The sequence below is a fragment of the Streptomyces mesophilus genome (assembly GCF_011044995.1).
GTDB classification, from domain to species: Bacteria; Actinomycetota; Actinomycetes; order Streptomycetales; family Streptomycetaceae; genus Streptomyces; species Streptomyces mesophilus.
The window spans coordinates 1-47,652 of record NZ_JAAKZW010000032.1; the positions used below are offsets into that span (position 1 = coordinate 1).

Below are 47,652 nucleotides of genomic sequence, written 5' to 3' on the forward strand. Positions count from 1 at the left end.
GGGTAGAAGCGCGTGGGGGAGGTGGGCTTCGGGCGGTCAGCCGAGCGGTCGTGGCCTCGGCGTGAACGCCTCGCCGGGTACGGGCAGTCCGTAGCTGCGCAGCTGCTGGGCGCGGGTGACCACGGCTGCGCCCTCCATGAGGTTGCGGGCGATCTGCGCGACGGTGCAGTGCGCCCGGTCCTGCAGAAAGCTTCCGGCGCGCCAGCGGTTGAAGGCGCCCTGCGCGGGGCCACACCAGATCTGGTAGTCGGTACGCCGCTGCGGGTCGCCTTCGATCGCCCAGACGCTGGATCGTCCCAGGTACCAGCGGAAGACAAGGGCCATCTTGTGCTGGGGATCGCGCAGGGCGCGTTCCAGCTGGCCTGGATCACGGCGCTGCCAGAACGCTTCGGTCTGTGCCCACACTTCGGCGAGCGGCAGGCGCAGCACGTCCCGTTCCAGTTTGTCGCGCAGCGCCTGGGGGAGCGCTTCGAGCGACGGGTGCTCGCGGTAGATCTCGTACAGCTGTGCGGCGCGGCCGGCGAACATGGTGCCGCGCCGCAACACTTGTAGTTTGACGCCGAGTTCGAACATGTCGGCAGCCGGAGCCATCACCACGTCGTCGACGTCCGCGCCGGCGAGCAGGTCCTTCGCTGCCTCGGACAGCCCTGCTTCCACGGCCAGTTGGTTGATCGAACCCGTCACCACATAGGCCGCACCGAGCCCGAACGCGGCGGCGACGGACTGCGGGGTACCCAGGCCGCCGGCCGCGCCCACCCGGATGGGACGGGCGTAGCCGTGGCGGGCGGACAACTCGTCGCGCAGAGCGAGGATCCGCGGAAACAATGCGACCAGCGGCCGGTTGTCCGTGTGCCCACCGCTGTCGGCCTCCACAGTGATGTCCTCGGCGACCGGGATACGGGCGGCGAGCCGGGCCTCCTCGTCGGTCAGCCGTCCGGACGCCACCAGTGACCGGAGCAACTCCGGCGGTGCGGGCGACATGAACCGCTCTGCCACGTCCGGGTGCGAGATCTTCGCGAACACCTGGGTGCGTCGCACCACTTGGCCTGACCGGTCCGTGTGCAGCCCGGCCATGGCGCAGTGCACCACCGCAGGCGTGAGATCCATGTAGGCGGAGGCCGAGATCCGCGGCACCTCATGGCGTACAAGGAGGTCGGCCACCCGCGCCTCGAGCTCCGGCTCGGCCGGGGAGTGAATGAGGTTGACGCCCCAGCCGGGCCCGGCACCGAGCTCTCGGCGGAGGTCGAGGACGGCCTGCTCCACACGCTGTGGTGCCAGGCCCCCGGCGCCGAACATGCCGAGCATGCCCGCCCGGGCCATGGCCGTCACCATCGTGGTGGTGGCGATCCCATTGGCCATCTCCCCGCTCACATACGGAAATCGCACCCCGTGCGCGGCGGCGAAGGTACGGTCGCCGAGCCATTCGGGGAACAAGGCCGGCAGCAGACCGACGATCCGGTGGGCCTCACCGCCCCCGGGATGCGCCTGCGCCGAGCCTTCGATTGCTGCGCCGAGCGCCCCGTCGCTGTCCCGGCGCAGCACGTACAGGGCGCGCCGCGGGTCGCTGGACAGTTCCTTGATGGCCGTAGGAGTGAAGGCGGCGGCATAGGTGCCAGGTGACCAGTAGCCGAAAGTCTCCGGCCTGCTGCGGTTGAACACTGCCGTCGGCATCGCATCAGCTCCTGAAGGCAAGTGGGCGGCCCGGCGCTGTTGCACCGTGGCTTCAATTCTTGCCTTCTGGAGAGATCCGTCGGTATAGCTGATTCGTCGGTCCGACATTGGGCCTGGGCCCATAGCGCCAACGGACTTGCCATTGGCGACAGTCCCGTCCTTGTGAAGGGAAAAGGGGGATGTCGCCAAGGCGCCGCGGCCATCGTCACTATGGACAGGGGTGCGACCGGCTCTTCAGGGCAACGACCGCGGCTTCCGTCCGAGTGGTGACACCCAGTTTTCCAAGAACGCTGTGCACGTAGTTCTTCACAGTCTTTTCGGAGAGCCCGAGTTTCCTGGCGATCTCCGCGTTCGTCTTTCCCCGAGCGAGGAACTCGAGGACTCGGCGTTCCTGATGCGTGAGTCGTGCCGGGGCCGGCCGAGGCTGTGGAACACGGGCTGCGGACCGGGTGGTTGATGCGCACTCCGGGCATTCGCCGGCCAGTGCGTCCAGGGTCTGTTGCACCTCTTGCATACGCAGCATGAGCTGATGCAGGACCTGCTGCCCTTCGGCGATTTTGTTGCGCAGTGCGGTGAAAGTCTCAGGGCCGACCGTGAGATGGGAGTGCTCTGGGGGAGCGTCGCCGGATTCCATGGAGGTATCTCTGCCCCTGGCCCCTGCTGGTTCATCGCTGGACCTGCGTCTGTGGGGGGTGATGGGGTCGTTCCCCGCACGAAGGGAGGGCGCACAGGGGGCGGATACGTTCATCGTATGAGCCCCTCAGTGCACTGGCCGCGCTTGACCGTCACCCGGATGGCGGACCCTGCCGACCAGGTGCCCAGGCATTATTGAGCATGATCTCGAGGGAGGGAATGTGTCCGATGGGGCAGATGACGGGGCGGGTGGCGAGGAAGAGGAACCCTCGGGCGGCATCCTGGGCGCCATTGAGTCCCTACGCAGGTCAGCAGAAATGCAACTGGCTGCATTCGATTCCCTTGCGCGCTCGCTCAAGGCTGAGGCGCCGGCCGCTGACGTGGAGAGCCCGTCGGCAACTGCTGAGCCTGAGAGGGCCGCTCTCACCGACCGGGAGAGCCAGGTTCTGACCCTTGTGGTGCGGGGTTGTTCGAACCGTCAGATCGCGAGAAGTCTGGGGATTTCGGATCACACCGTGCGCACTCATCTGCAGTCGGTCTTCCGGAAATTGGAGGTCAGCCACCGTACTGAGGCTGCCGTGGTCGCGCTGCGGGAAGGCCTCATCGACGTCGACCCGCTCGGCCCTTAGCTTCCCCGAAATCGTGTCCTTATTCCTCGGCACAATGGACGATACTCAACTCACCGCGCCCGGTGCTTCGATGGCAGACCGTCAAGACTGTTCATCAGGCAGGCAAGGGGTGCGGAATTGGAACGCAGCCGGATCACACAACGCGATCAGGAGCCATCTCAGGACATTGCGACCTGGGACGCCGCGATCGCCGACGGCTTCACTCAGGCACTCCAAGACGGCCTCTGCCGCGCCGCCCGCAGGACTGCTCCCGACACGGCTCCCCCTGTTCCACCCTGCCCTACGTGCCGCCGAGGGCAGGCGTGATCACGTGCGGCCAACCACGCCCTAGGCTGCATTCGCTGCGGTAGGCCTGACCGGCACCAGCGCTGACGCCTACGAGAGCACCCCCGAAAAACGCTTCTCCGCCCCGAACTTCACGTGGGCGAAAGCCGACAAGATGTCGCGCGGGCGGGTGAACGCGGACGGCGTGCCGCGTGCAGCCGTCCGCGTAGCCGGGTCCTTCGGTAGCCGTTCAGTACTGCTCGGTTTCGACGAATCCCGCGTCCGCGTCATCGGCGGCACCGAAGGCATCGGCTGCGGTGGTGGGGTCGAATCCGGGCGGGCTGTCCTTGAGGCCCATGCCCATGCCGGCCAGCTTGGCCTTGACCTCGTCGATGGACTTCGCACCGAAGTTACGGACGTCCAGCAGGTCCGCTTCGGAGCGCGCCACCAGCTCGCCGACGGTGTGGATGCCTTCGCGCTTGAGGCAGTTGTAGGAGCGGACGCTCAGGTCCAGTTCCTCGATGGCCAGAGCGAGATCGGCGGCCAGGGCGGTGTCGACGGGGGAGGGGCCCATGTCGATGCCCTCGGCGTCGATGTTCAACTCCCGCGCCAGACCGAACAGCTCGACCAGCGTCTTACCGGCCGATGCCATGGCGTCACGCGGACGCATGGCCTGCTTGGTCTCGATATCGACGATGAGCTTGTCGAAGTCGGTGCGCTGCTCGACTCGGGTCGCCTCAACCTTGTAAGTGACCTTGAGGACCGGCGAGTAGATGGAGTCGACCGGGATACGGCCGATCTCCTGGCCGACCTGCTTGTTCTGCACGGCGGAGACATAGCCGCGACCGCGTTCGACGGTCAGCTCCATCTCCAGCTTGCCCTTGCCGTTGAGCGTCGCGAGCACGAGGTCGAGGTTGTGGACCTCGACGCCGGCGGGCGGGGCGATGTCCGCGGCGGTCACGACGCCGGGGCCCTGCTTGCGCAGGTAGAGGACGACCGGTTCGTCGTGCTCGGAGGACAGGTCGAGCTGCTTGATGTTCAAAATGAGGTCGGTGACGTCGTCCTTGACGCCCGGCACGGTGGTGAACTCGTGCAACACGCCCTCGATACGCACGCTGGTGACCGCGGCGCCCGGGATCGAGGACAGCAGCGTACGGCGCAGAGAATTGCCGAGCGTGTAGCCGAAGCCCGGCTCGAGGGGCTCGATCACGAACCGGGAACGGAACTCGTCGACGACCTCTTCGGTCAGCGAAGGGCGCTGAGCGATCAGCATGCGGTGGTGCCTCCAGACTCCGGCGCCCCCTGATGCGACGCCATGGACACTGCACGCTACCGGCAATCCGACCCCACCCGACGCCGCACCGCCCACACACCCGGACACAGAAGGGTCCCAAACAGTCCGCGCGACGGCGACTTTTCCCGCAGCGGCCGGCCGGCGTGGTCCGGTCGACGGGCCCGCTGTGCCAGGGCTTCGCGCGGTGAAGCCGGCCGGTGGATGCCCTTGCGCCGCCGTCCACGGTGAGCACTGTGCCGGTGATGTACGCCGCATCCGGGGAGGCGAGCGGGGCGGCACGGCCGCCGGCGTCACTTGGCTGTGGAGGACCTGTCCGGCGTCAGTGTCGCCAGCAGGGAGTTCAGGACAAGTTCGGTCGAGGTCGCCATGTCGACGGCGTCCGGGCTGAGCAGCCACTGGACCTGGAGGCCGTCCATGACGGCGATGAGCGCGTTGGCCGCGTGGGCGATGCGGTCGTCGTCCTCGGGCAGGCCGGTTGCCTCGCGCAGGGCGTCGGCGACGAAGGCGCGCAGCCCGGTGTAGCGGTCGCGGAAGTAGACCTGTGCGGGGTGGTCGTCGGTGACGGACTCGGCCGACAGGACCGCGTACAGCCGTACGATCCCCTCGCGTTCGGCGTTGCGGTGGGCCGTGTCGACGAGGTGGTGGAGGAAGGCGAGGCCCTGCGGCCGGTCGGGTCCGAGCTGTTCGATGTCGGACTGGTCGCGCAGTTCGAGGACGCTGGTGAGCAGTTGGGCCTTGGTGCGGAAGTAGTGCAGGACGCCGGCCTGGGTGAGCCCCGCGCGATCGGCGATCTCCTGCAGTGGCGCGTTGTTGTAGCCGCGCGCGGCGAAGGTGTCGATGGCGATGTGCAGGATGTCCTGCTGGCGCTGTTTGGCCTCTGCGCTGCGGGGCGTACGGGGCTGGGTCCTGCGGTTCTTCTTGGCTGTCGAGTGCTCACTCACCCGCCACACCCTAGGTCCCGAGTTGGTGATCGTCACAGAGAGCGCTGGAGTGTGACCTGGATCACTTACTAAGTACTTAGCAGGTGTGCTTTCATGTGGCCGTCATCACGACGCCATGCCGCCGTCACGGCACGAGGGGATCCACATGACTGTCCTGTCGCCCGCAGCTTCCGCCGCATCGGCGCCCCCGGCTGCGGCCGCCGAGGCCCGCCGGGTCGCGCTGGTGAAGGGCCTGGATCTGGCGGCGAAGGTGCGCCTGCTGACCGGGGCGAGCCTGTGGTCGACGCACGGGGAGCCGCGCCTTGGTCTGCACCCCGTGGTCACCTCCGACGGGCCGCAGGGTGTACGGGGCACCGGTGAAGTGCCCGGCGAGACGGGGCTGTTGGCGCCGGCCCCGAGCGCGACGGGCGCGACCTGGGACACGGAGCTGGCGCAGCGCCTGGGCCGGCTGTTCGCCAAGGAGGCCCGCCGCAAAGGTGTGGACGTCGTCCTGGCGCCGCTGGTGAACCTGCAGCGCACCCCGGTCGCCGGCCGCCACTTCGAGTGCCTGTCCGAGGACCCGCTGCTGACCGGGGCGCTCGGCGCGGCGCTTGTGCGGGGTCTGCAGGAGGAGGGTGTGGCGGCCTGCCTGAAGCACTTCGTCGCGAACGACTCGGAGACGGACCGTACGCGTTACCGGGCGAAGATCGATCCGCGCACCCTGCGCGAGGTCTACCTGGCACCGTTCGAGCGGGTGCTCGCCGAGGCCGGGCCATGGAGCGTGATGGGCGCGTACTCGGGCCTGGACGACGGCACCGAGACGGCTCCGGTGCTCGAACACCGCCGGATCCTGCAGGGCGTACTCAAGGACGCATGGGCCTACGACGGAGCCGTGATCAGCGACTGGGCCGCCACGCGGACCACCGCCGCCACCGCCAACGCGGGCCTCGACCTCGTGATGCCCGGCCCCGACGGCCCGTGGGGTGACGCGCTGGTCGAGGCGGTACGTCACGGGGAGGTGGCCGAGGCGGTCATCGACGACAAGGTCCTGCGGCTGCTGCGCCTCGCCGACCGGGTCGGCAAGCTCACCGAGCCCTGGCAAGCAGGTGAGCAGGCCCCGCCGCTGCCACCCTGCGCCGCGCCCGCACCCGTGGGTGACGCGGACTTCACCGCACTGCGCGAGGTCGTCACGCGGGGCACCGTACTGCTGCGCAACGCGGGGGAGTTGCTGCCGCTGGCCGCCGACCGCCTGGGCAGCGTCGCGCTGATCGGACCGAACGCGATCGAGCCCTATCTGCAAGGCGGCGGCAGCGCTTACGTGCCGGCGATACGCACGGTCGGCTTCGTCGAGGGATTGCGGGCCGCGCTGCCGGACCAGGTGAAGCTCACGGTGCACCGGGGCGGCTCCTCACGGCGGCACGCACCGTTCATCGACGCCGCGCGCCTGGACGGCATGCACGCCGCCTACCTGGACGAGGACGGGAAACTGCTCGGCCAGGAGGCCCGCCCGACCGGCGACTGGGGGTCGCACTCCGTCGCGGACGGCGTCCGTGATGTGGTGCTCACCAGCCGGATCACACTGGCCGAACAGGGCGCCCACATCCTGGAGTTCGGGTGCGCCGGGCGCTTCACAGTCACTCTGGATGAGCAGGTCGTCCACTGTGGCCAGGACGACCGCGGCGTCGAGTTGATCGTGGAGTCCTCCCACAACCACCCGGCCACGCACCGCCACACCGTGCAGGTGGGCGACGCCCCGGTCGTACTCGCCCTGCGGATCGAACTGCGGGTCGTCGACGGCGAGGGCTACGGGCGCTTCGTCACCGCGCACCTGCGCCATCAGCCGCCCGGTCCGAGCGTCGCGGACGAGATCGCCGAGGCGGTGACCGTCGCACGCGCGGCCGACGTCGCCGTGGTGGTCATCGGGACCAACGAGGAGGTCGAGTCCGAGGGGTGGGACCGCCCCGACCTCGAACTGTCCGAGCAGCAGCACCAGTTGGTCCGTGCCGTGTCCGCCGCCAATCCCCGCACCGTCGTGGTCGTCAACGCCGGCGCCCCTGTACTGCTGCCCTGGGCCGGCCAGGTGCCGGCCCTGCTGTGGGCCTGGCTGCCCGGGCAGGAAGCGGGGCACGCGCTCGCCGACGTGCTGCTCGGCCGCGCCGAACCCACGGGGCGACTGCCGTGGACACTGCCTGCCCGCGCCCAGGACGTCCCGGTCCCCGACGCGATCCCCGTCGACGGCATCGTCGACTACCGCGAGGGACTGGACATCGGCCACCGCGGCTACGACCGGGCCGGCACCGTGCCCGCCTTCCCCTTCGGTCACGGCCTGGGCTGGACCACCTGGTCCTACCGGCAGGCCGAGGCCCCCGAGTTGTCCGTTCCCGCACCCCTGCCCAGCCCCGCGGGCGGGGACGGACCCCACGTCACGGTCACCCTCACCAACACCGGGCCCCGCAAGGGACGCGAGGTCGTCCAGGCGTATTTGGAGCAGCCCTTCCTCGACCGTGAACCCGTCCGCGTCCTGGCCGCGTTCGCGGTCACCGAAGTCGACGCGGGCGCGACGCAGACGGTGACGCTCACGCTGCCGTGGCGCTCCTTCCAGGCCTGGGACGAGGAGAGCGGCCGCTGGCGCCTGCGCCCGGGCCGCTACCGGCTGCGCATCGGCCGCTCCAGCCGCGACCTGCGCCTGGCGCTCGACCTCGACGTACAGGCGGACGCAGCCGGAGCCCGGCACACGCTGCGCCCCGCCGCCCGATAACCCGCACCGGCGCACCACGCCTTCGACCGCCGGACCGTCCGCGCAAGCGCGGATGCGCCGACCGGTCGGCCCGGCCGCACCACCGCACGTGTCAGGTCACCCCCACCAAAGGAGAGCCGCACATGCCAGGCAGAACCACACCACGGGCCCGCGCCGCGGGCGCCGCCCTCGTACTGGCCGTCGCCGGTCTCGGCGTCGTCAACTCCGGCACCGCCCAGGCCGCCGACCCCACCGCACAGGTCTGGGTCACCACGAAGGACGGAGCCAAGAAACTCACGCCCGAGACAGTGCCGTTCACCGGTACGGCCCAGCCCGTCGACATACGCGTCGACGCGGCCAACAAGGGCCAGAAGTTCACCGGCGCCGGCGCCTCGGTCACCGAGGCCTCCGCGCACCTCATCCAGGCCCTGCCCGCCGACAAGCGCGCCGACCTGATGAAGTCGCTGTTCTCCCCGAGCGAGGGCATCGGCCTGAACTATCTGCGCCAGCCGCTGGGCAGCACCGACTTCAACTCCGGCGGCTTCTACACGTACGAGGACACCAAGGGATCGTTCTCCATCGCCCGGGACAAGGCGGAGATCATCCCGGTCGTCAAGCAGGCGACCGCCCTCAACTCGGCGATCCGGTTTATGGGCTCGCCCTGGTCGCCGCCCGCCTGGATGAAGTCGGGCAACTCGCTCAACGGCGGCAGCCTCAAGACCGATCAGTACCAGGCGTACGCCGACTACCTGGTCAAGGCCATCAAGGCGTACGGGCAGGAAGGCATCACCCTCACCGACCTCACGGTGCAAAACGAGCCCGAATTCGCCACCAGCTACCCGTCGATGGCCATGACGTCGAGCGAGCAGGCCGCCTTCCTCAAGGTCCTCGACCAGAGCCTGACCGCAGCCGGGCTGCCGACCAACGTCCTCGCGTACGACCACAACTGGGACCACCCCAACTACCCGATCGAAGTCTTCAACTCCACCCAGAACATTCCGCGCGTCATCGGCGCCGCCTTCCACTGCTACGGCGGCGCTCCCGCCGCCCAGCAGCAGATCGTCAACGCCGGCAAGCGGGTCTTCTTCACCGAGTGCTCCGGCACCGACACCGCCAACACCTTCGCCGACACCCTCCAGTGGCATGCCGAGAACCTCGTCGTGCAGAACATGCGCAACGGCGGCGAGACCGTCGTCAACTGGAACCTCGCCCTCGACCAGAACGGCGGCCCGCACCAGGGCCACTGCACCAACCGCTGCAACGGCGTCGTCGAGATCGCCAATGGCAACGTCACCCGTGGCGCCGAGTACTACGTCCTCGGGCACGTCACCAAGTTCATCAAGCCCGGAGCCACCCGCGTGGGCTCCACCAGTCAGGGCGCCGGCGGCGTGCAGAACGTCAGCTTCCAGAACCCGGACGGCACATTCGCCACGTACGTGGTCAACACCGCGTCGAGCGCCCAGACCTTCTCGCTCACCGAGGGCGGCAAGTCCCTCACGTACAACCTGCCGGCCGGCGCCATCGCGACGATCACCTGGGCGGGGAACGGCACCACCGATCCGGGCGGTCCGATCGATCCGGCCTCCTGGTACCGCGTGGCCAACGCGAACAGCAACGCCTGCCTGGACGCCGCCGACTGGGGCACGGCCAACGGAACTGCTCTGCAGCAGTGGGCCTGCGGCACCGGAACCAACCAGAAGTGGCAGTTCCGGCCCACCAGCGGCGGCTACTACCAGGTGGTGAACCAGTTCAACTCGCGTGCCTGGGACGTGGACGGCGGCCCGGGAGCCACCGCCGACGGCACCAAGGTCCATCTGTGGAGCTATGAGGGCGGCACCAACCAGCAGTGGCGCCCCGAACCGGTCGGCACCACCGGCCGCTACCGCTTCGTCGCCCGCCACAGCGGCAAGTGCCTGGCCGTCGACGGAAGTTCGACTGCCAACGGCGCCCGCCTGTCGCAGCAACCTTGCGGCAGCTCCACCGCCCAGGCGTTCACCTTGACCGGCTGACCGGCTGACCGGCCCGGCAGGTCCCATGTCCGGCACCGTGAACGAGGGTGCCGGACATGGCGCGTGGCGGTGTCAGCGTGCGGCACGGCGCGACAGGTCAGCGGCTCACGCTGGCTGTGTCGGGCAAACTGTTTGCCGACGTGGTCGGTGCGGTCTGCGTTGCTAAACAACAGCAAGGGAGCCCTCTCACCGTGGCAGACATCAGAGTCACCTACGACAAGACAGTGGACGCAGCGTACGTGTACCTCACCGAACCGCAGGCCCGCGTGAAGTCCGCGCGCATGTATCCCTGCGATCCGGTGGACGTTGACGGCATGATCAACCTCGACTTCGACGAGCAGGGCCGCCTCATCGGCATCGAAGTGTTGGCCGCCGGCTCGAAATTGCCCGAGTACCTGCTCCAGTCCGCGGAGCAGGTCAGACGGGTGGGATCAGATCGCTCTCGCTGACGGTGTAGGTCAGTTGGGGGTAGGCGAAGTCCGTTTCGTTGTTCTCGCGGCGCCGTAGGCGATAGAACTCGCGGCTCTGCTCGTCGTCGGCCGGTGTGAGGCGCTCGCCCTGCGGGAGGTACGCATGTCCGTCGCGGAAACGTAGCAAGGTCTTCGACGTGCGAAAGGTCACGCCCAGCCATGTGTTGTCCGCCGTCGGGGCAGACGACTCCAGCACGATCCTGTGTTTGAAGCGGCGATTCGATTCGACGGAGAACACGACGACGCTGTTGTGCGTGAGAGAAATATCGAACCGATCGTCAGCGGAGTCTTTCGATTCGACGATCAGCTTTCTGGGCGGGCTCGCTTCGGGATGCCGGTAGCAGGAGAAGACGGCGATGAACGACTCGTCGGCCAGGTCGAGGGCCAGGTCGGAATGGCCGCCCATGGTTTTGTATGCGTTCGTGTACTGCTCGATGAGCGCGTTGTTGAAGCCGACCGGGAGCGCCGCGCGCTCTTGAATCTCTCGTGCCAGCCGCTGGTGCACCGTCCGGAAGCGCTGCGTGGAGCTGTTGTAGCGAGTGGTGGTGCGGACGAGAGGCACGCCGCCGGCGTAGTCGATGTCGGTGAGTGTGGCGCCTTGCCGACCCTTGCCAAGATCTTCCCAGCGGACCGATTCGGACAGTTCCATGAAGGGATTGTCCGCTGCCGGCAAAGCGATCGAGATGAACTCGCGCGGGATCCTAGATTCGAGGCGCAAGGTAGTCCCCCGAGTTCATGCTGAAGAGGAAATCGTCATCGTAGTGAATGAGGGAAGAGGTCCGGTTCTCCTCGGCGTACAGCCGGCGCAGCTCGTCCGTGCCCGCCGGTGTGGGCGGCTCAAGTGGCCGCAGACGTCCCGCCACTTTGAGGTGGGTGTTGCCGTTCTTGTGAACGGCTTTGGTGTTCGAGCAGCGCACCACGTAACCGAGGCGGGTCGGGAGCAGCTCGGCGTTCAACGCTGAGGGCCGGATCTCGTGCGTGTACAGGCGGTTGGTGGACAGAGGCATCATGAATACGGAGCCTGGATAGAGAGTGACGGAGAACTGCTGGGGCAACGCGTTCTCGTTGCTGTCTGCGGCCGCCTCCTTCTCCTTGAGGCGGAAGCGAAGTCTCGTCAGTGCGCTGACACCCTTCACGCCGTAGTCGAAGACGTCTTTGGCCAGCGGCTGCAGCTGGTCGAGCCGGTCGTAGAAGGTACAGAAGGCCATGATCCCGTTGGCGGGCATGTCCTTTGTCTTGTCGGCATGGGCCGAGATCTTCGCCTTGGCCTGCTTGCGCTCGGTCGTGGCAAGGGTGTTGTGGTAGATCTGCGCGAGCACGTGATTCAGCGGTGCGTGATTCCGGAAGACGGCAGCGGCCTCGCGGTTCAGCGCTTCGACGATCTGCATGTCGGTCGGGCGAAAGGTCTCGGTCGGCCCCGAGAGATTCGTGGAACACCGCAGCAGCCGGAAATGCAGTGCGCCACCGTCCTGCGTGACAGGCGTCAAATAGATGCCACTGCGATGGGCTGTTCCAGGCTTGGTGGACTCCGTCAGGGACTGGAACGCGTGCTCCGTACGGATCCGCGTGAAGTGGTCGCCGTCGAGGTCGAAGTAGCGGCGGTAGTGCACGCCGACGCCGTGTACGCCCAGGGGGACCCGGCCGAGCCCGACGGGAGTCCACGACGAGTCAATGGCCTCGCGGTACCCGGGTGACAGCTCCCGGACGACGAATACCCGGGCGGCCGTGCGCAGTTGACGGCCACTGATCTTGGATACGTCACCACACAGGTAGACCGTCTTCTGCGCGAGGTCGCACGAACCGGAAGTGAGCTGGTCCGGCGTGATGGTCGACCCGAAGAAGTCCCTCGCCACGTCATGGTCCTGCAACGTCGACGGTGCGACCAAGAGGTTGCCGGCGTCATCGATGCGGGCTTCTGCCGGCTCTGCTGCGTACATCAAACGGTCCTGCCGTTCACCGAGTTGGGCTGCTCACGAGGGTGGACATGGCAGAGGTTCCGCTGAGCGGCCCAACCTCGCGTGGGTGTTCACCGGCGAACCTCAACGGCCAAGAGTCGGCCATGTGTTCATCTTCCCATCCCCGTAGACGAGCAGGCGGGAGTCGCTGCGCTTGCTCCGCCTCGGCCAGCAGTCGTCGAAGTGACGTGCGCCAACTTATTGCACTCGGAGTGCAGTCGGTGAATACTCCTGCCGCGCCCACTATTTGCACGGCAAGTGCCAATAGTTGGGTCGTCTTGACCTTGCAGCGCGCCCCTCGGCATCGAAGAAGCAAGGAAGGCAGAGACACTCATGCTTGTGACGACACGGAAGTCGATCACCGCACTGGTCGCCGCCACCGCCGTGACGGCCACCCTGACCCTGGCCGGACCAGGCGTCGCGACCGCCACGCCACCCGTGCCTGCCCAGCCCTCAGCGCAGATCACAACGGACGCCGGCGTCTCCATGTCCAGCGACTGGCCCGGCTTCGGACATGACCTGGCCAACACGCGCCGCGCCAACGAGTGGTTGCTGAGTCCGAGCAACATCAAGAACCTCAACGCCAAGTGGACCGCGGCCGGCGCGGCCGTCACCAGTACGCCCGCCGTGGTCGACGACGTCGTGTACTACTCGGACTTCGCCGGCAACCTCACGGCACGCAAGGCCGATTCGGGCGCGTCGATCTGGCAGACGAAGCTGAATCCGGCCCAACTGCCGGGCTCCCCGGCCGTGGTGGGCGACACCGTCTACAGCGCCGGATACGGCGGCATGGTGTACGCCGTGGACAAGAAGACCGGCGCCAAGAAGTGGGGCACGGGCATCGAGCCGGCGCCGAACGCCCTGATCTGGTCCTCGCCGGTCGTCGCGGGCGACACATTGATCATTGGCAGTGGTTCGTTCCAGGTGTTCAGCCCGGCGAACCCGCCGTTCCAGGGCAGCGTGGTCGGCCTGGACATCGCGACCGGCGCGGTGAAGTGGCGCACGCCGGTGTGCACCGGCACCTGCACCGGTGTGTCGGTGTGGTCATCGGCCGCGGTCGACACCGACCTGGGCTTGGCCTACATCGGCACCGGCCAGGCCTACAGCGCGCCCGCCGGGCCGATGTCGGACTCGCTCGTCGCGATCGACTACCGCACCGGGAAGATCGCCTGGCATCACCAGTACACCCCCGACGACGTCTTCTCCGACGCGGCGCCCTACGGCAAGGACGCCGACCTGGGTGCGGCCCCCAACCTGTTCACGATCAACGGCCGCCGCGTGGTCGGCTGCGGCGACAAGGGCGGCTCCTACAAGGCGTTCGACGCCAAGACCGGGCAACTGGTGTGGTCGCGCAAGCTGGTGGAGGGCACCCAGCTCGGCGGCATCGAGCACACCACCGCGTACGCCGACAACACGATCTACGCCGTCGGCAACACCGAGGCCACCGCGACCAGTCGCGGCGACGCCCGGCCCACCGCGGCCACGCTGTTCGCCCTGAACGCCACCACCGGCGCCACCAAGTGGCAGGTCGACCTGCCCGAAGGCGGCTTCGGCGGCGTCGCGGTCGCCAACGGGGTTCTGTACTTCACCACGTGGGAGGGCACGCTGCGCGCCCACAGCGCGGCGACCGGTCACACGCTGCTGTCGCAGTACATCGGCAATCCCGACGGCGCCACCCTCATCGAGAAGGGCGCCGCCGGCGGCCCCACCGTCTCCGGCGGCCGCGTGTACGTCGGCTACGGATGGACCTGGGGAGCGAGCGCCCCCGGCGGAATCCGCTCGCTGGGCCTGTACTGACCTGCCCTTGGCCATTCGACGGCCCTCGTATCGCCGGGCTGCCTGTATTCGGGCAGTCCGGCATGCTCACCCGGCAAGGAGTACGCATGGCCACGACCGCATCATCGCCGCACCAAACCGCGACGGCCGCACTGCCCCTGGAACCCTTCGCCCGCGACCTGCACTTCCCCACCAGCATCACCTTTGACAACCAAGGACAGCTGTACGTCGCCGAGTCGGGCCTGCCGTTCGCCGGTGCGCCGTCCGGCGGCCGCATCTGGCATATCGGGCCGGACGGCTGCCGAAGCCTGCTCGCCGACGGGCTGCGTACCCCCGTGACCGGCCTCACCTGCCACGAAGGCGGCCTGTACATCTCGGAAGGCGGCCAACCGGGGAGGATCCTGCGGCTCGCCCTGGACGGCGGCCCCCTCGACATCGTCCTCGACCATCTGCCGGGCGGGGGCAACTACCAGACCAACATGACCGCCTTCGGGCCGGACGGCAGGCTCTACTTCAGCCAGGGCGCGGCCACCAACACCTCGATCATCGGTCTGGACGCCCTGGACATCGGCTGGTTGAAGAAGATCCCGCACCCGATCGACATCCCGGGCCTGGACGTCGAACTGACCGGGGTCCGCGCCCGGACGGACAACCCCCTCGAGCAGGGCACGACAGCAGTCACCGGGCCCTTCGCCCAGTTCGGCACCGCGCACCCGGCCGGAACCCGCATCCCTGCCGAACTGCCGTGCACCTCGGCCGTGATGAGCTGCGAGCCGGACGGCAGCGACCTGAAACTGGTGGCCTGGGGACTGCGCAACGCCTTCGGGCTGCTCTTCCTGCCCGACGGGCGCCTCCTCGCCACCGACCAGGGCGCCGACGACCGCGGCAGCCGCCCCGTCGGCAACGTACCGGAGCTGCTCTTCGAGGTACGCGAGGGCGCCTGGTACGGCTGGCCCGACTTCATCGGCGGCATCCCCATCAGCGACGCCCGCTTCACCCCCGAGCAGGGAGATGCCCCGGGCTTCGTCCTCGCCAACCACGACGAACTCCCCACACCACAGGAGCCGTTGGCTGCCTTCGCACCGCATGCGTCGGCGGTGAAGATGGACCACACACCGGACGGACGGATCCTCGTGGCGCTGTTCGGCGACGAGATACCCATGACCGCGCCGTCCGGGCCACGTGCCGGGCGAGGCTTCGCGCTCGTCGACCCTGCCGACTGGAGCAGCACCACCCTCGCCTCCCCGCTGCACCGCCCCATCGACGTCCGCTTCGGACCCGACGGATACCTCTACGCCCTGGACTTCGGGCACTTCGAGCCGGGCAAGGGCACCGTGGACGCGAGCGCGGGCAGCGGCGCCGTATGGCGGATGCCCTGGAGAGCGCGCCCCTGGTGAGCGCGCCGCCCTCGGCCAGGGCATCGACCGCGCCAGGTCGACCCGCACGACATCGATCGCGCGGCCATGAACCGAGCGCCACCACGTCCACCGCAGCGGCCGAGTGACGTGACACGGCCCCGCCTCCCGAGCAGTGCCCGGCACGAACCGAAAGCAGGCACATCCATGTCCATCCACCACGCGCTGAATCTGGCGCTGCTCCCCGAGACCGCATACGAGCGGCACGGAGACCACGACGCCCTGGTGTGCGACGGCCGCGTCCACCGCTTCGCACAGTTGCAGGACCGAGCCGCCAGGATCGGCGGCGCGCTGAGCCTGCTCGGTATCGGGTCGGGGGACCGGGTCGTCGTCCTGATGGCGAACCGGGCCGAGGTGTCCGTCGCCTACAACGCGATCTGGCGGGCCGGCGCCGTGGTCACCCCGGTCATGTTCCTGGTGAGCCCAGCCGAACTCACCCACATCCTGACCGACTCCGGAGCCCGCGCGATCATCACCGCCTCGGGCCTGCTCACCACCGTCGCCGAAGCCGCAGCCGGCGCGCCCGAGCTACGGCACCTCCTGGTCGTGGACGACCTCCCGCAGGACGCGGAAGCGGGCCTGCCACACACCCTGGGCGTCGCCACCTTCGCCGACATCGAAGCCACCGACGCCGCCGGCATCGTTACTCGTACGAACGAAGATCTGGCCGCTCTGCTCTACACCGGCGGCACCACCGGCCGGGCCAAAGGCGTCATGCTCAGCCACCGCAACCTGTACACCTGCTCCCTCGCCGCCTACCAGGCGGGCGAGGCTCCAGGCCTGACCGAGGGCATCACCCGCACCCTCATCCCGCTGCCCCTGTCCCACGCGTATGGACTGATCGTGACCCTGGCAGGCTGGCAGTCGACCCGACCTCAACTCGGGGTCCTGCAACGCTGGTTCGACCCGGCGGAATGGCTCGCCCTCGCCCAGGAACACGCGATCCAACGCACCACACTGGTCCCCAGCATGATCCAAATGCTGCTCGGGCACCCCCTGGAGGACACCGACCTGTCCGCGCTGCGCCTGGTCAACAGCGGCGGCGCTCCGCTGCCGTACGAGACCCGGCTTGCCTGGGAGGAGCGCGTGCCGGGCAGCCGCATCCTGGAGGGCTACGGACTGACGGAATCCGGCTCTGTCACTTCCGCGACCCGTCCCGACGCCATCCGGCCCGGCTCCGTCGGCCAGCCGCTGCCCGGGTACTGCGTCGAGGTCCGCGACGATGCGGGCCGCGCGCTGCCCGCCGCCAGCGACGGCGAGATCTGCGTACGGTCCGCAGGCATCATGCGGGGCTATTGGCACGCGCCCACCCTGACCTCACAGACCCTGCGAGACGGCTGGCTGCACACCGGCGACATCGGTCACCTCGACAAGGACGGCTTCCTGTACGTCGTCGACCGCAAGAAGGACCTCATCCTGCGCGGCGGTTTCAACGTCTTCCCCCGCGATGTCGAAGACGCCCTCCTGACCCATCCGCAGGTCGCCCAGGCGGGTGTGGTCGGGCGCCCCGATCGCCGACTGGGTGAGGAGGTCGTCGCCTTCGTCGCACTGCACCCCGGCCATCGGGCAGAGTCCGCGGAGCTGATCGCGTACGCGCGCGACCATCTGGCGGCCCACAAGTACCCGCGCGAGATCCGCGTACTCGACCAACTCCCGCTGACCAGTGTGGGAAAGCTCGACCGCAACGCGCTGCGGACCCTTGTCGAGCCGGACCGCGAGGCTCGGGAAGGCGCCGTCGCACGACAGTCGGCCGAGGGCCGCTGACGTGCCGTGCCCACCGGCCCGGGAGGGGATGGTTGCTGCAAGGAGCGTGGACGGTGTCGTTGACACCGACGCTGCTGTGGCTGACCGTTGGCGAACAGCGTGCCTGGCCTCCGCCGCGGCGGGAGCCCGGGCCACCCACTTCCCGCGTCCCGAAAGGGATGCCCGACGCCTGCAGGCCGCACCTACCGCGGGGCAGCACGAGACGGCAATCAGATGACGAAGCGATCCACCAGCACCGACCAGTCCCACGCCGCAGCCGGCGGCGTGGACGACAGGCCCGTCGCCCGTGCCCGGTCCGGGCCTGCCACGGACGGTCGCACGGCCCGCTCCCAGCGGACCCGCCTGTCCATCATCGATGCCATTCGCGCCCTGAACGCCGCAGGCGACCTGCGCCCGACCGCGCCCCGTATCGCCAAGCAGGCCGGTGTGTCCTTGCGCACCGTCTGGCAGCACTTCGAGGACATGGAGAGCCTGCTGGCCCACGCCGGCCGGCGCGATGTGGAGATTCTGCTCTCCTTGATCGAACCGATCCCGCCCGAAGGAGCATTGGCCGAGCGCATCGCGGCGTTCGTCGCGCAGCGGGCCCGCGTACTGGAGGCCATGGCGCCGAGTTGGCGGGCGGCCCGCATTCACGAGCCGTTCTCCGAGGAGCTGCGGCTGATCAAACAGGAGACGCTGGCACTGGCCCGCGCGGACGTGGAGACGGTCTTCCGTACGGAACTGGCCCAGCTGTCCGCACGATCCCGCGGCGAGCTCGTGGACGCTCTGCTCGCCGCCAGTGTCTGGCCGCACTGGGACACGTTGCGCAGCGACCTCCACCTGGATGTGGAGCAGGCGCGCAAGGTGCTCGCCCGCACCATCGGCGGGCTTCTCGAGCGCGCCGATCAGCAATGAATCCTGAATCCCTACCTGTTGATCAGGCTGGTCAGGCTGGTCAGGCGAGCGGTCCCAGGATCTCCTGGGATTCGATCAGGCCCTGTTCGCTGGGGACCTGCCCGTCACCGAAGACACGGGTCGCTTGTCGGGCCCGGAATTCGAGATGGGCTTCGGCGGGCTTGGTGTAGCCATGGCGGGCACGGGCTTCAGCGGGGGTGAGCACTTCCTTGTTGCGGGGAGGTATCCCGAGCTTGATGGGTGCGACGACCGCGACGGTGGAGGGCGAGATCCTTCCCAACAGGGCCAGTTCCACCCTGGGATGGAGGTGGGCGAGGGCGAAGGAGATCTTCATGACGGGCACGATGAGCACGTCCAGGAGTCGTGACTGGCGGATCCCGGCCATCTCGCGCATCCAGCGCGGCATCGTGGCGATGGTGGCGATGCGCTGCGTCCTGGCGACCACCATGCTGGCCGGCTTGGCCCAGCGGGGGACCGGCGGCAGGACGAGTTCGGTCCTGAGCAGATGGTGCATCGCCTGTCGGGCGATCGGGCTGGCGGACAGCTGGGGGCGCATCCGCTCGAAGTACGCCCGCACACCTTCGCGGCTGCGCGGGATGTCATCGGGGGAGCACGTCTGCAGTTCCGCTGCGACGGCGCAGGCTTCCCAGTACTCCGTTTCCTCCTGCTCGGTCAGTTTCCCCGGCCCGTACTTCTCGTACGCATAGAGGATCGAGTGCCAGCCGGTGAGCTGGATCCACAACTGTGAAGCCGGGTCGTTGGCATCGTAGGTCCCGTCGCCGTAGGGCAGTTGGCCGATCGCCTTCGAGTGCACTTTGACCAGGATGTCAGCGGCCTTGCACACCTGCTGTGACCCGGCGAAGGCCACCATCGCGAAGTACTTGAGGGTCCGGTCGTAGCGGGTGCGCGAGCGTTGATAGATGCCCTGCGTCGCGTGGACCGCGGCGACCAGCGGCGGGTCGAGCTCCTCCACCACCACGGACCGCTGGAAACCCACGGTCGGGGCAGTGGGGTAGCTCCAGACCTTCCACACCACCGAGCCCGGGCCGAAGAACCCGTAGTCCTCGTGCGGTTCGACCGTGTCGCGCTTCAACTTCGCCATTCAGGCGCTCCTTGTACGTGTGCGGGCTACGCCGCGTTCAATTACGACGCCGGTGTCGTAAATTAAGACACGCATGTCGTACGCTGCCAAGGTGTCGACGCCCTCTTCTTCCTCCGAACGGCCTCGCAAGCGCCGGCCCTACGCGCCGCGCCTCCCGCTCGCCCAGCGCCGGGAGCAACTGCTCGACGCCGCCCTTTTCGTGATCGTGAACGACGGCTACGACCGGATTTCCATCGACGCCATCGCGACACGAGCCGGAGTGGCCCGCGCGGTCGTCTACGGCGCGTACGACAACCTCGACGCCCTGCTGCATGCCCTGCTCGACCGCCAGCAGGTGCGCGCCTTCGACCGGCTCCTCCAGTCGATCCCCGACCCGTACGTTCCGCAGAATCCGGCCGCCTTCGTGGCCGAAGCTGTGCGCGGGATGTCGGCGATGCTGCGCGACGACCCGGACACTTGGCGGCTCATTCTGCTGCCCCCGGGCAACATGCCCGCGGCGGTCCGCGACCGCATCGAGGCGGACCGGGAGCGGTTCCGGCTGCGCGTCGAAGCGTGGATCTCCCGCACCCTTGCGACACACAGCGACCCCAAGTCCGCACCACGGCTGGATGCGCGCGTACTGGCCCACGCGCTCGTCGCCTGCGCGGAACACTTCGGCGTCCTCGCCTTGACCGACCCCGGCAGGTTCGAGCCCGCGCACCTGATCGAGCAGGTGCAGGTGATGATCGGCGCGCTTCTGCCGCAGGCGCGGTGAAGGCGCCGTCGCCAGCCGCGTGACCTGCACGGCCGCCGACTGGCTTTCGTCGGCGGCGTCAGGTGTGGAAGCCGGCGCTGCGGTCTTACGCGGGGGCGTGCAGCGGCGGGTGCTCGAGTACGCGCGGGGTGTATTCGACCAGCTGGATGCGGCCGTCGAAGGTGCGGTGATCGGTCATTTCGAGGGCAACGTCCGGATAGCCGTCGTAGATGCGTTCTTCGCCCGTGGCCCCGGTGATCACGGGGAACATGACGACCCGGAAGCGGTCGACGAGTCCGGCGCGCAGAAGGGACCGGCACAGGCTGAGGCTGCCGATCGTGCTCAGGAGCCCCGAGCCGCTCGACTTCATGGCCCGGACCGTCTCGACGGCGTCGTCGCGTACGAGCGTGCAGTTGGCCCACGGCAGTGGGTCCTCGAGCGAGGAGGAGAACACCACCTTGGACGCCTGCGTGAGCTCGTCGACGGACGCCTCTTCCTCGGGCCTGAACTCATCCTGGCCCTCGGGAACCTCGCCAGCGGCGAAGCCCGACATCAGGCGGTAGGTGTTCGCTCCCATCAGGTAGGTGGCCTCGGGCTGCTTGCCGAGCCATGCGAGGTACTCCGGGCCCTCGAGGCCCCAGAACCCGGGCCATCCCTCCCCTGATGCGTAGCCGTCGAGGGAGGTGATGAAGTCGACGAGAAGCTCCGACATGGCGGTGTCCTTTCCTGGGGTGTCACAAGCTTGGACCGTCCGGGAGCCGCAAACTCATCGGTCGCGCTGCGAGGCTTCTGCCCTATGCGGCAGCTGAGGCGGGGGAGGTGCCGCAGGCGTGGTGGAGCGCTTTGCGGGCGTGTTCGCGCAGCCACGCGTGCGCGTGGTCGTTGGCGTAGCGCTGATGCCAGGCGAGATGGATCGGGATGTCGGGCATGGTCAACGGCAGGGGTCGGGCGTGCAGGCCGAGGGCGTTCAGGTGGGGGCGGCTGATGAATTCCGGGACGGCTGCGAGCAGGTCATGGTGGCTGATGAACTGCAGTGCTGTCGCGATGGTGGGGGTGGCGGCGACGACCTGACGGCCATGGCCGTGGGCTTCCAGAGCGTCGTCGATGGGGTCCCGCAGTCGCCCACGTCGCGAGACCGTGATGTGCTCGGCCGCTGCATAGTCGGCCAGTGTCATCTCACCTGCCGCAAGAGGATGTTCGGGTCGCATGGCAAGGATCAGCCGGTCGTGGCCGACGACCTCATGCCGGAATTCGGGCGTGGAAGGTGTGCTGGAGCCCGCTTCCAGGTCGATGTCTCCGCGCCGCGGGTCGTGGATGTCGCTGGTGGCTTCGGCAAGGAAGCGCAGGCGGATTCCGGGGGCTTCGGCTCGCGTCGACTGCAGGAGGGCCGGGCCGGCGGCCGCGGCCAGGGCGTCATGCCATTTCAGGATGAACGTGCGCGTCAGCGAGGTCGGATCGATTTCCGTGTCCGGGGAGAGCAACTGGTGAGCCTGCTGCACGAGGTCATGCACCGACTCGCGCAGCGCGATGGCCCGCGGGGTGGGCGTCATGGTGCGGCCGGTACGCACCAGGATCTGGTCGCCGGTGGCCTTGCGGATGCGGCCCAGCGTCCGGCTCATGGCGGGAGCCGATACGTGCAGGCGGCTTGCAGCGCCGGTCACGCTGCCTTCTTCCAACAGCGCATCCAGGGCTACCAGCAGATTCAGATCCAGTTGCATACGGGTAAATCCACCTGTAACTAGATTGCATTTGAAGTTAATGATGCCCGCTCCTACTGTCGAAAGCGAGCAGCCGAAAGGTTGCGAAATCCCCTAGTCCGCATGGGAGCTTTCGATGAGCACATTTCCTGCCCCGCACCGTGCCCGTTCCTCCGAGCTTGCTGCCGTCTTGGACGACGCCGTCGCCGCGGTGAAGGCGGGCGGGGCGCACCTGCTCAAGCGCTACGACGTCACGGCCCGCCCAGGCGACCTCGACGAGATCGTGCGCGATATCTACGCCAACGATGAGGCCGTCCTCGCGGTCGTCAAGGAGCCGCTGCTCGCGGCCCGCCCGGGTTCACAGTGGGCGCAGGACGAGCTGGCCGGCGGCGCGCTGCCCGACGGTGAGTGGTGGGTCGTCGACACAGCCGAAGGCAACATCAACCACGTTCACGGCATGAACGACTGGTCGGTGACCGCCACCTTGGTACGCGACAACACCCCAGTCCTGACGGCCGTGTACGTGCCCCTGACCGGCGACCTCTACACCGCCGTCCAGGGCCAGGGGGCCTTCCTCAACGGCCGGCGCCTGCAGGCCTCCGCCAAGAGCGAACTCAAGGCCGCGCTGGTGGCCACCGGCCAGGCCAAGCCCGGCGAGAGCGAGAAGGCGCTGCGACGCATGGGCGCCTCGGTCACCGCCATGCTGCTCAGCGCACTGGTCGTGCGCGTCTCGGTGCCCGCCACGATGCAGCTCATCCACGTCGCCGCCGGCCGTATGGACGCCTTCTGGCAGTTCTCCGACGTACGCTCCGGTCTTCTGCCCGGCGCCCTGCTCGTCGCCGAGGCGGGCGGCATGGTCACCGGCACCCGCGGCGAGCCGTGGACCCTGTCCAGCCAGGACTTCCTGGCCGCGGCCCCCGGCATCCACACGCAGGCCGTCGACGTGCTGACCAACTGAGCTGACGCTCGCACCTCACCTCTGCTCCGCGGTCAGAGCCCCCGCACGTGCCGGTACCCCTCCCGCGGCCCTGCCATCCCTTTCCATCTGGAGACCCAATGAAGATCGCCGTACTCGGTTCCACCGGCCAGACGGGCCGCCTGGTGGTCGCCCGCGCTCTGGAGCGCGGACACGATGTCATCGCCCTCGCTCGCCGACCGGAACAGGTCGATACCTCGGCCGCCGGAAACCTGCGCGTAGCGCAGGCCGACGTCGCCGACCCCGACAGCATCGCGAACGCCGTCGCGGGAGCCGACGTCGTCATCAGCGGCCTGGGCATCACCAAGAAGCAGGACCCCGCCATCCTCTCCGACGGCGCCCGACTGATCGCCTCGGCAGGGCCGCGCGTCATCTGGCTCACCTCCCTGGGTATGGGCGCCACCGAGGGAGCGCTCGGCGCACTCAACGGCGCACTCCTCAGACGCATCCTGCGCCACGAGTGGGACGCCAAGGACGTCGCCGGACGCGCCGTACGCATTGCGGGCGGCACCACCGTCTACGCCGGGCCCTTGACCAACAAGCCGTATGAGGACAACGGCCGCCTCATACGAGCCGAGAACTACGCACCGCGCATGATGCCCCCCTTGGCGCCGCGCGCCGGCATCGCCGCCCTGATGGTCGCGGAAGCCGAAGCCCCCCGCTTCGCCGACACCGACACCATCGCCGTGTTCAACGGCCGCTGAGACAGCGATTCTTGCTTGGCGGTCGTACGTGGCCTGACCACCCAACACTCCACTGCACCCGCACTGTGCCTCGCTGACGGCAAGGGTTTCGGTCTTGATCACCGCGCACAGTGCTCCTCCGGAGAGTCGGCGATCAGACCCGGTGTGGTCGAGCCGTTCGGGCAGGTGTGGGTCGAGGGCGCGGGCCACGCTGCGGGCGATCCGTATGTCGGTGGTGCAGCCTTGGCGTGTGCTGGTTCGCACCGCGTACCTCAGCGGCCGGCACGTCGGCGTTGAGCGCGCCGGTCCACGCAGGATTTCGGCGCAGGGGAGTTGACCTGATCGTGACGGGAACGGGTGACACGGCGGCGTTCTGCGCCGGCGATGTGGCCGAGCAGCAGGTTCAGGGGGAGGGCGAGCTGTTTCCTTCAGGGACTTTGGTGGTGTTGGTCGGGCCGGGTGGCTCGGGCAAATCCCGGTTCGCCGCGGCGTTCCCGGCGAGTTGGGTGGTGAATCTCGATGAGCTGCGTGAGCGCCTGTCCGACGACGCGGGTGAGCAGTCCGTGACGCGTCCGGCCGTGCAGCTGCAGGACATTGTTGTGTCGACGCGGATGAAGCGAGGGCTCACCACGATCGTGGATTCCACGAATGTGGAGGCTTCCGTACGGGCCGGCCTGGTGGCCAAGGCTCGCGCGTTCGGCCGACCCGCGGCCGCGGTCGTGTTCCTCACCGACCTCGGTGTCTGTCTCGAGCGCAACGCCCGGCGGCCGGCCAACCGGCGTGTGCCGGAGCGCGTGGTGCGCTGGCAGCACGAACAAACGGCGGCCGCGGTCGGGCTGTTGTCCGGTGAGAGGTTCGCCGACGTGCGCCCCGTCCCGCCGGCCTGAAGGGGGCGCGCTTCGGTCGGATGCCGATCCGCCGGCCTAGCGAGGTCCTGTCGGACATTCAGCAAGACCTCCGTCGCCTTCACCGCGAAGGCCGCCGGGTGCAGGGTCTTCAGCCTCGCCACCGCAGGCGTCCGTATCGCTTGACCTGTTGCGCGTCAGGTCGGCAGCCAGTGCAGCTCGCGCGCCAGGGTTTGGCGACGGAGCGGATGCGGCGGTGCAGCGGCGACTGTTCGCGTGGGAGGACCAAGTGGAGCGTCAGGCTGGGTGCGCCTCGCAGCGGGCGCCAGGTGAGACCGGCCGGTTGTGTCGTGGCTGCGGCTTCTCCGGCCGGGGCGAGGGTGACCCCGTCGCGCAGGTCGCACTGAGACATGTCGAAAGAGACTGCGGGCGTGTGGAATCGGGGGAGTGGACGGGTGTCTTGGAACAGTGCGGTCAGCTGATCGTGGATCACGGGGTTGGCCGCACGGTCCGGGAGTCGCAGTGGGTACGCGGCCGCGTCGGCGATCTCGATCTCCGGATGTTCGGCCAGCGGATGGTGCTGCGCCAGCTGGACCCCGACGCGCATGCGCCGCAGCAGGATCCGGCGCACGTCTCGGCCCGGCTGTTCACCGCGGGTGATCCCGGCATCGATGCGGCCGTCGGCGACTGCGGGGGAGATTTCCGGTGTCGCCATCGGGACTGCGCTGATCTCGAGTCCGCTGTTGTCGCGCATCAGCCTGTTCACCAGGGCGGGTGTCGTTTCAGAGCCGGCGCTGAGGCTGTATCCGATGTGCAGCGTGCCCAGTTCACCGGCTGCCGCGCTTCGGGCGGTGTCCCATGCCCGGTCCAGCGCGGCCAGCGCGGGCGGCGCGGACTCCGCCAAAGCCGCGCCGGCCGTGGTCAGTTCGACGCTACGTGTGCTGCGGACCAGCAGGGCCGTACCGAGTTCCGCCTCCAGCCGGCGTATCCGGGCGCTGAGTGCGGGCTGTGCGATACCGATCCGGGCGGCCGCGCGGGTGAAGTTCAACTCCTGCGCCAGCACCAGGAAGTACCGCAGGCTCACCGTATCCGGCGCCACGAGCCCTCCCCGCCGATTGATAACGATCCGTTCTGAGCCTATCCCGGACCGGTCTTTCCCCTGACCGCAGATCAAGCCCTAGCCTGCGCATATGACGATTCAACGGACCGCAGTGACGGTCGCCGGGATCGATCGATCTGCGTGTCGATGCGAAGTCGGAAGTGTCCGGCCGACAACAGGAGGTTTCCATGGCTAAGGGCTACTGGGTGAGTGTCTACCCCGCCATTTCCGACCCTGAGATGCTGACTGCCTACGACAAGCTGGCCGGTCCGGCTGTCCAGGCTGGGGGCGGGCGAGTCCTGTCCCGGATCCCGTCCCTTGGCGGTCGAGTCGTGGCCCACGAGGCCGGACTCACGCAGCGCGTCGTTCTGATCGAGTTCGACAGTTTTGAGCAGGCCGTCGCGGCCTATGAGAGCGAGGCCTACCAGAAGGCGCTGGTGGCCCTCCCCGACGGCTTCGAGCGCGACTTCCGCATCATCGACGGCATCGACTGACCGGCGGGCCAGACCCTCCCCGAAAGCTCGGGCAGGTGCCACACGCTGCACACCGTCGGGCAGACCCATCCGGGCCTGTCCGACAGGCCGTCTTCGGAGAGATCCCGTCAGTACAGTGAAGATCGACGCGTTCGTAGCGGGCGATGGTCTTCGACAGCTGCTTCTCGGGGGCGGCCTCCGCCGATGGCCTCGCGCTCGCGCTTGCGGCGCAGCTCGGGGTGCGCGGTGAGGTGATCGCGCATCTTGGACTGCCACAGCCGCACGCGTGCTTCGGCCGCGCGCTTGGCGGCGGGGTCGAGCGCGACGGCGCTGCGGACCTTCCGGCCCGACAGCCTTGCGGCTGACAGGGCTTACAGCAACGGACCCGTCCGCGAGCACCTGCGACGGCGGGGAGTCCGCCACGCCATCCCGGAGAAGACCGACAGCCAGGCCGCCCGCCTGCGCAAGGGCGCACACGGTGGACGGCCGCCCGCCTTCGATGAGGACCGCTACAAGAGGCGCAACACCGTCGAACGGGCGATCAACCGCCTGAAGTAGCCCCGGGCGGTCGCCACGCGCTACGACAAGCGCGCTTACGTCTTCCTCGGCACCGCCACCGCCGCAGCCCTCGCGATCTGGCGCCGCACATGAACTTCTACGCGACCCGGCAGTAGACGTTCTGGTTCTGGCGCCGGGCGCTGCTGACGAGAGCAGCCAGATCGCCCACGATCGCGTCGGCGATCTCAGTGTCGATGACCTCGCCGTCCTCCGCACGCAGCCGGGTCCACGAGGAGGCGACGTCGCTCAACCTGGAGTGCGTGGCATCCGCGAGCGCAGTGGACAGGCGAGGCGAGATCGCCAAGACGACGCCTCCGCCGTTGTCCTGGGCGGCGACGATGCGAGGCTCACCGGCCTCGACGAGTTCCTCGAAACTGCCGCCGGCCAGAAGGCATTCCCACTCGACTACGGCCACTACGGGATCGAAGTTGCCGACGAGCAGGGACTCGAATGCCCGCCCCGGCCCGGTCTGGAGGGCCAGGCTCGCTGACGTGTCGTCCGGCGCGACGAAGAACTCCACGATGATGCTCACCCGGGCATCATGCCCGGTGCGTTTCATCAACTGTGAATGCACACTGAATGACACCCGATTGATCGTCCATGGCCGAAAGGGAAAGGCGCAGCAGCTCAAGGGCACTGACATCTCAAGTGTCACGCCACGCATGGGCATGTTTGCCCCCAAAGTGGTTCGCATCGGCATCGGGGCCACGGTGGCACTGCAGATCTTCTGTTCAAGCCGGGACGAGGTGCGGGAAGTTGGGCGCTTGGTAGACGAAGCGATGATGGCGTGACCCCAACCGGGCGTCCGTGTGAGTGAAGCCGAGAATCGGGGCACGCCGGAGGCGTGACCAGTATTAGGTCACGGACAGATAACGGCACAAGGGGGTTGGAAGGTGACGTGAGGTGAAGCCGCAGTTAACGCCTGGACTGGGAGGGCGGTTGCCCAGTGCTGAGCGTGATCTTCTGTTTCGCCAGCGAGTTGAACTCGTCCCTGGCGTTGCCGAAAACGCGCTCAGCTTCGTCCATGGATGGCGCATCAGCACCAAAGATGATGCCCGCGCAGACCTGCTCAGCGGCGGTGAACGCGTTCGCTGCGACTGATGCCAACTGGTCAGGTGCTTCCAAGTACAGATGCGCGATGATTCGACGCAGTTCTGGCCTTAACGCGACATACTGTTCAACTATCCCTCCCAGCCGCGCGCGTTGCCCCTCTGCACCTAGAGCGGAGGCGTCGAAGCGGCCCAGGAGTTGGGAGATGCCCACCATGTGACGTACGAGGGAACCCGTCTCGCTGATGAGCAGAGTGAACGTTTTATAGAGCTCTCGCTCAGTCTCGAATGTCTGCTGTTCGCGGTCCAAGGCGCGTCTGGCTAGCTCCTGTTGCATGGCCAAGTCATGGCGGCGCTTCTCGTGGACGAACGTTGCCCATGCGCCGGTGCTTGCGCCCAAGAGGGCGCTAGCGCCACCGATGACTGCAACCCATATCGCGTTATCCATGGGCTCACCCTTCCTGACCCGCATCTGCTGTGGCTACGGACGGGCGGTCATCTCTCGCGTACGCCCGGAGACCGCGCTGCAACACTTGCCGCGGGACCAGCGCGCCACTTGGGGTGTGTGGGCAGATGGCGGTCGACAAGGCACGTCGGAGGCGTTTTGGACGTATCCAACGCGGCGTCATAACCGCCGGTCACGAGCGCAACGGTCGCCTGCTCGGCGAACTACTGCCAACTTGCGGGCGAGGTGGCGTCAGGCATGCGCGAGTAGTTGACACTGCGCGAGGTCGGCGAGCTGCTCAGCCTCACGATTCCGCACGTTGACCAGTTCGCCTAGGGCAAGTAGCGCGCGAGCCGAGGGGGTCTCGGGTCGCGCCTGTAGGTGCCCTATGCCGCCGAGGCGAGGTCGGCCCACTACCACGCAAGCCGACCGCGCTCGTCGAGCCCCCAAGTCCGTTCCCGATCGGATCACAGACATCCTCACCACCCTCAAACTCGCCGACCGCGCCGGATTGTTTGCCTGGGCCACCCGGCACGGAGCCGCCGACACGGGAGACGATCACCCCAACACGCCCCGGCCCAGCTGATCCGACCGCGAGACGACAGAATCTGGAGTTCCCTCATCGCAGGTGGTCCGGCCTACACCGCTCCGGCACGGAGGGGGCAGGCCCTGGTGGCCTCGAGGAGGTCGGTGGTGTCACGGAACGCGGGCGCGCGGCAGTGCCGCAGCGAAGGGCCCGCACTGCTGCTGTCGCCGGATGGTCTGCGGTGGTTGGTCTGCCGCCGGGGTGCCGGTGCGCCAGCGTTCAGAACACGTCGTCAACGAGCAACGCGGGTCATGCATGTGGAGCGCAACTCACTCAAGAACACCGACTGTTCAAGAAATTGATCGAACCGGTCCAGATTGATGCTTGACCAAAGCGGCGAGGTCACGCCGCCCTACCGTGCGCCGCTCCACGTTGCATTCATGGCCAGTCCTCCGGATGCCGGGTCATCAGCATGTGTCCGGTCAGGTGCAGAAGCACCTATTGTGGATCTTCGCCACGATGATCGCGATCATCAAGTCGTGATCCAGGCAACCACGGCAGCCGGAGAATCACCTTCGATGAACCATGGTGTTCCGGTCGCAGAATTTCATTGCGAGTCGCCCTGGGTGGAGCGGACATTGGTAAGACCGACGGGTACTTTTTCCTCGGCCTCCTGTCTCGTCGATAAAGGTGGTCCAACTGGCGACCCATCGAGGCAGCTCGGAACGTAGAGCCCTATGATCGCCTAGGTCTTCGCCTGTGACATATCGTCAACTACTGCGGCGGACATCAGGTGACATCGCACCGGAGTTTCGATCGACGCGCCCCTGGGGCTTGAGGAACGATTCTGGGTTGAGCAGCTGGCGATAGCGGCTCTTCGGCTTGACCTCTCTGGCATCCTGGCAGGTAGTCGCCCCTGCGGCGAGCGCAGGCACTCCGTCGTCGTGAGGATTGCGCCCCCTCTCTGGCAAGCCGATTCGCATTGTGGATTTGGTGTGCAGGGGAAGTTGGTTACCCCCGGAGGGGGCCCTCAATAGGTGCTCCCGGCAGCCCGTCCGATTCTGATGGAAACTCGTGTTCACGCTCTCGAGGGAGTCACTGACTCTGGAAACGTGGTTTTTGTCCGGGGCTACTCGGCCCCGCTTTCGGGGCGTCATTATTGGCTTGATTGGTGCCCAGAACTCGTCCGGCGAATCGCAGGAGTGCGGCCCTCGCTCCATGCCCGGAATCCCGGTCGCGAATATGCCCAGTAGCCGGCCTACTTGGCGATCAGCGCCACGATCAACCGATCGAGATCATGAGTCGAGGAAGATCGGATTCGCGTCCCCTCGCACCCTGGCTGGGCGCCAACATCCACAACGCCCGAAGTGGAGCCAATTTCGTCAGATGATGGCCAGTCTGCGTCCAGCCTGTTGACAGGTACACCTCTGCGCGGCACTTTGGGAGCGCTCCCACAGCTTCAAGTCTTGCAACACCTCGCCAGAGCCGCGAGGAGGGGACGGAGTTCTGCGACCGGAGGGATGCCAGTCGTGGGGTCCGGCGACAACCGTCACCTCCTGCATTCGGAGAGAGGAACCGCCATGACGCTGCCCGCCCCAAGGCGGACGCCTCGAAGCTTCGCCGCCACCGCAGCAGCCTCGCCCCTGAAGACGCAAGCGGCGCGACGCAGCCGCAGTTCAGCGCGACCGACAGGCCGAACGTGGCCGAGGCCGACGACGGCACCCGCGGTACGAGCACCTCTTTCGCGGGCGCATCGCACCGTGCACTAGGCGGTCAAAGCCGTCGCCGGCACCGCGCTCGATGCGCGGCCTGGTCGCGCTCACCACTCCCACCCCACCCTTGACGGAGGAGTCGTGCCCATGCAGCACGAAGTGCCCGAAAGATCACCAAAACCCGAATTATTATCCCGGCGTTCCTTCGCCACCGTCGCCGGCGGGGCGCTCGTCGCCCTTGGCGTGGGGCAGGGTCTCGCCCGGTCCGCCGAAGCCCAGGCCCCGCCCGGTCCGCAGGCGGCAGCGGCCGCTGCGGACGGCCCGTACACGCAGGCCTTCCTCACTCAGTACGAGAAGATCAAGAACCCGGCCAACGGCTACTTCAGCCCGGACGGCATCCCGTTCCACAGTGTCGAGACTCTGATCGTCGAGGCCCCCGACCACGGTCATCAGACGACGTCCGAGGCGTTCAGCTTCTGGATCTGGCTGGAGGCGGCGTACGGCCGGGTCACCGGCGACTGGGCCCCCTTCAACAAGTCCTGGGAGGTCGCCGAGGCATCGATCATCCCGCCGCACATCGACCAGCCCACCAACGACTCCTACAGCCCCGCCAAGCCCGCCACCTACGCGCCCGAGCACCCGCAGGTCACCAGCTACCCGTCCGAGCTGAACCCCGCCGTCCCCGTCGGCTCCGACCCCCTCGCCGCCGAACTCGCCTCCTCCTACGGGACGATGGACGTCTACGGCATGCACTGGCTGATGGACCTCGACAACGTCTACGGCTTCGGCAACAAGCCCGGCACCGGCGACGAGCTCGGCCCGGGCAAGATGGCGTCCTTCATCAACAGTTACCAGCGCGGCGCGCAGGAGTCCGTCTGGGAGACCGTTCCGCAGCCCAGCACCGACCTGTTCAAGTACGGCGGGCCCAACGGTTACCTCGACCTTTTCGTCAAGGACGCCTCGTACGCGAAGCAGTGGAAGTACACCAACGCCCCCGATGCAGACGCGCGCGCCGTGCAGGCCGCCTACTGGGCGCTGACCTGGGCGCGGGCGCAGGGCAAGGAGAGCCAGGTCGCCGCCTCCGTCGCCAGGGCCGCGAAGATGGGCGACTACCTGCGCTACTCGATGTTCGACAAGTACTTCAAGAAAATAGGCAACTGCACCAGCCCCACCGGCTGCCAGGCCGCCTCCGGCCGCGACGCCCAGCACTACCTGCTGTCCTGGTACTACGCCTGGGGCGGCTCCACCGGCACCGGCGGCGGCTGGGCCTGGCGGATCGGCGACGGCATCGCCCACCAGGGCTACCAAAACCCCCTGGCCGCCTGGGTGCTGTCCACGGTCCCCGCGCTCGTCCCCAAGTCGCCGACCGCCAAGGGCGACTGGCAAAAATCTCTCACCCGGCAGCTCGAGTTCCTGCGCTGGCTGCAGTCCGCCGAGGGCGGGCTCGCCGGCGGCTGCTCCAACAGCTGGGACGGCCAGTACGGCACGCCGCCGGCCGGCACGCCCACCTTCTACGGCATGGCGTACGACTGGCAGCCCGTGTATCACGACCCGCCGAGCAACAACTGGTTCGGCTTCCAGGTCTGGTGCATGGAGCGCGTCGCCCAGTGCTACTACGTCTCCGGCAACGCGAGTGCCAAGACGGTCCTCGACAAGTGGGTGGCCTGGGCCGCCGAGCACACCACCGTCGGCGCCGACGGCAGCTACCGCTTCCCGTCCACCCTCGGCTGGACCGGCGCCCCCGACACCTGGAACGCCGCCTCTCCCGGCGCCAACGCAGGCCTGCACGTCTCGGTCGTCGACTACGGCAACGACGTGGGCGTGGGCGCGGCGCTGGCCATGACGCTGATCTACTACGCGGCGAAATCCGGGGACGCCGACGCCGCCGGACTCGCCAAGGCCCTGCTCGACGCGATGGCCGGGCACGCGGACGCCCAGGGCATCGCCGTCCCCGAGACCCGCCGCGACTACGACCGCTTCGACGACCCGGTCCACTTCCCCGCGGGCTGGACCGGCACCTCCCCGCAGGGCGTGAAGCTGGGCGCCGGTACGACCTTCATCGGGATGCGGCCGTGGCTCAAGCAGGAGCCGGGCTGGTCGAAGGTGCAGGCATACCTCGACGGCGGCGCCCCGCCGGTCTTCACGTACCACCGCTTCTGGGCGCAGGCGGCGCTGGCGCTCTCCTTCGCCTCATACGCCGAACTCCTGGCCGACGAAGGCGGCCCCGGCGGCGGTGACGACACCACCGCTCCGACCATCCCGGCCGGCCTCACCGTCACCGCGACGACCAGCACCAGCGTGACGCTGTCGTGGACGGCGTCCACCGACGACACCGGCGTCGCGGCGTACGACGTCTACCGCGACGGCACCCCGGTCGCCGGCCCCACCGCGACCAGCTACACCGATTCCGGGCTCTCGGCCGCCACCGCCTACCGCTACCGGGTCGCCGCCCGCGACGCGGCAGGCAACGCCTCCGCACTGTCCACCGAGGTCACCGGCACCACCAAGGCCGGCACAGGCACCGGCGGGGCCAAGGTCCAGTACAAGAACAACGACACGGGCGCCACCGACAACGCCATCCGCATGTCCCTGAAGGTCGGCAACACCGGCGGCGGCGCGCTCAGCCTCTCCACGCTGACCGTCCGCTACTACTTCACCGGCGACGGCGGCCCGTCCTCGTACACCACCTGGTGCGACTGGGCGATGCTGGGCGGCGCCAACATCACCCACCGGGTGGTCGCGATGAGCAGCCCGAAGGCCGGCGCGGACCGCTATCTGGAGGTCGGCTTCACCGCCGGCGCGGGCAGCATGGCCGCCGGCGGCGACTCCGGCGAGATCCAGCTGCGCGTGCACAAGAGCGACTGGTCGAACTTCAACGAGGCCGACGACTACAGCCGCGGCACCAACTCTTCCTTCACGGACGCCTCCAAGATCACCGCGTACGTGGGCGGAGAGCTCGTCTGGGGGATGGAGCCGTGACGCGACGTCAGCTGCGCGGCGCCCTCGCCGCCTTCGCTGCGAGCGCCCTGCTCGCCGGGCTCGCCCTGTTCACCGGCGCGGGCTCGGCGAGCGCCGCACCGATCACCGACTGCACCCCGTGGGGCACCACCGCGTTACAAGGGGGCGCATACACCTACCAGCAGAACGAGTGGAACTCCTCGGCGCGCCAGTGTGTGAGCGTGGACCCCGACACCGGCGCCTGGAGGCTGACCGAGGCGAACTTCTCGCTCACCACGGCAGGTCCGCCGGCCACGTACCCGTCCAGCTACAAGGGCTGCCACTGGGGCGCGTGCACCACGAACAGCGGCCTGCCGATCAAGGTGAGCGAACTGGGCAGTGCCCGCTCGACGTTCGACACCACGCAAGTCGCCTCCGGTGCCTGGAACGCCGCGTACGACCTGTGGTTCCACTCCGCACCCACCACCGATGACCAGCCGGACGGCACGGAGGTGATGATCTGGATCAACCACCGAGGCGGCGTCCAGCCCATCGGCTCGCGCACGGCGACGTTCACCGCGGACGGCCGCACGTGGGACGTATGGACCGGCCCCGGTGCCTCCGGGTGGAAGGTCATCTCCTACGTGCTGCAGGGCGGCGCCACCGTAGTGGCCGACCTGGACGTGAAGGACCTCATCGACGACGCCACCGCACGCGGCCAGATCAACCCCGCCCACTACCTGATCGACGCCGAGGCCGGCTTCGAGATCTGGCAGGGCGGCCAGGGGCTGGGCGTGAACTCCTTCTCCTTCGACGCCGGCAAGGGCTCGAGCGGCGGAGACACCACGCCCCCGACCGCGCCCAGCAACTTGCGCTCCACCGCAGCGAGTTCGTCGACCGCCTCGCTGGCCTGGGATCCCGCCACGGACAACGTCGGCGTCACTTCGTACGACGTCTACCGCGGCAGTACGCGCGTCGGCTCCACCGGCGGCACGACCTACACCGACACGGGCCTGACGGCGTCCACCGCGTACAGCTACACCGTGCGCGCCCTGGACGCGGCCGGGAACTCCTCGCCGCCCACCGCTGCGGTGAGCGTCACCACCGCACCGGGCGGTGGGACGGGCACCGGCAACCTGAAGGTGCAGTACAAGAGCGGCAACACGAGCCTGACGGACAACGCCATCGGGATGAACCTGCAGTTGGTCAACACCGGCAGCAGTGCGCAGAGTCTCAAGGATGTCGAGATCCGCTACTGGTTCGACGACTCGGCCTCGTCGTACACGACGTGGTGCGACTGGGCGCAGATCGGCTGCGCGAACCTGACCCACTCGGTGTCGACCAACGGCACGACGGCCGGAGCCAACCGCTACCTGAAGGTCAATGTCACCGGTGGTTCGCTGGCCGCGGGTGCTTCGACCGGTGACATCCAGCTGCGACTGCACCGGGCGGACTGGTCGAACGTGAACGAGGCCGACGACTACAGCCACGGCACCGCGAGCGCGTACACGGACGCCCCGAAGATCGGCGTCTACTTGGGCGGCCAGCTCCTATGGGGCACCGCGCCCTGATCCACCCACCCCCCAGACACCCGGTGGCGGGAATCCTTCCCGCTGCCTCCCGCCACCGGGCCGCACCTGCGCACACCCTGATCCGAGAGGAACCCCACACCACGATGAACACCACCACGCACCCCAGACGCAAGAGCCGCTTCCGCAGGCTCGCGGCGCTGCTGCCGACGCTCGCCATGGGCGCCGCGCTCAGCATCGCGCTGCCCACCGCACCGGCCTCGGCGGCCGCGGCGGCCCGCGTCGACAACCCGTACGTGGGCGCCACGCCCTACATCAACCCCGACTGGTCCGCCAAAGCGAAGGCCGAGCCCGGCGGCTCCGCCATCGCCGATCAGCCCAGCTTCGTGTGGATGGACCGGATCGCCGCGATCAGCGGCACCGCCAACGGCCGCGGCCTGCGCGCCCACCTCGACACCGCACTGACGCAGGGCGCCACGCTCTTCCAGGTCGTCATCTACGACCTGCCGGGCCGCGACTGCTCCGCTCTCGCCTCCAACGGCGAGCTGAAGGCCGAGGAACTCGGCCGCTACAAAGCGGAGTACATCGACCCGATCGCCGCGATACTCGCCGACCCGAAGTACGCCGCGCTGCGGATCACCGCGCTGATCGAACCGGACTCGCTGCCCAACATGGTCACCAACGCGGGCAGCGCGGCCGGCGCCACCGAGGCCTGCCGGCACGTGAAGGAACTGGGGTCGTACGAGAAGGGCGTCGGCTACGCGCTGAACAAACTCGGCGACATCCCCAACGTCTACAACTACATCGACGCCGGCCACCACGGCTGGCTCGGCTGGGACACCAACTTCGACCCGGCGGTGGACCAGTTCAAGAAGGCCGCCACCACCGAGGGCGCGACGGTCGACGACGTGCACGGCTTCATCGTCAACACCGCCAACTACAACGCGGTGAAGGAGCCGCACTTCAAGGTCACCGACTCGGTGAACGGCACCACCGTGCGCCAGTCCAAGTGGGTCGACTGGAACTACTACGTCGACGAGCTGTCCTTCGCCCAGGCGCTGCGCGACCGCCTGGTCAGCCGAGGCGGCTTCAACTCCGACCTCGGCATGCTCATCGACACCGCCCGTAACGGCTGGGGCGGCACCGCCCGGCCCACCGGCCCCGGCCCGTTGACGTCGGTGGACGCCTACGTCAACGGCAGCCGCGTCGATCGCCGTATCCACACCGGCAACTGGTGCAACCAGCAAGGCGCCGGAGTCGGCGAACGCCCGCAGACCGCGCCCGAGCCCGGCATCGACGCATACGTGTGGGCCAAGCCCCCGGGTGAGTCGGACGGCAACAGCCAGCCCATCGACAATGACGAGGGCAAGGGCTTCGACCGGATGTGCGACCCGACGTACGGGGGCAATGACCGCAACGGCAACAACCCGACCGGCGCCATGGCGAACGCCCCGCTCGCCGGCCACTGGTTCTCGGCACAGTTCCAGATGCTGCTGGCCAACGCCTACCCGCCGCTGGACGGCGGCGGCAACCCGGGCGACGACACCCAGGCGCCGACCGTCCCGGCGGGGCTGAAGACGACGGGCACCACCGCGTCCTCGGTGTCCCTGTCCTGGACCGCCTCGACGGACAACGTGGGCGTCGCGTCGTACGACGTGTACCGCAACGGAACCCTCGTCGGCTCCACCGGCGGCACGACGTACACCGACAGCGGTCTGACCGCCACCACCACCTACCAGTACACGGTCCGGGCCCGCGACGCCGCCCAAAACGCCTCGGCCCAGTCCGCCCCAGTAGCCGGCACGACGACGTCGGGCGGCGGGACCGGCACCGGCAACCTGAAGGTGCAGTTCAAGACCAGCGACACCAGCCCGGCGGACAACGCCATCCGCATGAGCCTGCAACTGATCAACACCGGCTCCAGCTCACAGAGCCTCACCGGCGTCGAGATCCGCTACTGGTTCGACGACACGGCCACCTCGTACACCACGTGGTGCGACTGGGCGCAGCTCGGCTGCTCCAACCTCACCCACTCGGTATCGACGAACGGCACGGCGACCGGGGCCAACCGCTACCTGAAGACCAACATCACCGGCGGCACGCTCGCCGCGGGCGCCTCGACCGGAGACATCCAGCTGCGCCTGCACCGCAGTGACTGGTCGAACCTCAACGAGGCGGACGACTACAGCCACGGGACCGCGAGCTCGTACACGGACGCGCCGAAGATCGGCGTGTACGTCGGCGGCCAGCTGCTGTGGGGCACCGCTCCGTAACCCGCACGTCCTGACTCAGGTACGGCGCGACGCGCCCCCGGTGGTTCGCTGCCGGGGGCGCGTGACTTACCGCCGCGTCAACTCACCGCAAGCTGCTGACATTTGGGGTCTCCAGAACGGAGAGGGCACCTTCTCGTGCGCCGTCTGGTCCGATGACCCACTGGCGGCAGAGGCTTGCCCCAAGGTGCTCCGGGCAGCAACCTCGAAGCGCTCATCGATGGTCCGCGGCCGGGAACTGCTCAGGCGCCGCCCGTCGTGCAGATCCCACCTGTCGATCAGTTCGTTCCGTTCGGCCAGCGAGTCGACCTCGGGGACCGGGTGAAGTGGTTCCGCCGGAAGGAGCCGATCTACCCCTCCACTCCGCCCTTCCGTTGAATACGCCATCGGCGGGCGGACCTCTCAGCCACTCGAGCCGGTGCCCGTGAAGAGACAGAGCGGGTGGCCGGCAGGGTCACACAAGACACGGACATCATCCTGGGGCTGGAAGTCCGCCACCGTCGCGCCGAGGGCAACGGCGCGTTCCACGGCCGATGAAAGGTCATCCACCTCAATGTCCAGATGCATCATCATCTGCTGCTCGGACCGGGTGGAAGGCCACTGCGGACGTGTGAAGTGCGGCTCTGTCTGGAACGACAATCCAGCACCGCCGTCCGGCGGTGTGATCTCGACCCAGCCCGGTTCTTCCTTCCGTCGCGGCCACCCGAGCAGGTCCTGGTAGAACTGCGCCAGTTCGTGGGCATCGCGGGCGTCAAGAGTTGTTGCGGCCAGCGTGAAACGAGGTGGGATTTTCATGCGTTGCTGTCACCGTCCTTGCCGGGGAAAGGGAAACACTCTCCTGTGAGGGAAGCCCAGTTGGCATTGCTTTTCCTTCTCGGGGAGCGCGCTGGTGCGCTTGCGTCGATCGGGACGGGGTTTCTTCCCGGAAGGCGCGTACCGGATCGCGGCGACGCCCAGAACGGCAGGCGCCGCTGGCGCGACGCCCGGCCGATCCGCTACGGCCCACAGCCTTGGAGCTGCTGCGGCACGGCGTGCTGAGAGCTCGGCCAAGGCGGCCCGGGGCCCTGCCCGTGAACCGATGCGATTGCCCGGGGAACCCGAGGCGATGTCCTGCCGCAGCGCTCGTGCGTGACCGCGTCCACCAGCAATCCAGCGCTCTGTTTTCTTCTGCCGGGTGGTCGTAGCGGCAGTCGAGCCGGGACGCGTGGGGCGGGCTATGGTGTGTCGCCGTCATGGCGTTCCTCCTCGTCAGAGAATCCGGATGCCCGCCCTCGGAGACTTCACGTCGCTCAAGTCCGCTCGAACTCCACACAGTCTGATTCCGGACCGGTTGGCCGGTACAACCGCCACCGTGTGCAAGTGCGTTGCTATGAGCGATGTACGCGCTCGCTCCGACCGATAGCGGGTGCCGGCCGGGGCTTAGGCCGCTGCCGTCCCCTGGGCCCCGGGTACAGTCGGCGGGCCGCTCAGCCCGCGCCGGACCGGGCGTCGCGGCCTGAGTTATTCCCTCGTCGTGGTCCGGCAGGGGATGCCATGACCAGTACGCAAGAGCCGCCTGAGCTGACCCCGCACATCGCCGAAGCTCCAGAGAGCCGGTCCGCCGAGGAACGCGTGGCGTGCATACGGCGGCGGTTGGAGCGCCTGATAGGGATCGCGGCGACCGAGGGGAACGCGCTGACCGTCCTGCGCAACGGGGATCAGATCTTCGCCGCGATGCTGGCTGCGATCCGTGGTGCCGAGCACACGGTGGACATGATGACGTTTGTGTACTGGAAGGGCGACATCGCCCGCCAGTTCGCGCAGGCTCTCGCGGACCGGTCCCGTGCCGGGGTACGGGTGCGGTTGTTGCTGGACGGGTTCGGCAGCAGGCTGATCGAGGCGGAGCAGCTGCGGACGATGGAGCGGGCCGGGGTCGAGGTGACGTGGTTCCGCAAGCCGCTGTATCTCTCGCCGCTGAAGCAGAATCACCGGTGCCACCGCAAGGTCCTGGTGGTCGACGAGGAGAGGGCGTTCACCGGGGGAGTGGGAATCGCGCAGGAGTGGTGCGGCGACGCCCGTAGCCCGCAGGAATGGCGTGACACCCACGTCGAGGTCCAAGGCCCCGCCGTGGACGGTATCGCCGCGGCGTTCGCACAGAACTGGGCCGAGTGCCACGATGAACTCTTCGACGAGCGGGACCGGTTCACCGAGCACCGGCCGCAAGGTGATGCCGTCGTGCAGGTGGTACGCGGCTCGGCCAGCATCGGCTGGCAGGACATGCAGACCCTGCTGCGCGTCATGCTCGAGTCCGCCGAAGAGCGCTTCCGCCTGGCCACCGCGTACTTCTCCCCGGACGCGTTCTTCACCGCTCTGCTGTGCGCCACCGCGCGGCGCGGAGTCGAGGTGGAGATTCTGCTGCCGGGACCACACACCGACAAGCGGGTCTGCCAACTGGCCGGTCAGCACTATTACGAGGACCTGATCGCCTGCGGGGTGAAGATCTACCAGTACCAGCCGACGATGATGCACGCCAAGGTCATCACCGTCGACCGCGTCGCCGCGCTGACCGGCTCGACCAACTTCAACTGCCGCTCCCTCGACCACGACGAGGAGGTCATGCTCGCCGTCCTCGACCAGGAGTTCACCGCGACCCTGGATGAGCACTTCGACGTCGATGTGACGGCCAGTGAACTGATCAAGGCAGGGCGGTGGAAGAAACGCTCCCTCCTCCAACGGGCGCGGGAGGTCGCCGTCCAACCCATCCGCCGGTTCTTGTGACGCTCGACGGATCCTGTCGGCAGCCCGTGATGCGGTCGGATCGCGACGGAGTGTGTCTTGTTCGCTGCGTACCGTTGCCTTATTGGTGTAGACCATTCTAGATTGTCAGGCCCTGCCCCGCCCTCGCGCACCGGAGGTTCCCTTGGCGTCTGTACCGCGCGCGCCCCTTGCTGCGCTTCCCGTCTACCAGCGCATCGCGTCCTGCCTGGCTGCTGAGATCTCCGCAGGACGCATACGGGACGGCTCTCGCCTGCCCGCGGAGCGCGACCTGGCCGAGCGGTTCGGCGTCGCACGGCAGACCGTTCGAGCCGCCCTCGAGCTACTGCGCAGCCAACGGCTCATCACGACCGGACGCCGGGGCACTTACGCATCCGCCCGACCGAAGAACAGCACCCCTGCGCTGCGCGAAGCAGACGCATCACCGTTCCTGCCCGCCCGTGCCCATACGACGGTGCGCGGCGCACTCTTCACGGCGAGCACCGCCCCATCCGTGGCTGCCGCATTGGGGGTCACGTCGGGCAGTCAAGTGCTCCACTACCGCCACACCACGGCAAGCATGGACGAAGAGCAGCCCAGAGATGCCGTTACCTACTTCACGCCCACGGCGGTGATGGAAATCCCGGAACTGTCCCGCTATCTGCAGCGTGTGCCGGTGGAAAACCCCGATCTCAGCAATATGCCCCTCTGGTGCAGGCGAGCAGGAATACAGAGCGTCTTACGGGAGTCCGTCACCCTCAGCCGATCACTCGCCGAGGCCCGGGACGCAACCCTGCATCTCAGCGTGCGCCGCTCGCTTCACGACCAGCACCACCGCCTCCTGGCCCTCACGGACTTCACCATCCCCCTGGCATGGAACGAGATCACCTTCGAGTACCTCGCGCCCGCGCACAGTGCCCACCACTACGCCGTGCGGCGAGGGTAGAACGGGTCGGGCGCACGGGTGAAAGCCTCAACTGCCGGCGGTGAGCGGTCGTTACGAGTCCACGGTCAGCGCGTGGGCGACGGTGAGAGCGCCATACTTTTTGGCTTCGGCCACGCCGGCGTTCACGGTGGCCTGGTCGAGCATGGGCAACCCGGGGCGGCCCTCGACGCTGCCGTCGTCGATCATGAATTTGATGTAGTCGGAGCCGCGGGTAAGCAACTGCGGGACGAAGGCGGCCGCTTCCTCGGGCGTGGTGGAGAACCGCATCAGGGGCATCACCGGAGGCAGGGACGCTGACACCTGGCCGGCTGCAGGAGAGGTCGGTGTAGCGGCGGGTCTCCGTGCGCCCCTGATCGGGTGGGCGCGTGCGTCTTCTGGTGTGGCTGAGCACGTCACTTGGCCTCTGGTGCTCTCGCTAGTCGGGGAGGCGGATTTTGGCCGTGCGTAGGGACCGGGGGTCACCCTCCAGGATCAGTTTTCCGCTATCGACCAAGGCGGCGATACGCCAGCGCAGAGGCATGTCGATGGCGTCATCGTCATTCCCCATGACATCGCCGACAAGGCGTAGGGCGGGGCGCCACACCGGTGTCGCCGCAGCGAGCAGTTGGGCGTCGAAGCGGTCGGCCGGGGCCGAAGTGAGGCCGGTGCTGGTGACCACCCGGAAGGTGGCGTTTTCGGCCTGGAGTTGCCGCCAAAGTCGCCTGCTGCTTGCCCGCCGCTCGTCGGACAGCGGTTCCTCGCAGTTCAGCTGCTGGGTCATTTCGAGGGGACTGAGATAGCCGGCTGTCCGCACCGACGGACGATCGATCTCGATGAGCGAGCAGGGACGCAATCCCAGCCGGACTGTCACTGCAAGGAAGAAGGCCACGTCGTCTGACCCACGGCGGCTGAACCACACCACGATGCGGTCGGCATCGGTCTCCAGCCGGCGCCAGAAGTCTCGGAGCTCCGCCTCGATATCGCCGGGACCGTCGTCATCACACGCCATTGGACCCCACCATCTCTTGCGCACCGCCGGATCTTCGGGAGCAATCGGCCCCCAGCTGAAATGGTCGGGAAAACACAGGATCCGAGCCCGGGGATCTTCACCGGCCCGGAGCGCGTTACGCAGCGACCCAGCCGCCGACGGATGAGGAACAAGATGCCGAACAGACTTGAGGTCAAGATCCCAGGAAGACACGGTCACGGCATGTGCACACGGACGGTCAGCGTCCTCTCCCCGGCCGGGCCACTTACGCCGCTTCAATCGGCTTGGTACGTGACGTATGAGCGGATGGCTGCCAGTCGGGCACCGTCATGTTCGTGACACCGTCCAGCTGACCTTGCAGTCGGCCGTGTCAGCCGGAAGGGAGGCGGTCGGTCCGCTTGGCTGTTCGACGTGAGGTCAGGCCGCAGGGAGAACGATCTTGAACGAGCCGGTGCCCGTCTCCCGGAGCCGAGGTCTGCGCCCGATCCTGCTTGAAGCACGCCAGGCCACTCGTTCAGATGAAGTCCTCCACGCCCAGGGTGTGTTGAGCCCGCGTGTGGGCCTTCCTCGGCGTTTCTAGACCCATGGCAACATCACCACACGCTGCGGTGCCGGCAGGGCAGTTCAGCCGCCGAACCTTCACCCAGACACTCGCCACAGGCGCCGTGGCCGTCGCGTCCGCGACGGCCCTCAGCTCGGCCCCCGCCGCTGCCGCCCCGGCGCCCGCCGCCCGGCGCGAAGCCGACTGGGAACGCTGCAAGGAAGTCGCCCGGCAGATCCTCGTGCTCGACGAGGACGGGACCGACCTGAAGCGGAGGTACCTCGAGGTCCTCATCGACAACGGCTTACCGCGCACGCGCACCCGGCCCAAGGATGTGCTCGTCATCGGCGCCGGGCCCGCCGGGCTCGTCGCGGCGCTGCTCCTCAAAGAGGCCGGCCACCGGGTGACGGTCCTCGAGGCCAACGGGAATCGTGTGGGGGGCCGCGTCAAGACGTTCCGTACGGAGGCGGGCAAGGAGTCCGCGTTCGCCGATCCGGCCCAGTACGCGGAGGCCGGGGCCATGCGGATCCCCTCGGCTCATCCGTTGGTCCTCGCCCTGATCGACCAACTGGACATCAAGCGCAGGCCGTTCTACTACGTGGACAACCGGCCTGGCACCGGAAACCCCCTGGCCGTCCCGCCCGCCGTCGTGCACCGCTCGCCGGACGGCGCGCTGTGGCGGCGCGGGCCGCGCGAGAGTGACTTCGCGATGCCGGAGCCGGCCAACCGCACATGGATCAAGGTCAACGGGATCCGTGTCCGCAAGGCGGACTACGCGGCCGACCCGGCAGAGGTGAACAAGTCCTTCGGGGTGCCGCGGAAGTACTGGAACACCCCGGCCGCCAAGATCCTCGCCGAGGTGCTCGACCCCGTCCGCGACGAGTTCAGCGTCGTGGGAGCCGACGGCAGCCGTACCGACAAACCGTATCCGGAGGTGGTCGACGGCTGGGCTCGAGTGGTGCAGAGGTTCGGGCACTGGTCGATGTACCAATTCCTGTCCGAGCACGCGGGCTTCGACGACCGCACGATCGATTTGATCGGGACCCTGGAGAACCTCACCTCCCGACTTCCGCTGTCCTTCCTGCACAGCTTCATCGGCTCCTCGCTGATCCGGCCCGGCATGACGTTCTGGGAGCTGGCGGGCGGGACCGCGGCGCTGCCGGACGCGATGCTTGAGCGCCTCGGCAAGGGTGCCGTACGGATGGACCGCCGCGTGACCCAGATCGAGCACGGGCCCGGCGGTCGGGTCCGGGTGGAGACCGTCTCGGAGGGGCGGGGCCCCGAAGGAGTGGTGCGCGAAGAGTTCAGCGGCGACGCGACCGTCGTCACCGTGCCGTTCTCCGGGCTGCGCCAGGTGCAGTTCAGCCCCCCGTTGTCGTACGGGAAGAGGCGTGCCGTCATCGAGATGCACTATGACGCCGCCACCAAGGTGCTGCTCGAATTCAGCCGCCGCTGGTGGGAGTTCACCGAGGCGGACTGGAAACGCGAGCTCGAGGTGACGAAGCCCGGCCTGTACCGCGCGTACGCCAACAACACCGTTCCCGACGACGGCAGCATGCTGGGTGCCCACCCCTCCGTGGCGGACAGCGGCATTCCGCAGGCGATGCGGGTGCGGCACGCGGCCCATGGCTGGGAGGTCAGGGACAGCGTGGAGGCCGTGCGGGTCACCGGTGGCGGCTCGATCTCCGACAGTTCGAACCGCTTCATGTTCCACCCGTCGCACCGTGTCGAGGGCAGTGAAGGGGGTGTGGTCCTCGCTTCCTACAGCTGGGCCGACGATGCCCTGCGCTGGGACGCGTATGACGACAACGAGCGCTATCCGATGGCCCTGCGCGGACTGCAGGAGGTGTACGGGCGGCGTATCGAGGTGTTCTTCACCGGTGCGGGGCGAACGCAGAGCTGGATGCGTGATCCGTACGCGTACGGGGAAGCCGCGGTCCTCACGCCGGGCCAGCACATCGAACTTCTGCCGGAAGTGCCGGGTCCGGAGGGGGCGTTGCACTTCGCGGGCTGCCATACGTCGGTCAAGCCGGCCTGGATCGAAGGAGCTCTCGAATCAGGGGTGCGTGCGGCCCTGGAGGTCCATGGCCTGCGGTGAGGCATCCGGGCCCGGCGGGAGGTGAGACCCGCCGGGCCCGGTCATCACAGGTCCAAGGACAGGCGCCGGCACGAAGTGGGTTCGATGGGGAAGCTGAAGTACAGGTTCGACAATGTGATGGCCCGCGGTACGCCCGCGCTCATCGCCGTCCTCGCGGTCATCTGCTGCCTGCTGGCCGTCTTCAACGGGATGTTGCTCCTGTTGCTGGCGCCGGACGCCACCCGCCCCGCCGATGTGGGGTCTTCGGTGTGGTCGGGGTTCCTGCGGGTGATCAGCCCGGCGCTGCTGCTCAAGGACGAGGGGACAGCGCCTTTCCTTCTCGCCGCGGTGGCGATGACCTTCGGCGGCATCATGCTCATGAGTACCCTCATCCCGGTCATCAGCGCCGGACTGCAAAACCAGCTGGCCCGGCTTCGCAAGGGCAGGTCGCATGTCGCCGAGACCGGACACACGGTCATCCTCGGCTGGTCACCGCAGGTCCAGGTGATCCTCTCGGAGCTCGTCGAGGCCAACCGCAGCGAGCGGCGCGCGTGCGTCGCGATCCTCGCCGAGTGCGACCGCACCGAGATGGAGACACAGATCCACGAAAGGGTGGGCTCCACCGCGACCACCCGGGTCGTCTGCCGCACGGGCAACCCTGCGGAGGCCGCCGACATCGCCATCGTCAACGCGGCGCAGGCGCGGGCGGTCATCATCCTGCCGCCCGACAGCGGGGCCCCCGATCTCAGTGTCATCAAGTCCCTGCTCGCGGTGTCCGGTCTGCGCGGCACCGGGCCGCTGCCGAACGTCGTCACCAGCATCGAGCAGACCCGCAACCTGGCCGCGGCCCGGCTCGCGGGAGGCGCGCACAGCCGTATCGTCAACGTCCAGGGCTTCATCGCCCGCCTCCTGGTGCAGACGAGCCTGCAGTCAGGACTGTCGGCGGTCTGCACCGAACTGCTCGACTTCGCGGGCTGTGAGATCTACATGCGCCGCCAGCCGGAGCTGGCCGGGCGGACCTACGCCGAGGCGCTGCTCGCGTACCGCACGTCCAGTGTCATCGGATGGATGAAGCAGGACGGCACGCTCCGGCTCAACCCGCCCCCGGACGCGGTCCTGGAGGACACGGACACCGTCGTGGTGATCAGTGAGGACGACTCCACCGTCAAGCTCGCCGACGCCGCGCCCGAGCTCGTCCCCGTGCCGGAGCCCGTGGTCCGCGATGCGGTCGAGGCGGCGCGGCGCGTACTCATTCTCGGCTGGAGCGCTCGCGTCCCCGACATCGTCCGCGAGTTGGAAGTCTGCCTCTCCGCCGACTCCAGCGTCGACGTCGTCGCCGACGCTCCCGCCGCGGGCCCCGTGCCGAGCGACTCACCGCTCCAACTGACCTACCGCAGCGCCGACATCACCGACCGCACGACCCTGGAAGGCCTTCGCCTGGACGAATACGACCAGGTCATGGTGGTCTGCCCCGACGACCGAGACCCGGACGGAGCCGACGCCCGCACCCTCACCACCCTGCTCAACCTCCGTGACCTCGCCGACCTGCACGCCCATACGTACACCCTCGTGACGGAGATGGCGGACGACCGGGACCGGGCCCTCGCGCAGGCCACCAGGGCCGACGACTTCATTGTGAGCAGCAATCTGCTGAGCCTGCGGCTGGCCCAGATGTCCGAGAACCCGCATCTGGACCGGGTCTTCGAGGAGCTCTTCTCGGCCGGCGGGTGCCGGATCAGTCTGCAGCCGGTGCACGAGTACGTACCGCCCGGACGGGCCGTCACCTTCTACACCGTGGTCGACGCGGCCCGCCGACGCGGGCACACGGCCATCGGCCACCGCATCCACCGCTTCGCTGCGCAAGCCCCCGCCTATGGAGTCGAGGTCAATCCCGACAAGGCCACGCGCATCACCTATGCGGACGAGGACCGGGTGATCGTCCTGTCGGGCAGATCGCCACAGCCGGCGGTGTGAGGGGTGTGACAGCGCGCTGCCGACCGGTTCCCTCAACGAGCGTCGGGCGAGGAAAAACGAGGGGAGCGGCGGGGGAGGCCGCGCCTCAAGGCGCTGCACATCGACGTGGACACCACGCTTACGCCGCTTATGCCGGCCGAGCCGCTGCGGGCCCCACTGCGCTCGTTGCTCGGGGGTGTGCCGCTGTCCGGCGCACAGCGGCACACCCCCGGCGCATAGCCAGCCATGACACCCGGCGGGGCCCGCAGTGAGCCGCGTCTCGTGAAAGGACGACTTCGCGGCCGTCGGTGCCCGCGAAGTAGGGCGCATCCTGCGCTGTTACTCGCATTTTCCCGTTTTGCGGGTCTTGACAGTCTTTTGGCGTAAGCGTACGACTTGCAGGGCAAGCCAACGCACCGGAGTCCGCTCGCGCGGACTCCGCGGCGATGCGAAGAAGTTCGCACTCGGGGCCGGTCTTTGGGGCAGGTCGAGCCCGACGACCCCTCACCCTTCGTGAACGGCTGCCCTCAGGAGGGCACCATGTCACTGACCCTTCCTTACCCTGCTCAACTCGATCTCCAGGGCACGCGGACGATCGCCCGCTGGCGGCCGCTCGTCCAGTGGTTCCTCGCCGTTCCGCATCTCCTGATCGCCTACGCGCTCACTGTGTTGCGTGCCGTGCTGACCTTCATCGCCTTCTTCGCCGTGCTGTTCACCCGGCGCATCCCGCGCCCGCTGTTCGACGCGATCGCCATGACGTTCCGCTACGAGTGGCGCGTGGCCAGCTACGTGCTGTTCCTGCGCGAGGACTACCCGCCCTTCGACTTCCGGTCCACCGCGGACGACGACGGCGCGGACCCGCACGCCCGCGTGACACTCGCCTATCCCGAGCGAATGTCACGGTGGCAGCCGTTGGTGAAGTGGCTCCTTGCCGTCCCGCACTATCTGGTGCTGTTCGCCCTGGGCATCGCGGCGATGGTGGTGGTGGTCGCGGGGTTCTTCGCCGTGCTGATCACCGGCGAATATCCGCAGGGACTCCGCGACTTCCTGGTGGGTGTCCACCGCTACAACCTGCGGGTGCAGGCGTACGTCGGCCTGCTCACGGACGCGTATCCGCCCTTCAGTCTGCAGACCGGCTGACCGGGCCCTGCCTGGTCAGCGACAAGACCCGCCCTCGGACGCTCTGTCGCTCAGGATCGGGAAGGCTTCGGCCGGCCCGCCGGGCGGGGGAGCGTACCCGGTGAGCCGAGGCGGCAGGCGCCGACTGCAAGAAGCGGTGATGGCGCTCGCCGTCCCCCCGCCCACGCTCCAGACATCAACTCGGGCACCAGTCCAAGGGCATGGAGGGGGAGTTGGCGGTGGGGGAGAAG

General features: G+C 68.2%; 36 protein-coding genes and 3 pseudogenes. 23 read left to right on the top strand and 16 right to left on the bottom strand.

The window, feature by feature from the left end; genetic code table 11:
• Nucleotides 1-36: 36 nt before the first annotated feature.
• Both G6045_RS11595 and G6045_RS42365 read right to left on the bottom strand, forming a co-directional pair.
• A complete protein-coding gene (locus tag G6045_RS11595) occupies nt 37-1,671 on the bottom strand; it encodes a PfaD family polyunsaturated fatty acid/polyketide biosynthesis protein (RefSeq protein ID WP_165331801.1) in 1,635 nt (544 codons plus the stop codon).
• Nucleotides 1,672-1,879: 208 nt separating this feature from the next.
• Entirely contained in the window at nt 1,880-2,419 is a 540-nt protein-coding gene (locus G6045_RS42365; RefSeq protein ID WP_165331802.1) for a response regulator transcription factor, read from the bottom strand.
• Nucleotides 2,420-2,525: 106 nt separating this feature from the next.
• Here G6045_RS42365 and G6045_RS11605 point away from each other — a divergent pair, with 106 nt between their 5' ends.
• The gene (locus G6045_RS11605) at nt 2,526-2,933 is read left to right on the top strand and encodes a response regulator transcription factor (protein WP_206343621.1); all 408 of its coding nucleotides are present in this window, start codon (nt 2,526-2,528) and stop codon (nt 2,931-2,933) included.
• Nucleotides 2,934-3,447: 514 nt separating this feature from the next.
• On the opposite strand, the gene G6045_RS11610 is transcribed toward G6045_RS11605, so the two are convergent.
• On the bottom strand, nt 3,448-4,470 hold the full coding sequence (locus G6045_RS11610; RefSeq protein WP_165331803.1) for a DNA-directed RNA polymerase subunit alpha: 1,023 nt from the start codon (nt 4,468-4,470) through the stop codon (nt 3,448-3,450).
• 311 nt (nt 4,471-4,781) lie between these two features.
• On the bottom strand, nt 4,782-5,345 hold the full coding sequence (locus G6045_RS11615) for a TetR/AcrR family transcriptional regulator (protein ID WP_408056327.1): 564 nt from the start codon (nt 5,343-5,345) through the stop codon (nt 4,782-4,784).
• A 232-nt stretch (nt 5,346-5,577) separates the two neighbouring features.
• Between G6045_RS11615 and G6045_RS11620 the strand changes: the two genes are divergently transcribed.
• The 3 genes from G6045_RS11620 (at nt 5,578) to G6045_RS11630 (ending at nt 10,606) form a co-directional block, all read left to right on the top strand.
• Nucleotides 5,578-8,169, top strand: a complete 2,592-nt coding sequence (locus G6045_RS11620; RefSeq protein ID WP_165331804.1) for a beta-glucosidase family protein — start codon at nt 5,578-5,580, stop codon at nt 8,167-8,169.
• A 122-nt stretch (nt 8,170-8,291) separates the two neighbouring features.
• A complete protein-coding gene (locus G6045_RS11625; protein ID WP_165331805.1) occupies nt 8,292-10,157 on the top strand; it encodes an RICIN domain-containing protein in 1,866 nt (621 codons plus the stop codon).
• 56 nt (nt 10,158-10,213) lie between these two features.
• Entirely contained in the window at nt 10,214-10,606 is a 393-nt protein-coding gene (locus G6045_RS11630) for a DUF2283 domain-containing protein (RefSeq protein ID WP_206343627.1), read from the top strand.
• Here G6045_RS11630 and G6045_RS11635 read toward each other — a convergent pair.
• Both G6045_RS11635 and G6045_RS11640 read right to left on the bottom strand, forming a co-directional pair.
• Nucleotides 10,575-11,276 (bottom strand): alpha-ketoglutarate-dependent dioxygenase AlkB, encoded by a 702-nt coding sequence (locus G6045_RS11635; protein WP_235967806.1) that lies wholly within the window; start codon nt 11,274-11,276, stop codon nt 10,575-10,577. The two genes, G6045_RS11630 and G6045_RS11635, sit on opposite strands and share 32 nt — an antisense overlap.
• Before the next feature lie 52 nt (nt 11,277-11,328).
• On the bottom strand, nt 11,329-12,564 hold the full coding sequence (locus G6045_RS11640; RefSeq protein ID WP_206343622.1) for a hypothetical protein: 1,236 nt from the start codon (nt 12,562-12,564) through the stop codon (nt 11,329-11,331).
• A 357-nt stretch (nt 12,565-12,921) separates the two neighbouring features.
• On the opposite strand from G6045_RS11640, the gene G6045_RS11645 reads away from it, so the two are divergent.
• The 4 genes from G6045_RS11645 (at nt 12,922) to G6045_RS11660 (ending at nt 18,431) form a co-directional block, all read left to right on the top strand.
• Complete coding sequence (locus G6045_RS11645; RefSeq protein ID WP_165331808.1) at nt 12,922-14,379, top strand: outer membrane protein assembly factor BamB family protein; 1,458 nt, start codon at nt 12,922-12,924, stop codon at nt 14,377-14,379.
• A gap of 86 nt (nt 14,380-14,465) precedes the next feature.
• The gene (locus G6045_RS11650) at nt 14,466-15,755 is read left to right on the top strand and encodes a PQQ-dependent sugar dehydrogenase (protein ID WP_206343623.1); all 1,290 of its coding nucleotides are present in this window, start codon (nt 14,466-14,468) and stop codon (nt 15,753-15,755) included.
• 165 nt (nt 15,756-15,920) lie between these two features.
• Nucleotides 15,921-17,537: a class I adenylate-forming enzyme family protein gene (locus G6045_RS11655; RefSeq protein ID WP_165331809.1), complete on the top strand. Its 1,617-nt coding sequence runs from the start codon at nt 15,921-15,923 to the stop codon at nt 17,535-17,537.
• A 213-nt stretch (nt 17,538-17,750) separates the two neighbouring features.
• Entirely contained in the window at nt 17,751-18,431 is a 681-nt protein-coding gene (locus tag G6045_RS11660; protein ID WP_165331810.1) for a TetR/AcrR family transcriptional regulator, read from the top strand.
• A 40-nt stretch (nt 18,432-18,471) separates the two neighbouring features.
• On the opposite strand, the gene G6045_RS11665 is transcribed toward G6045_RS11660, so the two are convergent.
• Nucleotides 18,472-19,533, bottom strand: a complete 1,062-nt coding sequence (locus tag G6045_RS11665; protein ID WP_165331811.1) for an oxygenase MpaB family protein — start codon at nt 19,531-19,533, stop codon at nt 18,472-18,474.
• 73 nt (nt 19,534-19,606) lie between these two features.
• Between G6045_RS11665 and G6045_RS11670 the strand changes: the two genes are divergently transcribed.
• Complete coding sequence (locus tag G6045_RS11670) at nt 19,607-20,287, top strand: TetR/AcrR family transcriptional regulator (protein ID WP_165331812.1); 681 nt, start codon at nt 19,607-19,609, stop codon at nt 20,285-20,287.
• An 85-nt stretch (nt 20,288-20,372) separates the two neighbouring features.
• Here G6045_RS11670 and G6045_RS11675 read toward each other — a convergent pair whose 3' ends face one another.
• Entirely contained in the window at nt 20,373-20,978 is a 606-nt protein-coding gene (locus G6045_RS11675; protein ID WP_165331813.1) for a dihydrofolate reductase family protein, read from the bottom strand.
• 82 nt (nt 20,979-21,060) lie between these two features.
• Nucleotides 21,061-21,984 (bottom strand): LysR family transcriptional regulator, encoded by a 924-nt coding sequence (locus tag G6045_RS11680; RefSeq protein ID WP_165331814.1) that lies wholly within the window; start codon nt 21,982-21,984, stop codon nt 21,061-21,063.
• A gap of 115 nt (nt 21,985-22,099) precedes the next feature.
• Here G6045_RS11680 and G6045_RS11685 point away from each other — a divergent pair, with 115 nt between their 5' ends.
• The 3 genes from G6045_RS11685 to G6045_RS11695 all read left to right on the top strand — a co-directional run bounded on the left by G6045_RS11685 (nt 22,100) and on the right by G6045_RS11695 (nt 24,509).
• On the top strand, nt 22,100-22,921 hold the full coding sequence (locus G6045_RS11685) for an inositol monophosphatase family protein (RefSeq protein ID WP_165331815.1): 822 nt from the start codon (nt 22,100-22,102) through the stop codon (nt 22,919-22,921).
• Between the two features lie 98 nt (nt 22,922-23,019).
• Entirely contained in the window at nt 23,020-23,643 is a 624-nt protein-coding gene (locus G6045_RS11690; protein ID WP_165331816.1) for an NAD(P)-dependent oxidoreductase, read from the top strand.
• A gap of 365 nt (nt 23,644-24,008) precedes the next feature.
• The gene (locus tag G6045_RS11695; protein ID WP_165331817.1) at nt 24,009-24,509 is read left to right on the top strand and encodes an AAA family ATPase; all 501 of its coding nucleotides are present in this window, start codon (nt 24,009-24,011) and stop codon (nt 24,507-24,509) included.
• Between the two features lie 109 nt (nt 24,510-24,618).
• Here G6045_RS11695 and G6045_RS11700 read toward each other — a convergent pair whose 3' ends face one another.
• Complete coding sequence (locus tag G6045_RS11700) at nt 24,619-25,566, bottom strand: LysR family transcriptional regulator (protein WP_328707732.1); 948 nt, start codon at nt 25,564-25,566, stop codon at nt 24,619-24,621.
• 188 nt (nt 25,567-25,754) lie between these two features.
• Here G6045_RS11700 and G6045_RS11705 point away from each other — a divergent pair, with 188 nt between their 5' ends.
• Together G6045_RS11705 and G6045_RS40865 are read left to right on the top strand one after the other, a co-directional pair.
• Entirely contained in the window at nt 25,755-26,060 is a 306-nt protein-coding gene (locus tag G6045_RS11705; RefSeq protein WP_165331818.1) for a DUF1330 domain-containing protein, read from the top strand.
• Nucleotides 26,061-26,381: 321 nt separating this feature from the next.
• Nucleotides 26,382-26,690, top strand: a pseudogene (locus G6045_RS40865) (transposase); the annotation flags it as partial.
• A 4-nt stretch (nt 26,691-26,694) separates the two neighbouring features.
• Here G6045_RS40865 and G6045_RS11715 read toward each other — a convergent pair.
• The gene (locus G6045_RS11715; RefSeq protein WP_165331819.1) at nt 26,695-27,129 is read right to left on the bottom strand and encodes a hypothetical protein; all 435 of its coding nucleotides are present in this window, start codon (nt 27,127-27,129) and stop codon (nt 26,695-26,697) included.
• On the opposite strand from G6045_RS11715, the gene G6045_RS11720 reads away from it, so the two are divergent.
• Nucleotides 27,119-27,388: a hypothetical protein gene (locus tag G6045_RS11720; protein WP_165331820.1), complete on the top strand. Its 270-nt coding sequence runs from the start codon at nt 27,119-27,121 to the stop codon at nt 27,386-27,388. The two genes, G6045_RS11715 and G6045_RS11720, sit on opposite strands and share 11 nt — an antisense overlap.
• 124 nt (nt 27,389-27,512) lie before the next feature.
• On the opposite strand, the gene G6045_RS11725 is transcribed toward G6045_RS11720, so the two are convergent.
• Nucleotides 27,513-28,094 carry a hypothetical protein gene (locus G6045_RS11725; protein WP_165331821.1) on the bottom strand — a complete coding sequence of 194 codons (582 nt, stop codon included), beginning with the start codon at nt 28,092-28,094 and terminating at the stop codon, nt 27,513-27,515.
• A gap of 2,382 nt (nt 28,095-30,476) precedes the next feature.
• On the opposite strand from G6045_RS11725, the gene G6045_RS11730 reads away from it, so the two are divergent.
• The 3 genes from G6045_RS11730 (at nt 30,477) to G6045_RS11740 (ending at nt 37,068) form a co-directional block, all read left to right on the top strand.
• Nucleotides 30,477-33,308 (top strand): glycoside hydrolase family 48 protein, encoded by a 2,832-nt coding sequence (locus G6045_RS11730; RefSeq protein WP_165331822.1) that lies wholly within the window; start codon nt 30,477-30,479, stop codon nt 33,306-33,308.
• Nucleotides 33,305-34,837, top strand: coding sequence for a GH12 family glycosyl hydrolase domain-containing protein (locus G6045_RS11735; RefSeq protein WP_328707733.1), 1,533 nt, complete (start codon nt 33,305-33,307; stop codon nt 34,835-34,837). The genes G6045_RS11730 and G6045_RS11735 overlap by 4 nt, the downstream gene beginning before the upstream one ends.
• Nucleotides 34,838-35,013: 176 nt before the next feature.
• Complete coding sequence (locus G6045_RS11740; RefSeq protein ID WP_165331835.1) at nt 35,014-37,068, top strand: glycoside hydrolase family 6 protein; 2,055 nt, start codon at nt 35,014-35,016, stop codon at nt 37,066-37,068.
• A 399-nt stretch (nt 37,069-37,467) separates the two neighbouring features.
• Here the strand turns inward: G6045_RS11740 and G6045_RS11745 are convergent, their stop codons facing one another.
• Nucleotides 37,468-37,860 carry a VOC family protein gene (locus G6045_RS11745; protein WP_165331823.1) on the bottom strand — a complete coding sequence of 131 codons (393 nt, stop codon included), beginning with the start codon at nt 37,858-37,860 and terminating at the stop codon, nt 37,468-37,470.
• A 172-nt stretch (nt 37,861-38,032) separates the two neighbouring features.
• Nucleotides 38,033-38,137 (bottom strand): annotated as a pseudogene (locus tag G6045_RS42370) (DUF6411 family protein); the annotation flags it as partial.
• A 461-nt stretch (nt 38,138-38,598) separates the two neighbouring features.
• Between G6045_RS42370 and G6045_RS11750 the strand changes: the two are divergent.
• Complete coding sequence (locus G6045_RS11750; RefSeq protein ID WP_165331824.1) at nt 38,599-39,822, top strand: phospholipase D-like domain-containing protein; 1,224 nt, start codon at nt 38,599-38,601, stop codon at nt 39,820-39,822.
• Between the two features lie 142 nt (nt 39,823-39,964).
• Entirely contained in the window at nt 39,965-40,744 is a 780-nt protein-coding gene (locus G6045_RS41980; protein ID WP_165331825.1) for a GntR family transcriptional regulator, read from the top strand.
• 54 nt (nt 40,745-40,798) lie between these two features.
• Here the strand turns inward: G6045_RS41980 and G6045_RS11760 are convergent.
• Nucleotides 40,799-41,035: pseudogene (locus G6045_RS11760) on the bottom strand (amidohydrolase family protein); the annotation flags it as partial.
• Between the two features lie 124 nt (nt 41,036-41,159).
• On the bottom strand, nt 41,160-41,930 hold the full coding sequence (locus tag G6045_RS11765) for a DUF3658 domain-containing protein (RefSeq protein ID WP_165331826.1): 771 nt from the start codon (nt 41,928-41,930) through the stop codon (nt 41,160-41,162).
• Nucleotides 41,931-42,295: 365 nt separating this feature from the next.
• Here G6045_RS11765 and G6045_RS11770 point away from each other — a divergent pair, with 365 nt between their 5' ends.
• The 3 genes from G6045_RS11770 to G6045_RS11780 all read left to right on the top strand — a co-directional run bounded on the left by G6045_RS11770 (nt 42,296) and on the right by G6045_RS11780 (nt 47,422).
• Nucleotides 42,296-44,350 carry a flavin monoamine oxidase family protein gene (locus G6045_RS11770; protein WP_165331827.1) on the top strand — a complete coding sequence of 685 codons (2,055 nt, stop codon included), beginning with the start codon at nt 42,296-42,298 and terminating at the stop codon, nt 44,348-44,350.
• A gap of 84 nt (nt 44,351-44,434) precedes the next feature.
• Nucleotides 44,435-46,303: a CASTOR/POLLUX-related putative ion channel gene (locus tag G6045_RS11775; protein ID WP_165331828.1), complete on the top strand. Its 1,869-nt coding sequence runs from the start codon at nt 44,435-44,437 to the stop codon at nt 46,301-46,303.
• A 519-nt stretch (nt 46,304-46,822) separates the two neighbouring features.
• Nucleotides 46,823-47,422 (top strand): DUF4389 domain-containing protein, encoded by a 600-nt coding sequence (locus G6045_RS11780; protein ID WP_165331829.1) that lies wholly within the window; start codon nt 46,823-46,825, stop codon nt 47,420-47,422.
• Nucleotides 47,423-47,652: the final 230 nt, after the last annotated feature.

Coding starts and splice junctions, on each gene's coding strand:
- G6045_RS11595 (WP_165331801.1), bottom strand. CDS start 1,671: ATGCCGACGGCAGTGTTCAACCGCAGCAGGCCGGAGACTTTCGGCTAC.
- G6045_RS42365 (WP_165331802.1), bottom strand. CDS start 2,419: ATGAACGTATCCGCCCCCTGTGCGCCCTCCCTTCGTGCGGGGAACGAC.
- G6045_RS11610 (WP_165331803.1), bottom strand. CDS start 4,470: ATGCTGATCGCTCAGCGCCCTTCGCTGACCGAAGAGGTCGTCGACGAG.
- G6045_RS11620 (WP_165331804.1), top strand. CDS start 5,578: ATGACTGTCCTGTCGCCCGCAGCTTCCGCCGCATCGGCGCCCCCGGCT.
- G6045_RS11625 (WP_165331805.1), top strand. CDS start 8,292: ATGCCAGGCAGAACCACACCACGGGCCCGCGCCGCGGGCGCCGCCCTC.
- G6045_RS11630 (WP_206343627.1), top strand. CDS start 10,214: ATGGCGCGTGGCGGTGTCAGCGTGCGGCACGGCGCGACAGGTCAGCGG.
- G6045_RS11635 (WP_235967806.1), bottom strand. CDS start 11,276: ATGGAACTGTCCGAATCGGTCCGCTGGGAAGATCTTGGCAAGGGTCGG.
- G6045_RS11640 (WP_206343622.1), bottom strand. CDS start 12,564: ATGTACGCAGCAGAGCCGGCAGAAGCCCGCATCGATGACGCCGGCAAC.
- G6045_RS11650 (WP_206343623.1), top strand. CDS start 14,466: ATGGCCACGACCGCATCATCGCCGCACCAAACCGCGACGGCCGCACTG.
- G6045_RS11655 (WP_165331809.1), top strand. CDS start 15,921: ATGTCCATCCACCACGCGCTGAATCTGGCGCTGCTCCCCGAGACCGCA.
- G6045_RS11660 (WP_165331810.1), top strand. CDS start 17,751: ATGACGAAGCGATCCACCAGCACCGACCAGTCCCACGCCGCAGCCGGC.
- G6045_RS11665 (WP_165331811.1), bottom strand. CDS start 19,533: ATGGCGAAGTTGAAGCGCGACACGGTCGAACCGCACGAGGACTACGGG.
- G6045_RS11670 (WP_165331812.1), top strand. CDS start 19,607: ATGTCGTACGCTGCCAAGGTGTCGACGCCCTCTTCTTCCTCCGAACGG.
- G6045_RS11675 (WP_165331813.1), bottom strand. CDS start 20,978: ATGTCGGAGCTTCTCGTCGACTTCATCACCTCCCTCGACGGCTACGCA.
- G6045_RS11680 (WP_165331814.1), bottom strand. CDS start 21,984: ATGCAACTGGATCTGAATCTGCTGGTAGCCCTGGATGCGCTGTTGGAA.
- G6045_RS11685 (WP_165331815.1), top strand. CDS start 22,100: ATGAGCACATTTCCTGCCCCGCACCGTGCCCGTTCCTCCGAGCTTGCT.
- G6045_RS11690 (WP_165331816.1), top strand. CDS start 23,020: ATGAAGATCGCCGTACTCGGTTCCACCGGCCAGACGGGCCGCCTGGTG.
- G6045_RS11705 (WP_165331818.1), top strand. CDS start 25,755: ATGGCTAAGGGCTACTGGGTGAGTGTCTACCCCGCCATTTCCGACCCT.
- G6045_RS11720 (WP_165331820.1), top strand. CDS start 27,119: ATGATGCTCACCCGGGCATCATGCCCGGTGCGTTTCATCAACTGTGAA.
- G6045_RS11725 (WP_165331821.1), bottom strand. CDS start 28,094: ATGGATAACGCGATATGGGTTGCAGTCATCGGTGGCGCTAGCGCCCTC.
- G6045_RS11730 (WP_165331822.1), top strand. CDS start 30,477: ATGCAGCACGAAGTGCCCGAAAGATCACCAAAACCCGAATTATTATCC.
- G6045_RS11740 (WP_165331835.1), top strand. CDS start 35,014: ATGGGCGCCGCGCTCAGCATCGCGCTGCCCACCGCACCGGCCTCGGCG.
- G6045_RS11745 (WP_165331823.1), bottom strand. CDS start 37,860: ATGAAAATCCCACCTCGTTTCACGCTGGCCGCAACAACTCTTGACGCC.
- G6045_RS11750 (WP_165331824.1), top strand. CDS start 38,599: ATGACCAGTACGCAAGAGCCGCCTGAGCTGACCCCGCACATCGCCGAA.
- G6045_RS11770 (WP_165331827.1), top strand. CDS start 42,296: ATGGCAACATCACCACACGCTGCGGTGCCGGCAGGGCAGTTCAGCCGC.
- G6045_RS11775 (WP_165331828.1), top strand. CDS start 44,435: ATGGGGAAGCTGAAGTACAGGTTCGACAATGTGATGGCCCGCGGTACG.
- G6045_RS11780 (WP_165331829.1), top strand. CDS start 46,823: ATGTCACTGACCCTTCCTTACCCTGCTCAACTCGATCTCCAGGGCACG.